This is a genomic window from Candidatus Kryptoniota bacterium, assembly GCA_036567965.1.
GTDB lineage: Bacteria > Bacteroidota > Ignavibacteria > Kryptoniales > JAKASW01 > JAKASW01.
This window is the reverse complement of the sequence record DATCTN010000015.1, coordinates 57,672-115,342: the sequence shown is the minus strand read 5'-3', so window position 1 is coordinate 115,342 and position 57,671 is coordinate 57,672. Positions and strand designations below refer to the sequence as shown.

Genomic DNA, 57,671 nt, shown 5'->3' with positions numbered 1-57,671 from the left:
CCCGATCTTGAATGACGGCCGCCCGATGTCCTCGCCCCGCGCGTTCACTTCCTGTACTGCTACACGGCCCTGTAGGAGGACCACCGATACGAAGATATTCGGAAGATCACTCTTTGTGATTGGAATCCTTATGTCGGGTGCACTCCCGACGAGCGTCGTTGTCCACTGCCTCAATATTCCGTCGCGTTCGACCGTCACCAGCGCTCGCGCGTTCTCGTAAGGAGATTTAACCATCACGTGCGCAACGTCGAATGGCTTGTAGCTTTTCCGATCTGAGACAAGATCGATACGGTCATCATCGGAGCGCTGCCAGGCAATGTAGCTGGAACCCGTCACATAGAAGTCGTTTCCTGATTCTATCGGGTTGCCCATCGAATCCGTCGAGCGAACGTTTATCAGGTAATATCCGGCATGCTTGGGAACGTATTCTCCTTCTCGCGGGGAACTGCCGGACGGTACTGTGAAATCCTGCAAGATTGAATCAATCTTGTCCGTCTGCCAGTAGTAACGGCCGTCGGTCTCTGCCCTTCGGACCGAGATCCACTGCCGCTTTACAATCGAGACATGAAGGTCTTCTCCCTGGATAAGCGATCCGTCTGGCCGCGACGCAATTAGATCGAAACGCAAAGTGTCGCCGAGCTTGTTGAAGAAATTGGACTCTCTTATGCCGATATAGAATTGTCCACCGTGAAGCAAAACACTCGCCCTTCCTGTCACACTTCGTCTGCTTTGAGAGGTGGCAGTCGCCTCGAGAAGAAGATTCTGCGTCCCCTTGAGCCGATCCTTTCCAATGGGAAAACTGATCGCAAGCATTCCGTGGTCATCGAGTGTCGTGTCGACTGATGCGAGCATCGTCTCGCTTCTTTCTACGTCCCACCATGATGGACCGAATGAGTAATCCGGATAACCGGGCGGATCGAATGATCCTGGAAACGCACGGAGTGCCCATGATACCTTGTCGTTCCTCATCGGCGCGCCGAAAAGATACCTCGCCGAAATAGTTCCGCGTGCGGTGTCGCCCATCGTATAAGACGGCTGATCGGGAGTGCCGTTTGCGAGGAAACGTACGCTCACTTCGGATTCAGCGGGTCGAAATGCTTCGACACGGAAACTACCCGACGCGACTTCGATCATCCCTTCAGGACTCTTCTTCTGATCTTCGTCTTCGTAATCGTATTCGGAACCTCCGTACTCGAGCCCCGACTTCCTGGTGAAGACATGTATCCTGTAGTCGCCGAGATGAGCGTTGGGACTCATCTCGAAGGAGAGATCGAATGATCCGAAAGGAGAGACGGTCATCGTGTCGGTTTGGACCTCTTCGTTCATCGGGTCCATTACTGCGACGAGGACTTTTCTTCCTACCGGCAATTTCCAGTCATCCGATATTCTTTGTCTGACGATTCCCTTAATCTGGACCTCCTCGCCGGCCCGGTACAAACCCCGGTCAGTGAATACAGTGCCCGAGAGGCTCTGGTATTGGGGGCGCCAGTCGTAATTGATGCCGAATCTCCATGGATCGATACCGGTTCCTTCTTCATTTCGTGTAAAAGCCCAGTCTTCCCCCTCGCGTGCGAAGATCCATATGCGAGGCTGTTGATACTCTTTCGGTTTCATTCCGAGTGTACCCCAACCCGGTGTTGTTGCAAGCCCTGAAGTATCGGTCGAGCCTTTCCACAGAACTCTGTTTTGATCGTCCCTTACCTGTACCTCGGCACCTGCTACCGGTTTCGTATCCTGCAAATGTGTGACCCAGACGAGATTATTTTCCGGCGAAAACTTGGCTGTAATCCCGAGACTCGTCACCTGCAGAAATGCGCTCGAAGGTCCGAAGTCGTTGATAGCCGGTACCGGCTCGCTGATTTCTGCACCGATAAACCCGAACTTCTTTCCGCCCAACGGTTCGTCGGCTTTGAACGTGATATGCGAGAGGGTGTTGTTCTTAATCTTCAAATCCACTTTCCGGTCCACATTTACCCACTGGTCGAAATGACCGGATATGAAGTAAGGTATAACGCTGTCTACAGGAATCGATGCCAGCCGCAGTCTGAAACTCTCCAAATTTCTTACGGCAATCGGATATCGCATCTTGCCATACGCCTCAATGGTTCCTTCGCCGCCTGCCATGTAGAGCCTCGAGGTGTATGAACCCGTCGAGAAAGAAACGGATATATCCTGTCCCAGGGAATTTCCAAATTCATCCTTCAACGCGCCGTCGATCTTAAGGGAATAGGTTGTGTCCGGCAAGAAATCGAGATAAAGCGACGTGCGCGTCCGCGTTCCGTAATACCCTTCGGAATATTCGGACGGAATCTCGATTCCCGGACTGAACGATAAATGCTGTACCAGCTCCTTCATGTCAACCGGGTTTGAGAACACGAGTGTCAGAGCTCCATCAGGTCTGATGCTCTCACTACTTAAACCCTCGAATTTGAAATCGCCCGGAGTCGAAAATGTAATAACCTTGTCAGCCGCGAGCCCGAGATTCCCCACGACACCGGGAAGTCCTGCCTTAAGTTGAACGAAGTACTTGGATCCACCTTCCAGCTTGTCCGTCGGAACGACGAGCAGAATATTTTTCGCGAGGTTGTCCCATCCGAACTTGTCGAGCTCGTCGCCAGTTGGATACCTAACCTGTGACGGAACCGTCATCAGGACGGTGCCGTTGGATTTCATTATCGATATGTATGGCGCGGCACGCGACGGATCCATCGGCTCGTTGAACTGTAAATAAATCTTTGTCTCCGGCCGTATATACGTTGCATTGTCCCTGGGGAGTGTTCTGATTAATTGTGGACGAGGCGTTTCGAATGTCCAGGTGTAATCCTGGCTGAGCGTGCTCCCGTCCAGCGCCTTTGTTCCGGCCGGCACACGCGCGGTGTACGCAGTTGCATAGGGGAGGGTGTCGTTCGGCCAGAATGTCAGCGTGGTCGTTCCAAGCCATCGATACCGTCCCTTTATTTGCGGCTCGATGACAAGCGGACCCGACCCTTCGCCCACCGGGACTTCCTGAAGTGGAACCATCGCCTTGTTGAAGATGACGACGATTGCGTGAGACTGGTCGCGGGTCTCTGTCGCCCCGCTCGGAGTCGCGGAAAGGACTCTCAACGGTTCATTCGTTTGTTGTGAAGTAACTGTCCCGGGGAGATATGACAGGACAGCGAACAAAAAAAGAGCAGACCTTTTCATTTCAGCCACCCATCAATTGATATGATATGCGAGGAAATTAAAAGGAAAGGATTCAAGGAACAACTGTTTTGGCCGAAATTGCAATCCTGCCGTTCTGAATTTGGGCAATATTACATTAGGCCGGACTTCACACATCTTCGTGCGGAATCCTCTCAACCTGATTTTCTTTGAATGTGGAGTTCCGATTCTTCCGTCACTATCCAGCGCCTACTCTTGTTTCTTTTTTAAGTCCGATCTAAATTTGCGTGCACACCAACATCGGAGCGTTGATGGAGACTCGGAAGTATCCTGTTGGCCAAAGCGTCATCCTCACCATAGAAGAACCAATTGCTATTGTGCAGCTTCATCGTCCCGAAGTGCTCAACGCGCTAAATCACGGGCTGATGATTGAGCTCGCAAATTGTCTCGAAGAACTCGACGCGGATACGAAAATCAATTGCATTGTGATAACGGGGAACGAGAAAGCGTTCGCAGCAGGTGCAGATATAAAAGAGATGGCCGAATCGGGAACCATTGAAATGCTCACCCGTGACAACTTCAGTGTCTGGGAAAGGATAAGACGAATCAAGAAGCCGATCATTGCCGCAGTGAGCGGCTTCGCTCTCGGTGGCGGCTGCGAGCTTGCGATGACGTGCGACATTATTATCGCCTCCGAGTCGGCGAAGTTCGGACAGCCGGAGATCAATATCGGTGTAATCCCGGGAGCGGGAGGAACCCAAAGGCTCGCGAGAACTGTTGGAAAATACAGGGCGATGGAAATAGTTCTGACCGGAGAGACTATCGGCGCGGAAGAAGCAGCGCTGCGCGGCCTGGTCAATAAAGTCGTACCCGACGAACTTCTTCTCGATGAAGCGAAGAAGCTCGCGCTTCTCATTGCCTCGAAGCCGGCGTCAGCTGTGAAACTTGCGAAGGAATCCGTGCTGAAAAGCTTCGAGCTGCCGCTCAAGGAAGGTCTCGAGTTTGAACGAAAAAATTTCTATATGCTCTTTTCGAGCGAGGATCAGAAGGAAGGTATGAAAGCGTTTTCGGAAAAACGGAAACCCCGCTGGAAAGGAAAATGATTTCTGGAATGAGTGGTCCCATGAAGCGAAAACTTGATTTCGTGATAAGATCGAGGAACGGCGAGATCGTGTTCGAAGATGATAACATCATCGTGATCAATAAACCGGCCCATCTTCTCGTGCTTCCCGACAGGTACAACCAATCGCTGATAAACCTGTATAACATGCTGAAGGAGGAATTCGGCGAGATCTTCGTGGTACACCGGATAGACAAGGAAACAAGCGGGACGATAATATTCGCGAAGAACGCCGAAACTCATGCGGCACTTAACACCCAGTTTGAAGGAAGGGAAGTTGAAAAGAGATACGTCGCGATCGCGGTTGGGAATCCCGATGAGGCCGAGGGGAAAATAGAGGCCCCCATTTCTGAAAGCCAGACACATCCGGGCGTTATGAAGATTAACAAGAAACACGGGAAACCTTCGGTTACAAATTACAAGGTCGTCGAAATGTTCAATGGGTACGCCCTTGTGGAAGCAAAACCCGAAAGCGGGAGAACTCATCAGATCAGGGTACACCTCGCGTCTATTGGACTTCCGGTAATGTGCGATAAGGTTTACGGGGACGGCAGGCCATTCTTCCTTTCCCAGGTCAAATCGCGCTATTTCTCCGAAGGCGACGAGAAACCGCTTCTCTCGAGGACAGCACTTCACGCGGAGTCGATTTCATTCATGGATCCCAAATCCGGCAAGCGGGTTACGTTTGAGTCCGAACTCCCGAAGGATATGCGTTCGGTACTCAACTATCTTCGGAAATTTAAACTCCCGGGCACACCGGCTTATGCCCATGGCTGAACTCCAGACTATCCTCGTTGAGTCGGGCGAAGGAGTCGGTCGACTGACGCTGAACAGGCCCGACTCGCTCAACGCATTTAACGAGGAGATGACCGAAGAAATATTTTCAGTCCTCAGAGATTTTTCAAAGGACGAAAATGTCAGGTGTGTCTCCATCACGGGGAACGGGCGCGCATTCTCCGCGGGACAGGATCTGAAAGAAGTTTCGCCCGGAAGGTCATTCGCAGATTCGCTGAGGCGGCGGTATAATCCGATCATCCGGCAGATTACCTCGATGCGTAAGCCGGTTGTCGCGCTTGTGAACGGAGTGGCCGCCGGCGCTGGAATGAGCCTCGCCCTGGCATGCGATTTCATAATCATGAGTTCGGACGCGAAATTCATACAGGCTTTCGTGAAAATCGGACTGGTGCCGGACTCCGGCTCGAGCTTCTTCCTCCCGGCAATCATCGGACAGAAGAAGGCGTTCGAACTGGCCGCTCTCGGAAATGACGTCGCAGCAGATGAAGCGCTCCAATTGGGACTTGTCAACAGGGTTTTCGCATCCGACGCGTTTGCCTCCGAGTCAGGAAAAATATTGCACCAGTTTGCCAGCGGCCCGACCGTGGCATACTCGATGATTAAGAAAATGATGAACCGTTCCTCCGGAAGATCGCTCGAGGAAAGCCTTGAATACGAGACGTACTTGCAGGAAATTGCCGGACGAACGGACGATTCGAGCGAAGCGATCCGGGCATTTGTTGAAAAACGGTCCCCGAAATTCAGGGGAAGATGACCGCCTGAGTTCCGGAGAAAGGCGCGGCCGCGGCCTACAAGCCGTGACGCAAAAGATAGAGAGGAAGAAATCATGACGGACACAAATCCTCTGTCATACAGGAATCCGTCGCGTCTCGCCAACAGTGAGCGCGAAAATCGGATGTTGGAGAAATTTAGAAAGGGTGAATCGATTGAGACAACCGACGAGATGAGCGATGATTATTATCTCAACCTCGTCAATCTAATGCTGCAGCAGGCGGACTCTGAACTCGCCGGCGCATTCGGCTACGTTCCCTGGATCATGCAGGCGCCGACAACCGAGGAGAAACTTGCCGTCGCTAATATCGTGAAAGATGAAGTCCGTCACGCGCGCGCGATGTACAGACTTCTTGAAGACATCGGCATCGATGTCGACTCGCACGTATCGAAGCATGACTATACCCTCCGCATCGAGACTAAGGGCGACGACCTGAAGGACAGGCGAGCTGCTGACGACAGGAGAGTAAATATTTTTTATTATCCGATAGACTCATGGGCCGATTTTGTGATGTTTCAGTTCTGCATGGACCGCGGCGCGGGTCACCAGCTTGAAGACGTGAAAAAGTCTACTTACGGCCCGTGGAAGAGGGAGATCGAACGCATCTTCAAGGAAGAAATGATGCATGTCAACCACGGCGATTACTGGGTGAAGAAGATGGCCCTCGACAAGCCGACCAGGGCGGAGATCCAGTCCGCACTCGAAAGATGGTACCCGCGTACGATGAACATATTCGGAAAGCCGAAAACAAATCGCAACCAGGTTTACAGGAAATACGGATTGAAGCAAAGAGACAACGACGATGTGAGAAAAGCGTTTTCAGAAGAAGTCAGATTGAAATGCGGCGAGTGGGGACTTCACCTTCCCAATTGGAAAGCCGAATGGGAACGGATTGAAGAGGACGGAGTGATCTCAGGCTGATGAAAGCCGTCGGAATAGTCGGCACCGGCACCATGGGCGCCGGAATCGCGATGGCCTTCTCACGAAGCGGTTGGGAAGTGCTTCTCTACGATGTCTCCAAGGAGATAGTCGCCAGGTCGCTCGAGGTCATCGGGACCGAATTTCAGAGAGACGTGGAAAAGGAAAGAACGAAACCCGAAGACGCCCAGGCTTCCATCGCCCGGATCCATCCCAGAACAGAGCTCTCGGATTTCTCGGAGGTGCATCTCGTCATCGAGGCGGTAACCGAAGACTTGCTCGTCAAGCAGGGACTGTTTTCAAAGCTTGATCAGATCTGTTCCGCCGACGTCCCTCTGACTTCCAACACGTCGAGCCTGTCCATCGGTGCAATCGCGAGCGGGAGCGTGCACAAGAACAGAATAGCCGGTCTTCATTTCTTCAATCCCGCACACAAAATGAAACTCGTAGAAGTTGTCAAAACCGATTTCCTCGCGGATGAAATCCTGGTAGAGCTTTCACAAATCGTACGCCAGATAGGCAAGACTCCTATAGTAGCGCGCGACACTCCCGGTTTCGTGGTTAACCGATGCGCGCGGCATTTCTATCTTGAACCGCTCCGGTTTCTTTCCGAAAGAATGGGAAGTGTGGAAGAGATCGATTACGCGTTCGAGGCGGCGAACTTCCCGATGGGCCCGTTCCGTCTCCTGGATCTTGTCGGCATCGATGTGAATTTCCACGTATCGAAATCCATTTACGAACAATTCTTCCACGAGCCGCGCTTTCGTCCCGTATTACTTCAGCAAAAAATGGTGGAATCGGGATTCCTCGGGCGAAAATCCGGCTCCGGGTTTTATACTTACGACGAGAAGTCTCCTAAAGTCGCTCTCAAGATTGACCGCCGAGAAGGATCGATAAGCGAATCTCTCCGCGAGATGGCTCACAAGATCAGCGGGAGAATCGAGACTAAAAACCATTTAAACGACAGCCAGCGGCTCATACTCGCGAGGACGGTATCCATGATCGTGAACGAAGCGTTCTTCATGCTTGAGGAGGGAGTCGCGGGTGAAGAGGACATAGACCTCGCAATGAAGCTCGGGACGAATTACCCGCTGGGACCGATTGAGTTTTCAGAACGCGTCGGGAAATACCTCATCGCGGAGTTTCTCCAGATCATGCGACGCTCCAACGGCGACGCTTACAGGCCGAGCAGCTTGTTGTCCAGTTGAAACGGAGTTTCTTATGCAAAGAGCACGCAATTCTCTTCTGTTTCTGATTTTTGTTTCAGTTAATGCCCTCGCACAGCCTCAGATCATAAACTTCCGCGAGCTGCAGCAATTTCTTCCGCAGGCTGATTACGAGGTTTACAAGAGAGCCAGACCTACCGGGGAAACATCGAGCATGATGGGCTTTTCATCCTCGTGGGCTCAGGTGAATTACATTTATACTACAGACTCAAGCGTCAGCAGTATCTCTGTGAAAATCACCGACATGCTGAACCTTCCGTCATACATGTCGATCTCTCCCACAATTTCAGGCGACATGGACAGGGAAACCGAAACCGGTTATGAGCGGACGACAATGCACAAGGACACGAAGGTCCTTGAGAGCTACGATACGGTGGCCCATCAGGGTAAACTTCAGTTTCTCGTTGCGCGGAGATTCCTGGTGGAGATCACCGGTATGTTCATTTCAAACACTAAACCGCTCTACGCACTCTTTGATATGATAGATCTTGATGGCTTAAGGAAAATTGTTTCTGAGAACAACATGCAGAACAAGTAGTGCGGCGCCCCCTTTTAAGTCCAAATCGATTTCATTTCTCACTCGCCATTCACCTGAAATTAATTTCATGAAAAACCTGTTTTCAAATTGATGGCACGATCTATCAGGCCTGCTTTCATCGTATCTTCAGTCAGGACTCCCGTCGGGAAGTATGGCGGAGTGCTGAGCGCTGTCAGGCCGGACGACCTCGCCGCTCTTGTCCTTCGTGGGATTATCGGGAAGTCGGGCATCGATCCGCGAAACATCGACGATGTCGTGCTTGGGTGTGCGAATCAGGCGGGAGAGGATAACCGGAACGTCGCGCGGATGGCTGTTCTCCTGGCAGAATTTCCATGCGAAGTGCCCGCTTACACCGTCAACCGGCTTTGTGGTTCGAGCCTCGAGGCGGTCAATTCGGCCGCACGGATGATCGGAACTGGCGACGCGGACTGCGTGGTCGCCGGAGGCGTCGAGAGCATGTCCCGCGCACCGTATGTAATCCCGAAGAATGTTTCGGGGAAGGCACTGTTCGGCAACCTTACCGCTTACGATACCGCCTTGGGCTGGCGATTTCCGAATCCTGCACTCGCGTCCAGGTTTCCCCTTGAGAGTATGGGAGAGACAGCCGAGAATCTTGCGGGTAAATATCGGATTAGCAGGGAGGCGCAGGATGAGTTTGCCCTCGAAAGTCATCGGCGCGCGGTGGCTGCGCAGGATGCCGGAAAATTTCACGATGAACTTGTCGAGGTCAGGATTTCAGGTGATAAGGAAATTACGGTTGCTGATGATGAAGGTCCGAGACGCGACACGAGCGCGGAAAAAATGTCCAAGCTAAAACCTGCGTTCAGGGAACATGGTACTGTTACGGCGGGCAACTCGTCCGGATTGAACGACGGCGCATCGGCCGTTCTGCTTTGCTCCGAGAAATTCTGCGTCGCGAACGGGCTTGAACCTGTTGCGGAATTCGTGTCGAGCGGAACCGCCGGGGTCGACCCGCGATATATGGGCATCGGTCCGGTACCCGCTACCCGTCGGGCACTTGAGAAGGCAGGTCTCAAGCTGGCTGACATCGGGCTCATAGAACTCAACGAAGCATTCGCTGCACAGTCTCTTGCCGTGATAGTGGAGATCGGATTCGACCGGTCTATCACCAACGTGAACGGCGGCGCCATCGCGCTGGGACATCCCCTTGGCGCAAGCGGCGCGAGAATTTTGACGACACTGATTCACGAAATGAAGAAGAGAAAAACCGGTTTCGGACTTGCAACCATGTGCATCGGTGTCGGTCAGGGGATTACCACCATAATAAAATTAACTTGAACCGGAGAAAATTATGAACTGGTTTTTTGTTTCTCTCTTCTTTCATCTGATCGGCGTCGGGATGATATTCACTCTGCTCTTTGCCGGACCTATAATCGAGGCAAATTTCAGATGGGAGAACGACGTACGCGCGAAGGTCCACGCTGCAAAGCTACTCCGAAACATCGGCCTGTTGTCGCCATTCGGAGCCCTGGTGCTTATCCTCAGCGGCATCGGTAATATGATCACTCTGAACATTACTATCTGGGACCTTTTTGGAAAGGCATGGTGGCTCGCGTTGAAGCTCCTGATTTTTATTGCTCTCCTCATCATGGGGATGGTGATCAGCCCGAAGACGGCAAAAGCCCGCGCAATGCTTCTTGACCAGCTGAACCAGCTCAACCCTCCTGAAGATGCAAACTCTCAGTTGTCCGTCTTAAACTCCAGGCAGACCGGGTTATTCATTATGAACTGGGTACTGGTCCTTGTGATAATTCTCCTGACCATCATTAAGCCGTAGCGATTGAAGAATCATAAAGGAGGATTGAAATGAAATCAAAAACTCTGGCCCTTATCCGGAAATACGAGAACGGACCCGGTGACCTTATCGCCGCTGTTGACGGACTGAATGAATCTCAACTCGACAGGCGTTTATCTCCCGGAAAGTGGAGCATAAGGCAGCAAATTAATCACCTGGCGGATTCGGAACTGAATATGGTACACCGCATGAAGAAAGTGCTATCGGAAGACACTCCACTCCTTATGGCGTTCGACCAGGATAAATGGGCAAAAAGGTCTTCTTATGAGAATTTGTCGGCCGAAAATTCCGTCGCCCTTTTTTACACGCTTCGCGCCGCGATGGTGCCGATCCTCAAGAGCCTGCAAGAAAAGGACTTCGAGAGGTTCGGGATTCACAGCGAGAATGGTAAGGTCAGCCTGAAAGACCTCCTGGAAGATGCGATTGAACATTCGGAACATCACACGAAACAGATCGAGAGCATTAAACGCAAACATAAAATCCGGTAATTAATGAAAGAATACGGACTCTATATAGACGGTAAGTTTGTCGACTCGGCCGGAGGAGAAACCGCGGAATCAATTAACCCCTTTGACGGTTCGGTAGTTGCAAAGTTTTCGACAGCGAAAGCGGATGATATCGATCTCGCTGTTAAAGCTGCGCGGCGAGCGTTCCACTCGGGAGTGTGGACAGAGATTCCGGCTGATGAACGCGCGAAATACCTGAAGAAGATATCCGACTTGATAAATGAAAAAGCGGCGGAGCTTGTCGAGCTCGAAGTCCTCGATTCGGGTTCCACCTTGAAGAAAGCAAGAGAGGATGTTTTTCTGAGCGCGAGAGCATTCAATATATTCTCGAAGCTTGCAGTCGGCGAAAATGAGCGCGAGATGATCGAGATTTCTAAACCGGGATATGCCAGGAATATTTTAAGATACGAACCCGTCGGAGTTGTCGGCGCGATCATCCCCTGGAATTTCCCTCTAAAGATGGCAGCGTGGAAAATCGGGCCGGCGCTTGCAGCTGGATGTACCATCGTCCTTAAACCATCTGAGCTCACTCCGGCTACCGCGATGGAACTCGCGAAGATAATTGACGCGTCGGGAATTCCGCCTGGAGTGGTGAATGTTCTGCCCGGCTACGGGAACGATGCGGGAGAGAGTCTCGTCAGGCATCCGGACGTCGATAAGATCGCGTTCACCGGCTCAACTGCCGTCGGAAAGAAAATCATGCAGATCGCTTCGGACGATCTCAAACGCGTCACGCTCGAATGCGGCGGAAAATCCGCAAACATAGTTCTGGATGACGCGGACATGAATGTCGCGATCGACGGCTCTCTCTACGGAATGTTCTACCATTCCGGCCAGTGTTGTGAGGCGGCAACTCGCCTTTTCCTCCATGAGAAAATACATGACGAATTTGTCGCGACGCTTTCGGAACGCGCGGCCAAAATGAAACTCGGGGATCCAATGAGCGCGGATACGGACATCGGACCGCTCATCTCGAAGAAGCAACAGCAGAAAGTCCTTGATTACATAAGCAGCGGTCGGAAAGAAAATTACCTGCTCGCTATCGGCGGCGGAATTCCTAAAGCACCTGAACTAAAGAACGGGTTCTTCGTCGAGCCGACAATCTTCGTCGGTGTCGATAACCGGTCAAGGATTTCACAGGAGGAGATCTTCGGGCCGGTACTCGTCGTGACCAAATTTAAAACCGATGATGAGGCGGTGTCTCTCTCGAACGATGTGGCATACGGCCTTGCTGCCGGAGTATGGAGCAGGAATTTGGAGCGGGCCCGAAAAATTGCCGACAGGCTCAAGGCCGGAACGGTCTGGATCAACGAGTGGCATCTCCTGAATGAGCGCGCGCCTTTCGGCGGCTACAAGCAAAGCGGGATCGGAAGAGAGTTCGGTCGGATCGGGATCGAAGAATACATGGAAGTCAAGCATATCCATATCGACGACGGCGTACCGCGGGAGAAACGCGCGTGGTACGATGTGGTCGTTCCCAAAAGCTGAAAAGACCGTATATAGATTGGTCTTCTGAGCTCATTCACGGGTCTGATTCACCTGCTTTGCCGACATCTTACCGATCAACTCGACATCTCTTTCCGTGTGATCGCGAAATGAATTGCTTGACTCGGGTTCAAGGAATTATCTTAACCGGCTTGAGACCGAAAGTTCAAGGGCCGAATTGCATTATCGACTTCACATCCGGTGAGAGCAATTTCAAGTCATTCTCTCAAAAGGAGACATAATGGAAAACAAGACAATATTGATTACGGGGGCAAACGGAGAAATAGGTCACGGTCTGATTTCTCATTTCGCAGAACACGACGGTATGCGGGTGGTAGCAATGGACCTTAATACTCTTGATGAAGAAACGCGCAAGAAATGCTTCAAGGCATATACGGGAGACATCCTTGACAACCGGTTCGTTGACTCGCTTTCGACCGGGCACGACTTCGACGCGGTGTATCATCTCGCCGCGCTTCTTTCTACGCGCGCGGAGCGGCAACCGACGATCGCACACAAAGTGAATGTCGACGGCACATTGAATCTCCTCGAGATGGCTATAACCCAATCTCGTCTCCAGGGAAAAGAAGTGAAGTTCATATATCCGAGCTCGATTGCTGTTTACGGTTTGCCGGATCTTCCGACAAAACATAGTGCCGGCCGAATCAGAGAAGACGAGTGGACGAATCCACGGACCATGTACGGAATAAATAAATTGTATTGCGAGAGTCTCGGGAGATACTACACGAGGTTCTACAGGCAGCTGGATGCCCATTCGGACTCGTCGGGTGTCAAGGTTGATTTCCGGTCGGTGAGATTTCCGGGTTTGATAAGCGCTGTTACGCTGCCGACGGGCGGGACGAGCGACTTCGCACCCGAGATGCTGCACCAGGCGGCGAAGGGCGAGCCGTACTCCTGTTTTGTGAGGGATGACACGAGAATTCCATTCATGGCTATGCCGGACGCGATTAACGCCCTGCTCAAACTCGAAGCCGCCCCAAAAGAAAAACTCGGAAGACAGGTGTACAACGTCGGCTCGTTCTGTCCGTCTGCAGGAGAACTGAATGACCGCGTGACACAGGCATTCCCTTCGTCAAAGGTAATCTTCAAGCCGGACCTCAAGCGGCAGGTTATCCTCGACACTTGGCCGGAAAATGTCGACGACTCGCAGGCAAGGAATGATTGGGGATGGAAGGCGGAATATGATTTCGAGAGAGCGTTTGAAGAATACCTGGTACCTGCGGTCGTTCGATTCTATAAGTCTAAATAATTCCGGGAAAAGACTTAAGCGGGAAGAACTCGGTCAAACCTTCACGACTACCTTGCCGACCGTCTTCCCTGATTGAAATGTGCTGATCGCCGCCTTCAGTTGATCGAAAGGAAAGACCAGGCCGACGAAAGGCTTTTCAAGTCCAAGTGCCTGGATTTCGCACAGCATGTCCTTGAGCTGTTCAACCCTGTTGTAGAGCCATATTAGATTGAATCCCAATATCGATTTGTTGGACTCGATCAGTTCCATCGAGTCGTACCTTGGTCTCGACATGAACCGTCTGAGCAGTCTGAAGTAATCCGGTCTGCTTGCAGGAGAAGCGTAGTCTGAAAGCCCGTACGACACCATTCTTCCTGAAGCCGCGAGGAATTTGAAACTCTCCTTCTGGAATCTTCCTCCAATCGAATCAAGCACAAGATCGAGTTCTCTTCCGTCAAGTTTCTGTTCAAGGTCGCGGCTGAAATTGCGGCTCCTTACGATGACATCATCATATGCCTCTTCCTTGAGGATGTTGATCTTGGCCGCGTTGCCGACCGTACCGATGGTGTACGCCGTGAATTTCTTTGCGATCCGGTTGGCATATATTCCTACACCGCCAGCTGCACTGTGAATCAGCACTGTCTGCCGCGGCTGCAGATTCCCGAGCGTGAAAAGAGCGTAATATGCGGTAAGAGCCTGCACTATAAATGAAGCTCCTTGCTCAAAGGTCCAGTCGTCAGGCATTCTCATTACGTACCTGCTGTCGATGTTGAGACGTGTGGTGTAAGCTCCAAACCTTATTGAACCCATTACTCTCTCGCCAACGTCGACGCTTGTGACCAGTTTTCCCCTGGCCGCGACCGCTCCGCTGAATTCTATCCCGGGAATGAAATCGGATTTCGGCGCAGCACGATACAAACCAAAGATCGTAAAGATATCCGCGAAGTTCAGTCCGATCGCCTTGACGTCGACCGCGACCTCGTTATCCGCCGGTTCCCGGAGTTCTTCATCGACCAGAACAAGATTATTCAGAGATCCGGCCTTCGTTATCCTGTAAGACTCTTTTCTCATGACTTCCCCTGACAGTTATGCAAGAAAGTATCGGATGGAGAACTGAAAGTCAAATTCACCGGGAAAGAATTTCCGCGCAATCCGATCCCCTTTTGAGACGATGAAACTTAATTCGGCCATTCACGTAGCACGGAAAGCGAGCACGAGTCTGAGTAACTGAATCGCTGTATCACGATAAAGAAAAACGGAGAGGAGAGAGTCATGAACCTATTGACAGTCGCCTTCCTTGCTCAAGCGATGTTCCTGTCGGGAGCAGGGGGAAGTGGCGGTCCGGGAAATCATAATGAGTGGAAATACCCGGATAATCGCGTGAGCACGGAGACGATCGAAAAATCACTTAAGATTGAATCCGGTACCTTGATACTGCTCGACACAGAAATGGGAAATATTAATATCGGAGAGTATGACGGCAAAGACGTTCAGATCGAGATGACGGTCGAGGGGACCCCGGAAGACATATCCAGGATTCATTTCACGCACGATTATTTTAGGAATCAGGTGACCCTGACCGCATGGTACGACGGAACAAGTGAAGCACAGGAAGCCAGATTGAAAAACGCGAGTTTCACAATAAGACTGCCTCGTGATTCTTCTTATTCGCTCCGGACTAAAACACAGCTGGGAAACATTAATGCCGTTGTATCGCGCAACACGAAGGGAGTAGACTTGTCGGCCGAGGCCGGAAGCGTGTGGCTGAGAGTGCCCTGCGATATCGCCGCGACCATCGACGCTTCCACATCCGGAATCGGTGGAGTTCAATTCCTCCCCGCTGAACGGTTGTGGGACCTGTGCTTCTCAAGTGAAATCTCTAAAGGTGATCACCTGAAGGGGACCATGCATGGCGGAGGGGAGAAGATAAATGCTTACGCCGGGAGCGGGAACGTCTATTTTGAAGTAGAACCCAGGAAGTAGTCTTCTGAAATAACGATGGGCTGCGACGACTTGCGCAGCCCTTCAGTTGGCCTTCAAGAACTCCAGACTGTCCTTGTAATTTCTCAGGAGCACCTCCCTAAGACCCTGATGCTGGGGGCTGCGGAGATGCGGGTCGACATCCGCGATCTTAAACGCGGCTTTCCTCGCCTGCAGGATAATCTCACGATCCCTTATCAAATCAGACAGCCTCAGAGGTGGAAGCCCGCTCTGCTTGGTCCCGAAAAATTCTCCCGGTCCGCGGATTGCAAGATCATACTCAGCTATTTTGAAACCGTCGGTCGTCGACGTGAATAACTTGAGCCGCTGAAATGCCGTCGCCTCTTCGCGCGTTTCCAGTTTCTTCTCTTCAAGAAGTTTATCCTGGGTCATCAGAATGCAAAACGACTGGTGAACCCCTCTACCGATCCGCCCTCGCAGCTGATGAAGCTGGCTTAGACCGAACCGGTCGGCGTGCTCGATCACCATTACCGTGGCATTGGGCACGTCGATCCCCACTTCAATTACGGTAGTGGCTACCAGGATATTTATCGCATTCCCCTTGAATGCCAGCATGATATCGTTCTTTTCGGTCTCAGTCATTTGACCGTGGATCAATCCCACTTTGAAGCCGCGGAAAATTTCGTCTCTCAGCTTTATGAAGCTTTGGGTGGCGGCCTTTAAGTCCGACTTTTCCGTTTCGGTGACAAGCGGGTAGACGATGAACACCTGTCTTCCGGCAAGCACCTGTTCGCGAATGAACCCATACACATTGCTCCTCGACGATTCTCCCCTGAGCGCTGTTTTGATTTTCTTTCTCCCTCCCGGCATCTCGTCTATGACTGACACATCCAGGTCGCCGTAGATCGTGAGCGAGAGAGTTCTCGGGATTGGGGTTGCTGTCATCACGAGAAGGTGCGGGTTCCTCCCCTTCTCCTGGAGGGTCATCCGTTGGACCACTCCGAACCGATGCTGCTCGTCCACAACTATTAATCCGAGTTTCGAGAATTTTACGTTTTCCTGGATCAAAGCATGGGTGCCAACTATGATAGGTGTCTTTCCGCTCTCGATACCTGAATAAATGTCTGCACGAACATCCTTCTTTTGTCCGCCGATAAGGAGTGCAGATGCTATCTTATGTGAATTGAGGTAGTTCCGGATTGTTTCGTAGTGTTGCGCGGCGAGTATCTCCGTCGGCGCCATGAATGCAGCTTGATAGCCGTTTTCTACCGCGATCAGGATCGCGAGAAGTGCGACGATTGTTTTTCCGCTGCCGACGTCTCCCTGAAGAAGCCTGTGCATTGGATGATCGAGTTTCAGGTCCGATAGAATTTCGCGCAGAACTTTCTTCTGAGATTCTGTCAATTTGAAAGGGAGAAGTTCGGATATCGTCTTACGGATGAGCTCGCTGTCAGTCCTCATCGGTATTCCCGCGGAGTGGACAATCAAATTTCTCCTTATCGCGAGTAGAAGCTGAAGGTAAAACAACTCTTCGAACTTGAATCTGCGCTGCGCCCTGTCGAGTTGTATCGCGTCGCTTGGGAAGTGGATCGATGCGATTGCATCTCTCAGCGACATGAGCGAATGAGTCGTTACTACCGGTTGAGGAAGTGGATCGTCGGGGAATATGAAATCGTCAAGTGCGTCAACGAGTTTCCGGATCGTCCTGCGCAGCCCCCTCGAGTCGAGACCGACCCTTCTCAATCCCTCGGTTGTCGGATAGACCGGGATAATTCCTCCCGTGTGTAGAAACTCCTCATCCGATTGGTCTTCGAGGTGGTCGTAGTCAGGATGCACCAGACATGGCTGCCCCTGGTAAGCCGTGACGTGGCCTGAGAACGCGATTAACTCTCCTTCCTCGAATGCGTGGATGAAGTACTGCACGCCGTTAAACCACACGCATCGGATCGATCCGGTCTCATCTGCAAGTTTGACAAAAAGAAACCTCCTGCCGCGGCCGACCGGTTGAATGGACCTGATCCTTCCGACAAACGTGACCTCGTCCGGAATCAGAAGCGCTGAGTGAGCATCCGCAATCTTCAGGATGCGGCTCCTGTCGAGATATCTTCTTGGAAAGTAATTGAGCAGATCGAACGCGTTTCTGATGCCGACTCCCTCGAGCGCCTCGGAGCGCTTCGGACCAACGCCCTTGACATACTGGACGTCCATGACCGAAAGAGACTGAGGTCTCTCAGCTGGTCTGGCGCTCATGGTTCTCCGAAAATTCATCATCCGCAAAAATAATCTTCCCACCTGCCACCGTCATCAGGACCTTGATGTCTTTGATCTCATCGGGTCTCGTTTCTAGCGGGCTACGGGAGAGCACGACAAAATCCGCAAGCTTTCCCTCCTCGAGTGTGCCGCGGTCGTTTTCACAAAAACACGCATACGCCGCGCCGAGAGTGTACGACCTCAACGCGTCCTCAACTCCAATTTTTTGTTCCGCTATCCATCCGTCCGGGTTTTTTCCGTCTGTCGTCGCTCTGGTCACAGCTGCATAAATTCCCTGGAGCGGGTTCAAAGGCGCCACGGGCCAGTCTGTGCCGAATGCAAGCGCGACACGGTGAGCAAGGAAACTCCTGAACGCATATGTCGTCCTTGCACGACCGGTCCCGATAACCCTTTCGGCCCACCGGCCATCGTCGATGCAGTGATACGGTTGAACGGAAGCAATCACATCAAGCTCCTTGAATCTTGAGAAATCCGCCTCGCGCACATGCTGGGCATGTTCAATTCTGAATCTTCTTTCCCACGGCGGATTTTCGTGACGGATCTTCTCGAACAGGTCGAGTACACCGCTCACAGCTTTGTCGCCGATAGCATGGATCGCGAGCTGGATATGATTCCGGTCCGCAATTATTGCGAGTTTCTCAAGCTCACCGCTCGACATCAAGTCGGTCGCAATTCCGGAATTCGTTTTGTCATCCTCGTACGGTTCGAAGAACCATGCCGTTCCGGAGCCAAGCGAGCCGTCGGCAAAGGCTTTGACAGCACCGAGGTTCAACCACTCGTCACATACCTGTCCGCGCGCCGCTTCAATTCCCTGATCGACCAGTGACATATAGTCGGACAGCGGGGGAACAAAATAGAAGCGGACAGTAAGTTCGCCTCTTCTCTTTAATACTCGTATGGCGTTGAGGTGGCGCTGCGGCGAGATGTCATGAACTGTCGTGACTCCTAGACTACTCGCATGCTTCATGGCACGCTTCAAATCGAAAATGCACTCGTCTTCAGAAGGTTCAGGAATCATCCCAGCGACCAATTCTCTGGCAGAGTCTTTCATGATGCCTGTGGGCTCGCCGTTGGAATCGCGGACTATGACACCCCCATTCGGGTCTGGGGTGTCTCTTGTAATTCCTGCTATCTGGAGCGCGCGGCTGTTTACGAGCGCCATGTGACTGTCGAGCCTGTCAAGGAAAACCGGCGTCGACGAAGTGAAAGGATCGATTAGTTCCTTCGACGGAATCGTCCGGCTTTTCCAGTTCTCGTGGTCCCAGTTACCTCCGACCAGCCATTTCCCTGCAGGATGGGACTTAACAAAATCTTTTATGCGGGCTGACATCTCCTTTTCACTTTTCGAATCCCGCAGGTCGATCTGTCGAAGCGACGCGCCGCCCATTCCGAAATGCGTGTGTGCGTCTATGAACCCTGGCATCGCGAAATGTCCGCGAAGATCGACTACGACTCCGGAATTGTTCTCAGATGGATTCGCGAGTGTCCCCACTTCCAAAATTCTGCCGCCACTAGCTGAAAGAAAATTAGCTGACGGAGCTGCCGCAGATCCGGTCCAAAATTTTCCGTTCTTGAAAAGAAAGTCGGGCTTTAACCGCATCAGCAAGTGATCCGCTTGTTACCGCGCGCGCCGGGCCGCTTCCGACTCATGAAGTTGAAGGGCGTTCGCAACTTTCTTTATGATGTCGCTCAGGTGATCGCCGTTATTGACGAAATCTATTTCATCGGATTCGATTGTGAGAAGTCTCCCGATATTGTACCCTGCGGTCCAGTCTTCATAGCTGACGTTCAGACGCTCCAGGTAGTCTTTGCTTATGCTCTGTTCGTAACTTCTCCCCCGAAGCCTGATTTGTTTGAGAAGAGTGTCTACACTCGCCCGAAGATAGATCATCAGATCGGGAGGTTTAAGATACCCGACCATGATGTTGAACAGTTCCCGGTAGTTCCGGTAGTCTCTGGCATCCATATTTCCCATCTCGTGAAGGTTACGCGCGAAAATCTCCACGTCCTCGTAAATCGATCTGTCCTGCACGACGGGCTCGGGCATCTCGATTATCTTCTTGTGGTTTGTAAAGCGGTTCGAAAGGAAATAGACCTGTAGGTGAAATGACCAGCGCTTCATGTCGGCGTAAAAGTCGCTCAAGTATGGGTTGTCGTCGACAGATTCAAAGAATGGGATCCAGTTGAAATGATTCGCGAGAAGTCGTGTCAGAGAAGATTTTCCGCTCCCGATATTACCCGCGATTGAGACGAACACCTTTCTGCCGGCCGATGTAGTGCCCAGGGAGCTTTTCGGTGAATTGCGAATCTCTGACGCGTTCATCTTCGGCTCCTGATTTTTATAAATTTATGTTCGACCCGCAGAATTTGCAACGAAGAGCGGTCCGCACCTCCGGATTCGGTTCGGAACTGGGACGGGAAGCACCGGACTTTAGGTGTGAGAAATTCTGCATCGTATGTCAGAGAGCGTGAGTCCATGTCCGAACTCACTTCATGTCGCGGTAAGGCATCTCCATGAATACTTTTATGATCTCAGTGCCATCTTTAAGCGCTCAGCCGGCGAAGGATCCTCTTTGCCTCAAGTAGTGCCCTTGCGCGATGGCTCAATCTGTTCTTCAAATCAGAATCCATCTCCGCATAAGTCTTGTCGTACCCGTCCGGCACGAAAAGGGGATCATACCCGAAACCGTTTCTTCCACGAGGTGAGTCCAATATTTTTCCGGGCACTTCTCCGATTGCGATCTCATCGATCCGTTCACCGATCATCGAAATCGCGCATCTGAATCTTGCAGTGCGCCTTTCGTAAGGGATGCCTTTCAACTCGCCGAGAAGTTTCTCGTTATTCTGTGCGTAAGTTGCATTCTCCCCGGAGAATCTTGCCGAGTAGACGCCTGGTCTTCCACCGAGGGCGTCCACCTCAAGGCCTGTATCGTCCGCGAGGGAAATGAAATTGTCAATTTTCGGTTTTGTCCGTAAGGACCTCTTCGGGGAGTTTTGAATAAAGTTGAAGACTGCACGAGCTTTCTTTCGGGCATTCTCTTCGAGTGTCTCCCCGTCCTCTTCGATCTCGCCGATTTCAGGAAATGAATCGAGTGACAAAATCTCAATACGTCCGCGCAATTCCCCCGGAGCACCCGACAGAATGTCTCTGATCTCTTCTACCTTATGACGATTATGTGTGGCGAGGACGAGCTTCATTTACAAAGGATGGGTGAAATGGGAAGAGGAGAAGGGAAACGGGAGAAAGGAGACAGGAGCGAGGAGAAAGAGGTGAGGCTTCATTCGCTGCGGGCGGGAAAGAATTTGAAGTAGAGATTTATTGCGCTGCCGATCGTCGTAAGAAGGTTGAGCGTGACGAAGATGGGATCGCCGGCCGCGTACACTGTCAGAGCGATGCTTCCGGCAAAATATAGAAGAAGGAAAGAGAGCTTCATGTCGGATCGCCTTGTCTTTATGACTTCAAGAGTCTGCGGGATCCAGCACGCGACTATAGCCATCAGACCTATCAATCCTACAATCTTCATTCGAGTGTTTTAACCTTCTTACGGGTTCGCTTCTCTATCGGTATTAAATGAGAAGCTTTGCCGCTTCTGATAATTTTTGAACCTCAATCACTTCTATCTCGAGTTTTGATTTCACTCCCTTGAAATTTGCGTGCGGCACGATCGCTCTTGTGAATCCGAGCTTGGCGGCTTCCTGTACGCGACGTTCGATCTGGCTGACGCTTCTCACTTCGCCCGCGAGTCCGACTTCGCCCACGACGAGAGTGCCGGAGTCGACAGGAATATCTTTGTAACTCGATATAACTGAAATCGCCGACGCGAGATCGACAGCCGGCTCGTCTATTCTCACGCCACCGGCGATGTTAAGGAATACATCGAACCCGCCGAGCTTGATTCCTATTCTCTTTTCAATCACCGCGAGTATGATGTTCAATCTGCGGTAATCCAGACCGGTCGACGTCCTCTGAGGAACGGTGTATCCAGTCGGTGTAACGAGCGCCTGCATTTCGAGAAGCAGCGGGCGCGTACCTTCGATTGCCGCAGTCACGGTCGACCCGCTCGCGCCGTAACTTCTCTCGGAGAGAAATATCTCGGATGGGTTCTCAACTTCCACCATGCCGGTTTCCCGCATTTCGAAAATTCCTATCTCGTTCGTGGAACCGAACCTGTTCTTGTATGCACGGAGAATGCGGAAAGAGTAATGCCTCTCGCCTTCAAGCTGAAGCACCGTATCGACGATGTGCTCAAGTACCTTCGGGCCGGCAGCGACACCGTCTTTCGTTACGTGACCGATTACAAATACGGCTGTCCCTGTGAGTTTCGCCATCTGCGCCAGTTTTGCCGAGCATTCGCGGACCTGGCTTACACTTCCGGGCGCGGACATGACATCAGGATGATAGACCGTCTGGATTGAGTCTACGATTAGAATCGGAGGATTGAAATCGGCCACCGCCTTCAGGATAGACTCAAGGTCGGTTTCTGCAAGCACGAATAGGTTATCAAGGCTCTTCATTCCGAGTCGCTCAGCACGGACTCGCACCTGTGCGCGCGATTCCTCGCCGGTGACGTAAAGAATCTTCCCGAGCTTCTCGTTTCGCGCGAGCTGGAGCATAAGGGTTGACTTCCCGACGCCAGGATCTCCCGCGATCAGGACGATCGAGCCGGGCATGAGTCCCCCGCCCAGCACTCGGTCGAATTCTTCTATGCCCGTTGAATGTCTCTCGCCTTCCGCGGCTTCGACATCACTCAACGGGACTATTTCAATTTTCGATTTGCGCTCATCCGACCTCGTCTGGCGGCTCTCGCTCATCAATTCCTCGACGAAGCTGTTCCACTCGCCGCACTCCGGACATTTGCCGACCCAGCGCGGTGAAATGTAACCGCAGTTCTGACACGCGAAACGGATTGTCTGTTTGGACATTGCAATTCAATTTAACAAAGGGTGACTGAGAGAAAAATTTGGTGGCGATTCATTTTTCCGCTGCTCGTCATGCTGAACCCTGTCCCGAAGTGCTTCTGTTCGGGATTGGTTCAGCATCTATTGCTCGACCCCGAAACGAGTTCGGGATGTCAGTAAGGATTAAAATGAGTAGCTGCCAAAAATCCATTGGCGAAAGTGAAGAGGGGGCCTGACCAGGCAAGCCCCCGGGGTCAGATTACAAATTCTGAAGGATGTACTCTGTAATGTGGGTGAATAAATTATCGCGCGTTATTTTCCCCCCTATGCCATGGTCCTTACCGGGATAGTACATCAATGAGAATTGCTTGTTCGCATTTTCAAGTTTGTCTACAAGTTGAATGGAATTCTGCCAGTGGACGTTATCGTCGGCAGTTCCCTGGATCACGAGGAATTTTCTTTTGAGTTGATCGGCGTACACTTGAGGCGCGCTTTCTTCATACCCTTTTGGATTCAAATCCGGTGTCTGCATGTAACGTTCCGTATAAATTGTATCGTAAAGCTTCCATGATGTCACTGGCGCGACAGCTACACCGAGCTTGAAGACGTCGCCGTATTTGAATACTGTCAGGCTCGTCATATACCCGCCGTAGCTCCACCCCCAGATGCCGATCCTGGAAGCATCGACATAAGCGTAAGTTTTCGCGAGATATTTCGCGGCCTCTGCCTGGTCCATCGATTCATAATAGCCGAGATTCTTGTAAGTGATCTGTCTGAAGTCTTTTCCCCTTGCGCCAGTTCCGCGGTTGTCGATGCTGAAGATAATGTAGCCCTGCTCCGCGAGGTACTGGTACCATAAGTAATTCGTGTAGCCGTATGAATCCATCACTGTCTGGCTGCCCGGTCCGCCGTACACGTAAAAGAGAACGGGATATTTTTTCGACGTGTCGAAGTTAGCCGGCTTTATCATCCACGCGTTCAGCTTTTCATTATCCGTCGTCTCTGCCTGGATGAAGCTGGATTCGCCTTTAGAGTAACCCCCAAGCTGATCTTTCTCATTTTCCGCCAGAGTTGAAACATATTTTCCATCGCTGAGGTAAAGTTTCCACGACGGAGGCATCGTAAACGTCGAGTAAGAATCTATGTAATAATCTCCCAGAGGCGAGAAGTCAATGTTGTGAACGCCTGCTTCCCTCGTCAATTCTTTTTTGTTTTTCCCGTCCAGATCGACGACGTACAGCTCTCTCTGCATCGGACTTGTTTCGGACGACGTGTAATAAACCTTACCGTGGACCTCGTCGACATATGCGAGTGCCGCGACATCATATTTGCCCTTTGTCAGTTCCACCTTCTGGCGACCCTGCATGTCGAATAGATACAAATGGTTATTGCCGCTTCTCTCGCTTTCCCAGATAAAACCCTTTCCGTCCTTCAGGAATGTGAGGTCGTTGTTTACTTCAAGATAATCTTTGTCATCTTCAATGAGGATCGAATTCGCGTCTCCTGTTTCGCGATCGGCCACCAGAATATCAAGATGATTTTGAAGCCTGTTAAGTTTTTCGACGGCAAGGCTCTTTGGATCGGAAGTCCACTCAATCCTTGGGATATAGAAATCGCTGTCGTTTCCGGTATTGACCCACGACGTTTTACCGCTCGCTACATCGGTCAAACCGATCTTAACGCTTGAATTTGGATAACCGGCGTATGGATAATGCTGCTCTTCAATTTTCAGATAAGTCGGCATGAAATCGGTGATCCGGTATATTGGTACTTTGCTCTGATCGAGTCTCCAATACGCGATGTACTTGCTGTCGGGTGACCACTCGTACCCGTTTATTATTTCAAATTCCTCTTCGTACACCCAGTCGAAATTCCCGTTGATAATGTTTTCGTTTCCGTCTGTAGTCAGTTGTTTGGTGGAGGCAGTCGCGATGTCGTAGACATAAAGGTTGTTATCTTTGACGTAACTAATCTTCGTCCCGTCGGGAGAAAATTCAATTATCTTCTGTTCCTCCGGATCGGATACTCCTGAGACAAGCTGAAGTCTCTTTGTTCCTGTATCATAAAGATAAAAATTTCCGCCGGTCTTCAGCCTTCTCGCGCGAAGTGCTCCAGTAAACAAAATGTATTTCTTGTCGGGCGAGTAAAAGTAAGCCGAGACGTGCGATGAAAAGTCGGAGACCTGACTGTTGAGCTCGGCGTACGAGAGAAGCGTCTTCTCTTCACCGGTCTTGATATCGTGGGTCCAGATTTGCTCGGCATTAGTCGCAGAATCGAATTTCGTAAACGTGTATGCGTCTTCACCTGGGAGCCAGTCGACGGAGAGGGTCTTTAATTTGAACTTGTCCGACATGAATATGTCGTTGAGAGTCAGGTTCTTGAGCTGGGCGAGTGATGTGCCCGTGAAAAGCAAGAGGACCGCGAAGACTGGCACGACTTTCTTCAAGCTGATCATAAAGGACCTTCCGGATTTAGTTCGTCGATTGTTAGACCAAGAATCAATCAGTGGATGAGGACAAGCTCGGCCTGCTCGCGGCCGGTAACGGACGCTTTCTGCATGTCGCCGACATACACGTTCAACTCGGAACGAACTCCCATCTTGCCCTGCATGTAAATTCCCGGCTCGAGAGAGAATAGGCAACCTGGCACTATGACCCTCGTGTCCTGTGTCTCGAAATTGTCTATGTTCCCGCCGTTGCCGTGAACTTCTTCGCCGATGGAGTGACCGGTGCGATGAGTGAAGTACTCACCGTACCCGCTCTGCTTGACCACGTTTCTGCAAACGTCATCCACTTCCCAGCCGGCGACCTGCCTTCCATCCGCAAGTCGATCGTTAAGGAATTTGAATCCCGCTCGCCGCGCGTCACGCACGACGTGAAAACATTTGACATACTCGTCCGGCGGATCGTCCCCGATGAACGCGCTCCATGTTATGTCATAGTATATCGAGCCGGGCTTGTCGAGCTTCGCCCAGAGGTCGATGAGAAATTTGTCCCCCGGTTTCATTTTCCTGGAATTCTTCGGCGTCGGGGCAAAGTGCGGATTCGCGGGATGATCGTTCACTCCGACGATCGGCGGCTCGTCCGCGACCAGGCCGTTTGCCGCAAACCTCTTCCAGATGAATTGCTGAATTTCATATTCGGTCTTGTATTTCTTTGTCGTGAGAGATTTGCGGATTTCGTTGAATGCTTCGTCGAGTATCTTGTCGATCAGTTTTCCCGCTTTGATGTGCGACCTTATTGCCTTTTCGCCGAGTACTGCTTCGAACTGCTGTATGAGGTCCGCGGAAGAAACCACTTCATGGCCCATTCCCTTTATCAGTTCTATGGTTCCGCCGTCAGCTATTGAAACATAGGGGATAGCGTTCTGTGGTGAATACTGCATCGCTATCCTTGAAGGCTTGCCTAGGATCTCTTTCAGGTTCGCGTGGAGTTCCCGCCAGCTAGAGTAGCTGAATTTCTTTCCCGGCAAATGGTCGAGCTTTTCGGGCTCTACCCTGTGGACGAGCCTGACCGGCTCTCCGATTGCGGGAATGTAATAGTACCATCTTCGTGTAGCGAGCCCCTTCTGGCTGATCCCGAGTATCTTCAGTCCGAGGTGGTCGCGGTTGTGAAAATCGAAAAAGAGCCAGCCGTTGAGTCCGGCGGCACCGATTGCTGTCTGAATCTTCTGGAGGTCCATGAATGCTCCGGGTTTTGCACAAGTTATAAAAATTAAGCGGTTGATTCAAAGAGAGTGTACCACAATAAAAAACCGACCCGCTGTGGGGTAGCCAGCAGGTCGGTACGGATAGTCCGAGGATTCTTGGGGTAGGGTGGGATCCTCGTCGAAATTCGATTTAATATAAAAGTGCCCCTTTCTTAATGCAAGTGATAAATATAACAATCGGGTTTGCATCGACGGAATTCCTGGAAGCTTCCATCCGGATGAATCATACTCACCAAATCCGTATATTTATTATCATAATGTATCGAGTCGGAATCAGCTGACCTTGTTCAAGAGAAATCACAAGAGAATCCTCGTGGTCCGGCCTGACAGGGTCGGTGACGTTGTCCTGTCCACTCCGGTTTACCGATCGCTGAGGACTTTGATCCCCGGAGCGTTCATTGGAGCGATGGTATCTTCATATACGAGCCCGCTTCTATATCGAAATCCGAATATAGACGTGATTATTCACGATGACGCGAGGCTCGGCAGGCCGCAGGATTTCTGGCGGCAGGTCGGTGTGATTCGTTCGTACGAATTCGATACCGCACTTCTCCTGATGCCCACAAAACGTCTTGCATACATGCTCTTTCTCGCCGGGATACCTTACCGTCTGGGGGTCGGGCACATTCTTTACGAAGTTATCACGTTTACTCACGGTGTCTCGAGAAATAATTACAATCCTCTTCGCCACGAATCCGAGTATATGCTTGATCTTGTCCGAAGAATAGCAGGGACGAATAATACCGATGGGAAAATTCAAGCGATCAAGCTGGAAATTTTTCTGGATGAATCGGAACGTAACGAGGCGGTAAAATATCTTGAGGAAAAGAGACTGGATTGCAGACGGCCAATTGTCGGGATTCATCCAGGAAGCGGACGCTCGGCGCCGAATTGGAATACGGAGAAGTATCTTGAGTTGATGAACAAACTTGCAGATAATGATGTCCAGGTTCTTGTGACCGGCTCGCCTGAAGAAAAATCACTCGAGAAAAATTTCAGCCGTCAAAGCGGCAAAAGAATTGCAACATCGTTTGGCGAATTATCGATTCGAAAGCTGGCGGCAGTAATCTCACGTCTAAGTGTCTTCGTTTCCTCGAGCACCGGTCCGATGCATATCGCGGCAGCTCTTGGTGTCGCAACAGTGTCGATGTTCTGTCCGCTCACGGCTTGCTCGCCGGAGTTGTGGGGACCGAAAGGAAACCGGTCGAGTGTAATACTTCCGCCTGACGGGTTCTGCCAGCTCAGATGTCCTGGCGATCCGCATATTTGCACGTTCGGAGAAAAGGAAGAAGGAATTACAGTTGAAAGGGTGTACGAGGCGACGAGGGACATCCTGGACAAGACGGAGGCGGTTTCTATAAACAAGGGGGCGGAATGATAATCAGGCAGGCGAACAGCGGCGACGCGGACGCGATTGCAGGACTTCTTTCGAAGTCCTTCCTTGAAGATACGTCAGTCATACGAGTCAGCATCGAAAGTAATCCTCGGTACACGCTTTCAGATATGTACGTCGCAGAAGAAAAGGCGGGAGGAGTCCTCGGCTGTTTGCGAATTACTCCGTTTGAGGTTTGCTCGCTCGGAGTGAGAATGCCTATGGCCGGGATTGCCGCGGTCGCGGTGCAGCCGGAAGCCCGCAGGGGAGGAATCGCCGAAACACTGATGCAAGACGCTCTGAAGCGAATGTATGAAATGGATTACCCGATCTCGATGCTTTTTCCTTTCAAGCACCATTTCTACAAGAAGTTCGGATACGCTTACGTAGGGAACACCTTTTCGTATGAATTCTCTCCCAACAATATTTCCCCATTCGCGGAACGATCTCACGTTCGCCCGTTTGTCAAGTCGGACAGATCGAAAGTGAAGAGAGTTCTTCAGCAATACATCGAGCGTCACGGGCGGTTCACACCAATGCGGAACGACAATTTCTGGGATCTCGTTGTGCTGCCGAAATTCAAGGACGCGTATGTATATGACGACGGAGAGATAAAAGGTTACGTTGTTTACGAGCTTTACAAAGATTCTTCATCTGAGCCGGTAATAAACATAAAAGAGTTTGTCGGACTCGAGTCTTCCGCTCACCGCGGGCTCTGGGGCTTCATCGGCGCGCTCGGAGATCAGATCACGCGACTCAAGTTCCTCGCACCTTATGACTACCCGGTCCATATTTTCCTGAAGGAACCTCGCGAACAGTCTTTCGACCGACTCTTTTTCGAATACAAATCGTTCGCGACTCTTGCATCGGGCTTTATGCTGAGGGTCATCAACATACCGGCTGCACTGAAGCTGTTGAACCATAACTTCGAACCGCAGGTGGATTTCGTGCTGAAAGTGAGCGACGGCAACCTTCAGCTTAACTCGAGGGTCTTCAAAGTTCACCTTCATTCCGGTGAGACTGTCGTGGAAGAAGGAAGAGAGCCTGCGCAGTTCGAAACAGACATAGAGATCTTCTCCCAGATTTATTCAGGCTTCTTAAATCCACTGGACGCCCTCAAATACGGATTCGCCAGGGGCGATACCGCAGTTGCAGCGAAGATAAGTGAACTTTTCAGGGGTCCTTCACCGTTTATATATCAGTTCGACATTTTTTAGCAAAGTCGAGGCAGAAATGAATTCAGCTTTAGTCTCGTTGCTCTGTGGCTTTACACTACTTTTTACTAACACAGGACCCAGAATGAATGCCGTTAAAGAAAGCGGCGGTGATCTCCGATGGACTAATTATACCGAGGGCATCAGGCAAGCCGCGGAGTCGCACAAGAAGATCCTCATAGACGTATACACCGACTGGTGCGGTTGGTGCAAGAAGATGGAAAGCGATACCTACAGCGATCAGGGCGTGAAGGATTACCTGTTGTCAAATTACGTTCTTGTGAAACTCAACGCCGAGAGCGACGCGAAAGAGACTGTTGACTCGCAGCAAGTTACTCAAGCTCAAATCGCAGGTGCATTTGGAGTAGATGGCTATCCAACGACGATCTTCCTGGATTCGAACGGGCACCCGATCACGATGGCCCCGGGATACATGAAGCCGGATACTTTCATAGGCGTGTTGAAATATATTGCCGAAGATGCATACAAAAAGATGGGTTACAAAGAATATCTAGATTCTCAGGGAGTCCACGCGAAATAATTTCCGGTATCGACCGGGAAATTGCGCGTGAACATGTCAGAGGGCAAAGGGCGAAAGATATTTCCTGATTCAGCGTTCAACCAAAGCGTTGGAGCTGCGTCTTACATTGAAGTGATGCGAACAGAATCTTAGATTGAATATTCGAAATGGAAAAAAGTAATAGACTTGTTCTGCTGGATATAATTCGCGCCTTCGGAGTGGTTCTGATGATCGAAGGACACACTGTTGACGCCGTTCTTAGTCCGATATATAAGGACAGCTCGAGCTTACTGTTCCAGCTGTGGACATTTTGCCGGGGGCTCACGGCGCCGTTCTTTTTCTTTTCTGCGGGTCTCGCCTTCATAGTCGCAACCGTCAAAAGTAACGGGGGAATGCTCGCCATTTCGAGGAGATCGAAATTCCGCCGCAGCAGGAGAATCGCGATACTTCTATTCCTGGGATACGCGCTTCACATGCCGCTACAAATTCTTTACAACCCCTCGAGCGTCACCGCCGACGAGTGGAAGGTATTCTCGCTCGTCGATGCCCTTCACGTCATTTCGCTTTCGCTTCTCGTAATCCTCATTATATCCCTGATCGCGAGAAGAGAGAAGAACTTGCTCCGGCTGCTGGTTGCTGCATCCGTACTGTCGCTTGTCGCCGCACCTTTGCTGGAACAGGTGAAGTGGGAAAATTTTCTGCAGCCGGTCTTGTATCCCTACCTTACGTACCGTTCAGGATCGTATTTCACATTCTTCCCGTTCTCGGCATATCTTTTTGCCGGCGCGGCATTTGGAGCGGCCTCAATATCTCTGCCCATGCATGAGCGCGGGAGGATGCTTTCAAGAAATTTCCTGAGGGCGTCGCTTGCCTCTATCACCCTATTCGTGGTCGCGTTTCCGATTCAGACTTTGTTTGTATCGCCTGAAAGCGAATTCTGGCGGGTTCTCCCCGCGATAAATTTCCTGAGGTTCGGACTCATCACACTTGCCGCAGCCGCGATCGGATACATCAGTTTAAGTTTCGGGCGATTTCCCAAAATCATGCCTGCGATAGGGCGGAGCTCGCTTACAGTCTACGTTGTCCATCTCATGATCGTCTATGGATCGCCGATAAATCTCGGACTGTACCAGCTTATTCCCGAAGGCACGAACCCATTTATCGCGATTCTCCTTGCCTGCGTGGTGATTTCGCTGATGGTCGGGATGGTCTACGGGATCGAGACATACAGGTCGCGCAAGAGAAGGCTTGCCGCGATTGCGGTCGGGGAAACCGCGGAATAACTACTTAGCTTCCGGAGCTACTTTCCGTTTTGTCCAGTCTTCAACTTCTATCTGTATAGCGACCTCATCGCAGACGGGGAACTTCAGGCAGTCTATGCAGATGCTCCATACCTTGTGAGGGAGCTGCTGCTTGTCTATCGTTTTGAATCCGAGTCTCTCAAAAAAGTGAGGCTTGTATGTCAAAGCGAATACATGTTTCAACCCGAGCTCGAGCGCGTCGTCCATGAGTGCTTCCACGACAAGCGACCCGAGACCGCGCCCCTGAGCGCTTTCGCTGACGGCAAGAGATCGTAGCTCGGCGAGATCGTTCCACGTAATGTCCAGCGAGCCGCACGCGAGAATCAGATCGGGCGAGTCTTTCTCTTCTCCGTCCTTTGCCGCGACGAAGTAGTTCCGCACCTGCTGGAGCACCTGGCTCTGAGACCTATACAGCATCTCGCCCTTTTCGGCGTATGAATTTATCAGAGTGACTATCTGCTGTACGTCGCCCACCTTCGCGCGACGGATCTTTATGTCATTCTCCAACCAGCGTATCCTCTCTCTTCGTGATCTTTATATCCTGAAGTTGCGGAGCTTTGATCCTTATTTCAAGATTAAAACCGCGATAGTACCCGATCGGGTTCCACCGTAGGTTCATCTCCCAGCAGTGGAGATCGCGATAGACCGTTACTGTCGGTACCTCCACCTGCTTTTGTATTATATCGTATCCGCCGGTGAACCCGATCTTCCAGTTTTCTGTGAGGTTGAATCCGAGATCGAACCTCAAGCTGGCGTGCTTCGACGGAAATCTCGGATCGGATTTGGAAATGCCGTAATCGAATCCCAGGTTCAGGTTCCAGGGAATGTTCAGGTCGGGTTCCTCTACCTGTTGGTAAAAGTTATTGTACTGTTTTTCAGCTTTGACGGAATCCTCAGAAGGAGCCTGAGTTGATTCCCTTTTTTTCTTCTGGCCTTGGAGGTTCGTCGATACACTAAGCTCAAAATCGGTCATATCCGGTGTGTGACCGCTCGACCATAGGAACTGGTTGACTCGTGTACCTATGCCAGGATCGAATTTGTAAAAATTGAAGGAGCTGCTTCCACCGATGTCGATCTTGTTCGCGATGTTAGTCCTATATGAGAGACCGAGTTCGGACAGTCTCAGAGAGTCGGCGGCGAAATTATAATTGAAATTCATGCCGAGATTCAGGAGCTGAATTTTATTCTCGGCCTGCGAGGTGTCGCTCGTGCGAGTCTTCATCTCGAAATTGTTCGTGATCCCGACCCCGAGTGAAGCTCCGGTCCCGGCAGGAGCACCGCCGAATAGGTACGACGAGCCCTGAAAATATGAATACTTGTTGACGCTCCCGTTGACGACGGAAGTGTATTGGCCATAGTAATTCCAGAACGGTTTCGAGAAATCGGGCTGATAGGTAAACGTCAGGCTTGGTTGAAGCGTATGTCTGAAAGCCGTTATCCCTAGGATGTTCGGCTGCATTATTCCGAAGAGTCTCGTGCTCGCGGAGACGCCGGTGTTGAAATAGCCGACGTTGTAAAAGCCACGCTGCTTCACGTATACGGTGCTGTCCCTTCCTTGATAGCTCATGAAGTCGCTTCCGACGACCATACGGGAAGGGTACATGTTGTCTGAAAAAGAAACGAACGGAGAAATGGTAATGACTCCTGCTTTTGGTGCAGCACTTATCGAAATCGAGTGATGCAGTCCGTACGATGCGGATCTGTCAAACGTAGAATCCGTGGTATTGAAAGTCTTGGCGGTCGTGTTGAGAAAACTCCCGGAATAAGAATATCCTATCAGCTCGTACCATGAAAGTTGGTCAGGTAACGCGTTCTCATGCTCCGCGGTTTTGAACGGGTAACTCTGTGAGTGCGAAAAGGACAAACTTGGAAGATTTGCCGAGATCGATCCGTTCTGGAGATTCTGATCCCTGTGAATGTTGATCGACATGCTGTTGCCCGAACCCTCCCAGGTTCTGAAAAGGGTAGCATCAGAAACGAGATTCTGCTGAAGTATTTCGTTGTAATCGTAGCTGGTGGTTTTGAAATAGTTTCCCGAACTCATGTTGAAGTTCGCCACTAAACGAGTCTCCGGATCGATAGTCTGGTCGTGCGTGAACTGTAGGTTCCATTCCTTGTCTTCAGTCCTTCCAAGGTAAGACGGATTAACGTACGGGTCGCTCGGCTCACCTGTGGTCCGGTCGCTGTACGCCCCGTAGATGTTCCCGATGAAATAGTACCTCATCGAATATCTCAGACCGCTTCTCAACACATATCCGCCTCTGGTGTACCAGTCCGCGGTCGTTGTTAGATCGGAATAATCGTTGATGGCCCAGAAGTAACCGATATGAGAGAGGTATCTTCCGCTGTTCGCGCTCTCACCAAACGATGGCGTGATGATCCCGCTCCTGCGGCCCGCCTTGCTGGGAAAAACTCCGAAGGGAAGTGCGAATATAGGGACGCCCTGTATATAAAAGATGATCGGCTCCGCCACGATCCGGTCGTTCACTACCAGCTTCATCCTGGAGCTCTGAAAATAAAAATCAGGATCTGTCTTATCGCAGGTGGTAAATCTTCCGTTGTCGACATAGAGGACATCTTTTGCGAATTTCTTGACATACTGGCCGTGGTAATAGTTCTTATCGATCTCCGTGTTCGCGACGTTCACGCGCCCTCTCTGTGTTTTGAAATCATACGTGACGTGGGATCCCTGATACACTTCTCCCGCGTCGTTGAATATCGGTTCCTCCACGGTCTTGTCGGATGTGTCCTTAATACCTTCCGCCGTAAGGATCGATGTGTCCCAGTTGATGTTGATCTCTCCCGCGTCGAGCTTGAAATCCTTGTATTTCATGTCCCCCTTTTTGTAGAGTATCATTTGCCTCGTCGAGATCGAATACACCACAGAATCCATCGCGCTGTATGTAACGAGCGAATCGATGTCGTTCTTGGAAGTCGTAGTGTCGGCGGGAGCCTTTGGTTTCACGGCAGTCGTATCCTGCGCATTGCCGGATGAGCAAGCGATGAGAATGAGCAATATGATAAAAGATTCTTTCACGATGGATCAAGAACCTGCGGAGATGGTCCTTCCAGTATGATACCCGATTCTATTTCGCGATCAGGGCTGCTGCCCCGAGTATTCCGGCGGAGTTCTCGAGTTTTGCCTGAATGAGTTTAAATCGCTCTCTGAGCGGCGGGAGCATTCTCCATTTTGCTGTTTCTTCGATCGAATCAAAAAGTGGTTTACCGGCATTCGCGACTCCACCTCCCACGATGACCGTGCCTATATCGAATAAGTTGCAAGCCGAGGCGACCGCCACACCCACGTACATACCCGTTTCCTTCCAGACCGAGAGGGCAAACCTGTCGCCATTTGCAGCTGCCTCGCTGATGATTTTCGGCTCCAGCTTTTCGATATCTCCTCCGATCATTTTATTGATGAGCGAGTCCGGATGCGACTTCAACTGCTCGCCGACTCGACGTGAAAGATGCCGCTGTCCGACATATGCTTCGACGCATCCGCGGTTGCCGCAGTTGCATTTGGGTCCGTCGAAATTGATCGTGGTGTGCCCGATTTCTCCCGCGCCTCCCAGCTCTCCTCTAAACGCCTTTCCGTCCACTATGAACCCGCCGCCGACTCCGGTCCCGAGAGTGATCATAATGAAATTCTTCAAACCTTTACCTGCACCAAACTTCAATTCGCCTACTGCAGCCGCGTTTGCGTCGTTCTCTACCTCCACATGCCCGCCGATCTTCTTCGCGGTCTCCTCGCCAAGCCTGAAGGTCGTCCAGTTCGAAAAGTTCGGCGGATATTTTACAGTCCCGCCGTCGAGGTCCACCATCCCCGGCGACCCGATCCCCACACCCTCCAGTTGATTTCCCGCCTGGTTCTCCTTCACCGCCGCGACTGCTTTTGCAATCTGCACCACCACCGCCTGAGGACTGACTTCCGCTTGAGAAGGTATCGATGTCTCGTACAGGATCTCTCCGTCTCTCGTTACCGCTCCCGCTTTGATGTATGTCCCGCCGAGATCAACTCCGATTATGTAAGTCATCAAAAAAGTCCTTTCTCAAACCAAGTCATTTCTTTCTCTTTTTCCAGATCGATTCCAGATATTTCTTCAGTACCGATTCTCTTCCGATATCTGTGGGTTCATAATAAAGCTTATCCTTGAGTACGTCCGGTAAATACTGTTGTTCCACGAAGTGATCCTGGAAACTGTGGGCATACCTATAATCCTTGTGATAACCGAGGTCCTGCATCAATTTTGTCGGCGCGTTTCTTAAATGAAGCGGGACCGGGAGATAAGGTTGTTCCCTCACGTCTCCGGCGGCCTTCTCGATTGACATGTAAGACGCATTGCTCTTCGGACAGCTTGAGAGATATGTGGTCGCCTGCGCAAGGATTATCCTGGCTTCGGGCATGCCTATATAATCCACCGCCGTGAAGCATGCTGTCGCGAGCGTTAGCGCGTACGGTTCTGCATTTCCTATGTCTTCTGACGCGAGCACGATCAGCCGGCGCGCGATGAACTTCGGATCTTCGCCTGCTTCAAGCATCCTCGCGAGGTAATAGACTGCCGCGTCGGGATCGCTCCCTCTCACGCTCTTGATGAAAGCTGAAATAGAATTGTAATGTTCCTCTCCGGTCCTGTCGTATTTATAATGTCTTATCTGGTAAGCTTCTCTAATAATGTCTTTTCCAAGTTGAGCTGGAGTCTTCTTTCCGGCAAGGTCGATCGCGACTTCGAGAGCGTTCAGCATAACCCGCGCATCTCCACCGCATAGACGAACGATCTCTTCTTCGGCGTCATGCGAGAGGATCGGGGTTTCGCCGAGACTCTCCTGAACTTTCTTTACTATTTCATCCTGCGCTATCGTCTGCCGGAGGATCGTTCTCAAATCTTTCTCGGCGAGAATTTCCAGAACATATACCTGTGAGCGGGAAAGGAGCGGGGAAATAACTTCGAACGACGGGTTTTCCGTCGTCGCGCCGATCAGGATTATGGAACCGTTCTCCACGCTTTCGAGGAGCGCATCCTGTTGAGCTTTATTGAACCTGTGGATTTCGTCTATGAAGAGAATTGTCCTTCTTCCGACCTCGAGAGATTTCTCAGCGGTCGCGATGATCTCGCGGAGCTCCTGCACGCCCGATGACACCGCGTTCACCTGGAAGAAATCTGCCAGCAGTTTTCCCGCAATAAGACGTGCGAGTGTCGTCTTTCCGGTACCCGGCGGTCCCCACAAAATCATTGAGCGCATTGTCCCGCTGTCGAGCATCTTGCGAAGCGTCCCATCCTTGCCGACCAGATGATCCTGTCCGACAAAATCGTCAAACGTCTTGGGTCGGATTCTTTCGGCAAGCGGGATTGCTGACTTCGGAGGAGAGAACAGACCTGAACCCTGGCGGCTTTGGCGGCCCGGGTTATTTTGGTTCCACTTTGATGATTTTTTCACCATTTCTATGCATAAAATACTTCTCTCTGGCGATTCGTTCAATTTCGCGATCGTCGGTCTGGAGTCTCTGTATCTCCAGGCGCATCTCGGAGTTGTCCCTCTCCAGCTGGCGTATCCGATTCTCTAGTGAAGACTTTTCACCCGACAGCCTCAACCGCTGGATCAAACCTCTTGAATCGAAAAGGAAGTATACAAAACCTATGGAAAGAACGAGTATGATAATTGCACTCCTCTTTCCGAACTTCTTTACGATCTTCTGAATGTCAGGAGTCTTCATCTTCCGACCGTGCTCAACTCGACAATCCTGGAAACCACCTGGACAAATGAAATCCCAGCCGCCGCCGCAGCTTTCGGAACAAGGCTTGTTTCGGTCATTCCGGGAATCGTGTTCACTTCAAGACAGTAAGGGATTCCATCTTCTCCTACCCTGAAGTCTACTCTCCCGAAAGTTTTGCAACCAAGCGCCTTGAAAGTTATCAATGAAAGATCCTGGAGTTTCAATGAAAGAGATTTCTCGATCGGGGCAGGCACAAGATAATCTGTCATCCCTTTTGTGTACTTGTGGTGGTAGTCATAGAAGCCTCCGTGCGGACGAATCTCGATCACCGGAAGCGGTTCGTCTCCAAGAATTGAAACGGTTAACTCGGCTCCCGGGATATATTTCTCGATCAGCACGATATCCGAGTATTTCTCCGCTTCATCGAGAGCAGGATCCAATCCGGTCTCGTCATTTACTATCGTAATTGCGACAGACGATCCCTGGTCGTTTGGTTTGACGACATTCGGAAAGCCCAAAGACGATATGCTTTCTTTAATCGAGGCAGACCTTGACCGAGATGTCTTTGTGTAATCGAACCATTCAGCAGTCGGTATATTATGGTGAAGGAAAAGTTTTTTTGACATGACTTTGTCCATTGCGACGGCGCTGGCCATTATCCCTGAACCAGTGTATGGAATCGATCTCAATTCCAAGAGCGACTGGACAATTCCGTCTTCACCATACCTCCCATGAAGGATGATGAATGCAAGGTCCGCGTTGTCGAAGGATTCAGATTCAATTGCAGAAAGATAATTTCTCGGCGATAGTTTGTTTAGGAACTCCTGAGCTGGCGGTGTCGTGCCGATGCCCTGAGACAGAAGTTCAGCTTCGGAGACTTGATTCCTGCCTAGTGCAGGATCAACTGCAACTACATGATGACCCGCTTCTCGAAGAGCTTTGATTATTCCTCTCCCGGACGCTATTGAAACAAGGCGCTCCGGAGAGCTTCCACCCAGCAGGACAACGACTTTCAAAGATTCTCCTAACTTATTGATCCTCAAAAACCTATAGTGAAGATATTTAAAGCCGCAGGAAAATACAAACCGTGCCCAGTGCCGAGCAAGAATGTGAAAACGATCATCTCATCCTAGATCGTGGATCACTATATTGTTTTTAGTCGAGGGGAAAATTCTGATTTACCCGGGGAAATAAGTCTCGGATCTCGGGACTTCCCGCGTACCCCGCTGAACAGTGCCTGCTCCCAGCCAGCAGGCACTTTTATTTTCGAGGCCTGATTTCCGAAGTCGGGAAGGAGGAGAGCTCGGAACCAAAGGAACCGTTTTATCTGACGCATAGTCCTCGTGCCGATGTTGACCGAATCCTGTCGTCGATACGATCGGGGAAACCTTCAGTCTCGATTTCTTGTACGATCATTCGTAGTATTATTCCGACCGTGAGAGTCCCGAACAGAGAATGCAGTTCAGTGAGATTCACGCCGGGTAATGAGCTACTCTGATGCTACTGAAATGTCCTATCGTTGAGTACTCTATCATCTTCCAAAAAAAATACAAATGTCATTCCCGAACGCTCCCATCGGGAATCCATAATTGAGAATGGAGATAGATTCTCGCTAAGAGCACGTCCCTACGATCCGACCGTCAACCCTGCGGGCGGGGGGAATGACAGCGGGAGAATTCGTCAATGTCACATCTCTTTGAAAATAGTCCACTATCCCATCCCCACTAAAAACTAAGGTTTCCGAAAACACGATGCTCCATTTGGACGACGGATCATTGCCAGCGTGTATCGAACCGACTGGACCATGTCGCGCCGGACCGTGTGGGCTCGGGTTTGATTAAAGCGGGTAGAGTCGAAGGGGAGAATGCAACATCGACGATAGAATCGCAATGAGGTGCGGCTGTCTCTCAGGGCCAGAGTGTTAGGTAGCGATTGGTTTGGATTGTCGTTTGAGTTGGAACAACTAGTAATGATCCACCAGCACCTAATAATTCTTTGGTTTTACAGCCTCACTGTCTCATGGTTTGATTGTTCCCGGTTCAAAACCTAAATTATTGACGAAAACTTACCTTAGAGTGACAAAAATGGTGCAAGAGATACTTGAAAATAGATTGAAAGTGTATGTGGAGACGTATGGATGCCAGATGAATCTTGCAGACACTGAGATCGTTCTCGGAATCATGAGCAAATCCGGGTATTCACCGACTCAGGTAATTGATGATGCGGATGTCGTCTTCCTCAATACATGCAGTGTCAGGGAGCATGCCGAGGAGAAAATTCATCAGAGATTGAGCGTTCTGCGGAAACAGAAGAATGAGAGACCGGGTCTTGTTGTAGGGGTACTCGGCTGCATGGCGGAGCGGCTTCGGTCGGGACTCCTAGAAAAGCAGAATGTGGATATCGTGGTCGGACCTGACGAGTACAGGAAACTCCCGCAGCTTTTGGAGGGCGCATTCTCCGGCGCGAAGGGAATCGGTGTACGCCTGTCGCGTACCGAAACCTACGATGACATCACCCCGTTCAGGGCAGAAGGAATTTCGGCGTGGATTTCTGTGATGCGCGGGTGCGACAAGTTTTGCACGTTCTGCATAGTACCCTTCACGCGAGGACGCGAAAGAAGCAGAGCACTCGTCGGTGTTGTCAACGAAGTGAGGCAGCTTGTCGGACAGGGTTTTCACGAAGTGACGCTTCTCGGACAGAATGTAAATTCGTATCACGACGGAGATAACGAATTCGCTGACCTTCTCGCCGCTGTGGCGAGCGTGAACCCCCATCTCCGAGTGAGATTCACAACTTCGCATCCCCAGGATCTGTCCGATAAGTTGATAGATACGATGGCGAGCCATGACAATCTCTGCAAATACCTGCATTTACCGGTGCAATCGGGTTCAAATCGGGTGCTTCACGCGATGAACAGAACTTATACCAAAGAGCATTATCTCAGTTTGGTCAAGCGAATTCGCGAGCGGATCCCGGGCATTTCGCTCTCCACCGACATTATCGCAGGCTTTCCTACAGAGACCGAAGATGAGCATAAAGAGACCGTAGAGCTAATGGAAGAGATTCGTTACGACGGCGCTTACATGTTCAAGTACTCTCCTCGCGAAGGGACACCTGCGTATGCTCTCGGTGACGATATCTCTGACGAAGTCAAGAGCAAGAGATTGAACGAGATAATCTCCGTCCAACAGCGGATCTCTCTGGAGTGCAATCGATCTCTGATAGGTAAATCGCTTCGCGTAATGGTTGACGGACCAAGCAGGAAGTCCGACGAGCAGTTCAGCGGCAGAAGCGGAACGAATAAGACGGTCATTTTTCCTGCGGGCGCCTTCACGCCCGGCGAAGAATTAAACGTAAGAATAAACAGAGCGACCTCGGCGACCTTGTTCGGAGAAATCGAAAGGCCGGCCGTTTAGAATGCTCCGACAAATGTTTCACTTCTTGTTCATCATTTTATGTACTCTGAGCTTGTTGCTGGATGATGCCGATGCCCAGCGTTTCAGCAGCGGCCCCCCTTCCTCACAGATGAGCCCACAAGGTGGAGATGAAAACGCGCTGAGAGCTTTCGAGGCTTACAAAGCCGGAAACATCGATCTTGCACGGAAATATCTTGGCGATTCGAAGCAGTCGGATCCATACGCGATGTTCGTGAATGCAGCTCTGGACCCTGATGCTGTCGAAGCTGCAGACATGTACAAGGAAATTGTCGCAGAAAATCACGGCAGACCTGTCGCGGGTGAGGCGCTCTTAAAGCTCTACAAGTATCATTACGCAACAGGGGATTACCAATCTGCCAGAACCGACTATGTCGAGTTAAAAAAATATCCGACCGCGGGTGAGGTGGCAGACCCGAGCGGTCTGGAAGACTCGCTGATCACACCAGCTAGGGCGTCGGCTCCAATCACACCGTCGGTTACAACTTCGGCTGCCGACAACGGACCTGAACGAGCTTCCACGAAATTTATCGTACAGGTGGGAGTTTTCACGACTCTCGAGAATGCACGTAATTTTATCGGGGATTTGCGCGACAATGGTATCGAAGGAACCGTTTTCACGAAGGACGCCGGTGGGAGATCGCTTTACGGTGTAAGCGCGGGCACATTTTCCTCGCGCGACGCTGCCGAAGATTACGCGCGCGAATTGAAAAGCAGGTCCGTCGACTGCATCGTGGTGGAAATGTGAAGATCACCGTTCTCGGATCGGGCTCCGCCGTCTCGAACCCCGGCCGCTTTAATAGCTGCTATATGGTCGAAGTGAAAGGGTCCTGCTTATTGATCGACTGCGGATCCGACGAGCTTCGAGCTTTGCAGGCACAAAGAGTCGATCTCTCTTCTGTAAATGAAATAGTCATATCGCATATGCATGCAGATCACTGCGCCGGCCTACCTGCCGTTCTGACCGCTATGCATGTTCTGGGAAGAAAGGAACCGATTGTCATTCGGATTCCTTATACGCAACTTGAGTTTGTCAATTTGTGGCTGGCGAATCTTTTCATTTACAAAGGACGAATGAGTTTCGACTTCAATCTGATACCTATTAGGACTGGAAAGGTGCCGGTGGGGAGCGAAAGTGAGTTAGAGTTTAATCAAACGCGTCACCTCGAGAAATATGCCCAATATGCCGGGTCGTTCGGAATATCTCCTCTGAGCTTTTCGATAATTGTGCGGGAAAAAAATAGAACTTTCTTCTTCAGCAGCGACATCAATTCAACCGATGAGGTGAAGTCGTTTGTCGAAATGAATTCTGTTTCTCTGATCGAAGCAACTCATCCGCCGATGGTTGAGATTGCTGAGATGGCAAAATCGGCCGCCGGCAATATATTCTTTACCCACATTCCGAGGGAACTTGAACCCGAAGGTGAGTGGACCGAAGAACTCCGGGTGCAGCACGGCGTCTTCAACCTTAACATGGTACACGATGGACAAATATTTGAAGTCTGAGAAGTATGCAAAATGACAATTGAAGAATTTCAGGAAAAATTTGGAATTATCGGGGCTTCGGAAGCTATCCGACAGGTGGTGGCTACCGTTATGCAAGTGGCGGCGACGGACGTGACTGTCCTTGTCAGCGGTGAAAGCGGCGTCGGTAAGGAAGTGGTTGCTCGAGCGATACATGGCGCCAGCCCGCGGTCACAGCGCTCCATGGTTGCAGTGAACTGCGCTGCGATTCCCGAAGGTATATTGGAATCCGAGTTGTTCGGTCACCAGCGCGGGGCGTTTACTGGTGCCGTGGAGGCACGGAAGGGATATTTCGAAATCGCGGATGGTGGCACACTGTTCCTCGACGAGATCGGCGACATGCCGCTGGTTACGCAGGTGAAACTCCTGCGGGTTATAGAGACCGGCGAATTCATGAGAGTGGGATCCTCTTTGCCGAAGAAAGTGGACGTTCGAGTAGTGACGGCGTCTAACAAGAGTCTCGAGGAGGAGGTTGCAAAAGGTTACTTCCGGCAGGATTTATATTTCCGGCTTCGCTCTGTGAATCTGTTTATTCCGCCTTTACGCGAACGTCGTGAGGATATCCCCTTGCTAGTCCGGAAATTCTCTCAGGAATTTTCCGAACGCAACAACATAAAGTTCGGAGGCTTCAGCCAGGATGCGATTGAATTATTAACGAGTTATGATTGGCCGGGCAATGTGAGGGAGTTGAAGAACCTGGTCGAAAGTGTGATCGTGCTTGAACGGGGCAGTGAAGTTAGTGCCGCGGTGCTCGAAAAACATATTCCCAAGTCGGGAGCCACATATTATGCAGAAAGTGGAGGAAAATTTCTCCCTGTCCGGGTTGGCAAAACCCCGGAAGAATCCGAGCGCGAGTTAATTCTCAGGGCGTTGTGGGAAATAAAGAACGATATTGTTGATCTCAAGGGCGCCGTGGAGGCGACTGCCCTCGAGAAAAAGCTTGCGCTTCCGGGCCCGCGCTTTCCCGCTGAGTACAACGGCAATGAAGGCGAACAAGCAGATCGGAATGGTCTGAATCTCGAAGAGATGGAAAAACGGATGATACAGGCCGCCATAGAAAAGTATCACGGAAACAAAAAGCTCGCGGCGGATGCGCTCGGCATCAGTCTGAGGTCTTTGTATCGCAAGCTCCGGGAATATAAATTAAAGGATGTTTGATGAGAAATTGTCTTATTCTCCTGGTTTTTCTCTCATTTGGCGGGTGTACTTACTCGTTCCGGGGCGCATCCCTTCCGCCCGGCGTGCGCACGGTAGCCGTACAGGTTTTCGACGATAAAAGCGGCTTCGGCGATCCGAACTTAAGATTGAACTTGACAAACTTGTTGACTCAGAAACTCGTCTCCGACAATACCCTGCAAGTCACAAACATGAACTCCGCAGACGCGGCAATAATCGGAATTGTGAACAGTGTTGCGTCGCAACCGACGTCAATCCAGGGCAACCAGCAGGTCGGCCGATGGCAAATCACAGTGACTGTGTCGGTCCGGTTTCAGAATCTCAGGACTCAGAAAACTATCTGGTCGAAAGATTTTTCTGATTGGGGAGAGTACGATCCAAGCCAGGGTCCGTCCAACAGAGATGCGGGCTTGAGCCAGGCGGAGGACAAGTTGACAGAAGATGTTTTGTTGGCAGTAGTAACTAATTGGTAATTGTAAAGAAAGGTATAAGGCATAAAGATGTCACCCCGCGTTGAAGACGCATTACTGATCTTTTATATAGTGGTACTAAGCTTCCCGTTCATATTTGGGTCGAACGGATTCCTGATGATCTATTACTATTTCAAGTACCGGAACCGTCAGATCTCCCGGAGCGCGGTCATGACAGAGTTTCCGGCTGTCACCATCCAGCTGCCGGTCTATAATGAGCTGTACGTTGTGAACCGCGCAATCGATGCGGTGTGCTCGCTCGATTATCCAAAAGACAAACTCGAGATCCAGATACTTGATGATTCTACCGATGAGACGTCGGCAATAATTTCGCAAAAGGTAATTGAGAAGACGAATCAGGGGTTCGATGTTCAGCATTTGCGAAGGGGAAATCGCCAGGGATACAAAGCTGGTGCGCTGAATTACGGCCTTCTCAAGGCAAAAGGCGAATTCATCGCAATCTTTGACGCCGATTTCATGCCGCGCCCCGATTTCCTGAGAAAAACATTCCCGAATTTCTCCGATCCTAAGGTCGGTCTCGTGCAGACCCGGTGGGAACATATTAACAGCGATTACTCCTTGCTCACTCGCGCCCAGGCGATTGCGCTCGATGGACATTTTGTAATTGAGCAGCAGGTTCGAAACAAGGCCGGTTTCTTCATCAACTTCAACGGGACGGCGGGGATCTGGCGGAGGAGCTGTATCGATGACGCGGGCGGATGGGAATCGGACACTCTCGCGGAAGATCTCGATTTGAGTTACAGGGCCCAGCTCAAAGGCTGGCGTTTTGTGTTTATGAAAGAATATACTTCGCCTGCAGAACTACCTGCGGACATAAGCGGTCTTCGATCGCAGCAGTTCAGATGGACAAAGGGTGCGATTGAAGCCGCCAAGAAGCTTCTCCCAAAAGTGTGGAGGTCTCCTCTTCCTCTCAGGATCAAATTGCATTCTACCGTCCATCTTTGTGCCAGCATGGTCTATCCTTTTGTACTTCTCATCGGCATTCTACAGGTGCCGATAGTATTCATCAAGCATTCGGGCCAGTACGACGCCACATTTATGATGATGAGCGGATTTATCTTCGCTTTCTTCGGATCGTTCATGTTTTATCTTTACAGCCAGAAGGATGTCTATGAAGACTGGCGCAGGCGGATTTATCTGTTCCCGGTTTTCATGGCGGGGAGTATGGGTCTATCCGTCAACAACACGAAAGCAGTTATTGAGGGATTGATAAACAAGAAATCAGAGTTTGTCCGCACTCCCAAATATGGAGCCACCCGAAAGGTGGGTCCGTGGGCCGACAAAAAATACTCACAGAAAAAAATTAATTGGGTTTCTATCGCCGAGTTCGTCCTCGCTCTTTATTGTCTCTCGGGCATTGTGATGTCGATAGCGTATCTTGAAATTGCCGCGGTTCCATTTCAGGTTCTGTATTTCACCGGTTTCGGAACAATGTCGTACATGTCTTTGAGAGAAGCCTGGGAGGCAAGGAAATCCGTCGCGCGCGCGGTTCCCAATGTCAAGCCTGTTGCTGAACAGGTGGCAAAGTAAAGAGCGTTCATGCTCGCAACTTCGTCGACCACCAGGTATTAGATTTATTGCGGCCACTTGCTGAGCCCGGCGCAATCGAATGGCGCGCAATTGCTTTGTCGTGAGCGCATCCTTCTTGAGTTTCGTTCGGTAAACGGAAAAAGGATTCATTGGAGCAGGTGGCAAACGTAACGTTCAAATATGGCGGGAAGGACATCGCGCTTCTTCAATATCTTGAAGATAGACTTAAGGCAAACCCTTCATCTTCACTTTTCGCTATGCTTGCCTATTTTTACGTCGAGATCGACAGGGTCGGCGAAGCGCTGTCGGTAGCGCAGCGCGGCGTGATCGCACACCCGGCGTATTCTACGGGACATGTGGTTCTTGCGATGGCAATGATGAAAGCCGGCCTCTTCACCGACGCGCACAGGGAACTCCTCAAGGCGGCGGACCTTCACCCTGGTTCGAAAATAGTGGAGTGGGTCTCGTCGGATTTCGAATCACGTGCACAGGCCGATCTAATTGGAAAGAAACTTGCCGTTCAGTTCCGGAGAACGTCAGCTGACCCCGACATCATGAAGAAAGTCGGGGAAACGCTGAAAAGAAATGCGCTCAGGAAAAACGAGAATGATTTCCTGATTCCCGGTCTCGATACTATTGTAGGCGACGATCTTTCGAAAGTGCAAAAGCGGTTTACCGACTCGTTAAGCAAGCTCGGCGTTCAATTGCCCCAACCGCGCCGGCCAAAATCGGAGCCCTTAAAAAACCGAACCGGATCGAGCATCGCGAAGTCCATCATCGATAAGGTGTCAAGAGAGTCGGACGCTCAGCCCGGCGCCGAAGAGGTCCCCAAAGCGGTAGTAGAGCCGGAGAAACCTGAGCCCGGTCCGGGAGAAGGTGATTTCGATCTCGACACGCTCGCAAGGGAGCTCGTTGCCGCCGGACCGATCCGGTCGGACAAAAGTCCCGTCGACGAAGCAGGACCAAGGGACGAAAGTTCAGGGATTGAACTTTCGCCGGAAATTGTCACCGACACTCTCGCATTGATTTTTGAACAACAGGGGCAGACAAAGACGGCAATTGAAGCTTACACCATACTAATCACTAAGAAACCCGAAAAAGCGGACTTCTACAAGGAGCGAATTGCCGCCCTGAAATCGAAAACCGATGCCGCCCACTGAGTCTTTCGGTTCGCCGGACCAGAAGAGTCGGTATGTCAGGCGGATGTTCAACGCGATCTCCAAGCGGTACGATTTCCTCAACCATTTCCTCAGCGTGGGCATCGACATTTACTGGCGTAGACAAGCTTTGCGACTTTCACAACTCAAGAACGGCGAATGGTTCCTCGACGTGGCGTGCGGTACGGGCGATATATCTATTCAAGCCGCGAACAAGAAGCCTGCGCGGATCGTGTCGGTGGATTTTGCTGAAGCCATGTTGAGAAATTTCGAAATGAAAAAGAAGAATCTCGGTCTCGACGGTAGTGTCGAATTGATTCAGGCGGATGCCGAGCTTCTTCCGTTCCCCGAATCCACTTTCGATGTAACGGCGGTTGCGTTCGGTGTCAGGAATTTCGGAAATCTCGAGAGAGGACTTTCTGAAATGCGCCGGGTCCTGAAGACAGGTGGAAGAATCGTAATCCTCGAATTCTCAACGCCTAAATCATTAGGCATCCGTGAGGCGTACCTTTTCTATTTCACACGGGTACTTCCCATCATCGGCAAATTGGTCTCGAAAGATCCGGGAGCGTACCGATACTTGCCGGGCTCTGTTTCTGGATTTCCTGATGGCGGCGATTTTGAAGAAATACTGAGGAAAGCCAATTTCAGAAACATTTCCTCCACATCGCTGACTTTCGGCATCGCGACAATTTATTACGGAGAAAAGTGAATTGACCGGTACCGCAAGTCTGAGAAGCGATGAGCTGATCGGTATTGTCGGCGGAAATTTTGAGCTGATCGCCGAGAGATGGCTGGCTTCAATCAATTCCATCCCGAAATATTTCGGAAGCAATCAGATCCCGTTCTACAGGAGCCAGGTTGTCGAATTACTTCATTGTATAACCGACCTGCTCGAGGTTAACGACCCCTCGCGGCTCATTAAATTCACAGAGCGAATTGTCAAACCGCCTTACAACGGTCTCCTCACATTGTCTTCAGTCCACGAGACATTTCTTCTCGGTGAAGACGCGATAATATCCGTTGTTCGCGAGAAGATGAAAAGTCAGGACGACATATTCGAGTATTCAAGGCGGGTCGACGCATGTTTCCACGAGATAATTTACAGATATGCCAATGCGTACCAGAACTATCAGAGTGAGGTGAGCGCGTCAAGACGCGAGGTAATCGAGCGCCAACGCGAAACTCTGCTTCGATTTACAAATGCGATCGGATCTGCCAGTACATACGACGGAGCTCTCAGCGCCGCGATCGGAATAATTTCGGAAGAATCCAGATCGAATGCGGTCGAGTATTTCGCATTCGATCAAATTACGAAAAAGCTGAATTTTCGGTCCGCGATTCCGGAGCGGGTCCCTTCTGCAACCGGGACTTTCCTGGACGCGTTGGCCAGCCAGTTCGGGAACGAGTCCAGCGCACGACGGGGATATGCGGTGATGCAAGAGGTATTCGGTAACCGGAGGGTCGTTCTCCTTCTCCCCGTGTGCGCGGGTGATTCCCTGATAGGTCTCCTCCTCCTTTCATACCACGCAGTTCCATTGAGAGAAAGTACTGTCGCCGAATTTCAGGACGAAGGATTGAGCATTCTCCTCGCTATGGCGGACCAGCTCGGCCACGGCCTGAAAAGATTTCTCCTGGAAGAAGAGGTGACTTCGAAGGGGCATTACATCTCTGTGCTTACGGACAATTCCGCAGACGCGATAGTCGGCCTCGATATACAGGGGATGATCGTTTCGTGGAATAAGGGCGCGGCACAACTATTCGGATTTCAATCGGGGGAAGTAGTAGAGCAGCCTTTCTCGATTCTCCTCCCGCAGGAGAAGAGGCTCCTAGGTGACGATGAGTTGATTCTACAGCGCATAAGGAAAGAGGGAATTGTCAGAAATTTCGAGCTCGAGTGCGAAACGAAAACTTGCCAGCGGGTAACCATCAGCCTGACGGGGAGCGTCTTGAAGGATGAGCAGCTTACTATCATAGGCACCGCCCTGATCATGCGCGATGTCACCCAGTTGAAGCAGTACGAGCTGGAGCTTCGTCAAACAGAGAAGCTTTCTTTCATCGGTCAGATTTCCGCGGGGATCGCCCATGAAATCGGCACCCCGTTAAACATAATCCTGGGGAACGCCGAATTTCTGATGATGGACATGAAATCCGGCGAACGGGACTACGACGAGCTGAGGATGATTGTCGGCGAAACAAACAGGATCGCAAAACTGATACAACAACTTCTGGATTTCGCCCGTCCGAAAAGAATGCGGGCAAAACCAGTCAGCATTAATGAAGAAATTCAAAATGTGCTCCAGCTTCTGAAGAACCAGCTCGACAAGTCGTCTATCGAGCTTCGCCTCGTGCTCGACGACACGCTTCCTTTTGTATTTGGGGACGCAGCTCAACTTCAGGAAGTTTTTGTAAATTTGATCGTGAATTCGATCCACTCTATGGAAAGGGGCGGCATCCTGACGATTTCGACCCGCGGGAACGTCCGACGGGAAGATAATACCATTGAGGTTTCGATTGCGGATACCGGGTGCGGCATTCCTGCCGAAAACCTTCAAAAGATATTCAACCCTTTCTTCACCACCAAAGAAGTTGGCAAGGGGACCGGGTTGGGTCTGGCGATAGCACAGAGAATCGTCCAGGACCACAAGGGAACAATCTCGGTTGAAAGTGAGGTTGATAAAGGGACGATATTCAAATTGACTTTTCCAGTATACACTAATCCGGCATAAACATGAGAGCAGATATTTCAATCCTTGCGGTCGACGATGATGTAAACATGCTTTCGATGCTCGAGAAGTTCCTCAGGCGAGCAGGATACACCGTCGAGACGACTTCAGACAGCTTGAAAGCGATGTCTCTTGTCGAGGATAAGAACTACGATATAGTAATTACCGATATTCAAATGCCCAAGGCCTCGGGCATGGATTTGCTGAAACGCGTCAGGGATCTTCAGAAGGATACGATGGTCGTGATGATAACCGCATTCGGCTCCGTCGACTCCGCAGTGAACGCGATGAAAGCGGGCGCATACGACTATGTCAGTAAACCGTTCAACATCGACGAGATCCTCGCGCTCCTTGAACGCGCTACACAGCAGCGCCGCCTCCAGCGGGAAGTGGAATTCCTTCGGCAGGAGGTGGAACGCAAGTATTCATTCTCCAACATCATCGGTAAGAGTAAGGCGATGCAGGATATTTTCGCACTGATACAGAGAATCTCGCATGCACGGAGTAATATACTCATAACTGGAAGGAGCGGGACGGGAAAAGAATTGATCGCGAAAGCGATTCATTATAACAGCGATCGCAAAGCGATGCCGCTTGTGACTGTCAATTGCAGCGCGATTCCGGAATCACTTCTGGAGAGTGAGCTCTTCGGTCACGAGAAAGGCGCCTTCACCGGCGCGATAAGCTCCCGACGCGGATTGTTTGAAACTGCTAACGGCGGCACGTTGTTCCTGGATGAAATCGGCGACATGCCGCTTGGCTCACAGTCGAAACTGCTGAGAGTTGTTGAGACAGGCGAGGTCAGACCTGTCGGAAGCGATGACGTAAAAAAGGTCGATGTGCGTGTTATCGCGGCGACTCACCGGGATCTGAAAGAATTGATAAAGCATGACCAGTTCAGAGAAGATCTTTTCTATAGACTGAACGTGATCTCCATCCATGTGCCTGACCTGCACGAGCGAACCGAGGACATTCCGATCCTGACCGAACACTTTCTCAAGAAGTACGGCGAACAGTTCGGGAAACAAAACGTTCAAATTACGAGAGAGGCATCTGCGTGTCTGCTCCGCTACACATGGCCGGGAAATGTCCGCGAACTTGAAAATGTGATCGAGAGAAGCATAGCGCTCTCAGGAGGAGATGTGATCGACTGCAAAGATTTGCCCGACCACCTCTTCCAGATGAAATCGAGCGACCTCATAGACGACCTTGCCGCAGACAACATGCCTCTTTCCGAAGTCGAGAAGCGTTACATCGTCAAAATACTTCAGCGTACCAACTGGCATCAATCCAAGGCGGCGCAAATTCTGGGGATAGACAGAAAAACTCTTTACAGAAAGATCAAAGAATACAATCTGATTCAAGGTTAGAGCAACCGCCTTCTGCAACCATGCCATCCTGACGGGTGCGGAGTTTGTCACCGGCAAGGGCCCCAAGGGGTTTAGGATTCTCTGGACACCAGACACCCGATCAGAAACCGGTGGCCTTTGTTTACCCGCTTGCTTCTGACACCCTTCTCCTTGCCACTCGTCACATCACGGGGAAAGGTTACCCGGTCCACTTGCCAGAAGCTTGTCAGGGTTGTAGATTATCATGAGCACAGATAGAGGGCTATTTTCTCCGTGTGTTGGTGAAATCAACTATTTTGCAACAAGGGAGGCGTTATGAGAGGATTACTCTATGGTCTGTTCGTAGTGATTGTTGGATTCGGCGCGTCCGCGCACTCGGAAACTCGGCTTCATGGTCTCAAAAAGGGGAATTCTGGCGGCGGCAAGTCAGTCTCGAATTTGTCGCGTCAACCAATTTCCGCGCTCCGGGCTGGACAGAACTTGGCAGCGTTTACATCGAGGCTAAGCGTGTCAACAAATTCTACCGGTCACAGTTTGAAAACAGCTTCTGTCGGTTCAAACCTTTTCCAGAAATTCCCCTTGAAGATTCAGGCGGTAAGCGGAAACGCACCGACGAAGATTAAATGGAACCGCGAACTTGGAACACCGAGGTATATGGAATTCGTCGTCGATACAAAGGCACCCGCAAGTATTCCGGATAAAGCGACGGCGATCAACATTGCACGTCAGTTTCTTCGTCGGAACGCGGAGCTCTTGAAGATACAGAATCCCGATGACGAGTTTACATTTACAAGCAGCAGCCAGGATAAGGAAGGTTTTACGCACGTCAGATTCCAGCAAAGATACAACGGAACAGAAGTATGGGCGAAAGACGCTTATGTCCATTTGAACACCTCAGGCCAGGTATTTTCTTTTAACGGCGTTTATGTCCCGTCGCCGACTTCACTTTCAGGCGCGCAATATCATTTATCTGAGTCCGACGGTATTCAAACCACGACCGCAGATCTCAAAGGCAAAGGGATGTCTACTGACGTTCAGTCACAATTTAAAAAGATGATGAGGTACGGCGGCCCTTCGGCGCGGAAGGTCATTTGGGTCGACGCCTTTCACGTCCCGCATCTCGCGTTGTTCGTCGAGGTGAGAACCGGAATCGATCACGACTGGTATTATTTTATCGACGGAGTCGACGGAAAAATCCTGCGATCATACGACAATGTGGACCATGACGGACCGGTACAGGGAAGCGGTGTTGATCTGAACGGCGTGACGAGGAGCTTCAGTGTGTACCAGGTCGGATCAACGTACTATCTGCTTGATGCGTCGCAGGCCATGTACGATGCGGCACATTCGCAGATACCCGATAACGCCATCGGCGCGATCATGGCTCTCGATCTCCGGAGTACCGATCTGTCGTCGCAGTCTCAATTTTACTATGTGACATCAACAAATAACACGTGGACTGATGCGTCTACCGTGTCCGCGCAGTTCAACGCGGCGATCACGTACAATTATTACCGGACGACATTCGGAAGAAACTCGATCGACGACAGCGGGATGACCATCTACTCCGTGGTACACGTAACGTCGAACGGAGCCTCGATGGCAAACGCTTTCTGGAACGGTGGGCTGATGGCATACGGTGACGGCGGTCAGGTGTTCAATCCGCTCGCGGGCGGACTTGATGTTGCCGCACACGAAATGACGCACGGTGTCACCCAGCACTCCGCAAATCTGGAATATGTCGATCAGTCGGGCGCATTGAACGAGTCGATTTCCGACGCGTTTGCCGTCATGGTCGATACATCCAATTGGCAAATCGGTGAGCAGGTAATGAAGGACCTTGTCGATTACCCGACCGGTGCTTTGCGCGACCTTTCGAATCCTCATAACGGTGGAAGCGCCGGCAGTGCGAGCTGGCAGCCTGCAGCGATGAGCGAGTTCGTATCCACAACAGAGGACAATGGCGGCGTGCATACGAACAGCGGTATACCGAATCATGCCCTGTACCTTGTCGCGAGCTCAATTGGCAGGTCGGCGGCCTCGCATATCTGGTATAAAGCGCTGACAAATTATCTGACACGTTCTTCGCAGTTCGTCGATGCGCGGATCGCGACCGTGAACGCAGCGGGAGAGCTTTACGGTCAGTCGAGCAGCCAGGTCACCGCGGTAAAAAACGCTTGGAGTTCAGTCGGAGTAACGGACAGCGTTGCCACACCGACTCCTCCACCGACACAAGTCATGGGCCCCAATTGGCTCCTTGTGACGAATACTTCACCATCGGACCCCAACACTCTTTACATGGCGAAAACAGTCATCCAATCGAATTCCGACTACTCCGCTCTTAGTACCACTACGGTGTCAAATCGTCCTGCAGTTTCCGATGACGGAAGCCTGGTGATCTTTGTCGATGGGGATCACAAGCTTCGTGCTCTCTATACAAATCCCGGGAATCCCCAGGAGGCATTCTTAGATACCAGCAGCGTCTGGGAAAGCGTGGCAATCGGTCCTGGATTGAGCAGCATCGCATTGACGTCGATATATATCGACACGACGATCTATTATTATAATTTCAACACCCAGCAAGCACAGGACTTCAAGATAGCTACCCAGTCCTACGACGGACCGCCAGCGAAGACGGCCCTATACGCGGATGAAATGTCGTTTGATCCGACCGGGAATCTGTTGCTCTTCGATTGCTACAACCAAGTTCCAGGAGCTCAAGGGGACACACTACGGTACTGGAATATCGATTTGCTCGATGTTACTTCGGGAAAAATGGTGAACGTATTTCCTCAGCAAAGCGGGATTGATCTTGCTAACCCCGCTTTTGCCAAAACATCGACAAATAGATTTACTTTTGATTACTTGGATGAGAAAGCCAGCAATGATTATGTAATGGCAGCGGATTTCAACACAGGCAATTCGGGGATAGTTTCCGGCCCGCAGAATGTTCTCGGGTTTCCGACATATTCATCGGACGACGATACTATCGCGTATCATACATTGGTCGATTACCAGTCGGCTTTGCATGACGGAATAGACAAGATGCCGCTCCTGTCCGACCAGCTCACGGGCTCCGGAACCGCACAATCACACTCCATTGATGCGGCTTTTCCTGTCTGGTTTGCCATCGGAACCAGGGTTACTGGTGTGCAAACGAGAGGTGGAGGTATACCTGCTGAATTCAGTTTGTCGCAGAATTACCCGAATCCGTTCAATCCTTCAACTACCATAACCTACGCCGTCCCGGAAAAGGAAATTGTCAGCGTGAAAGTATTTGACATTCTTGGGCAGGTGGTTGAGACTTTAGTCAACGAAGAGCAATCACCTGGAACTTACACGGTAAAGTTCGAAGGAGGTGCCCTATCAAGCGGTCTCTATTTATGTGTAGCCCGGGCGGGGAACTACTCCGCGATTCGCAAGATGCTTTTGCTGAAATAGACCGATGCTTCCGTTGGATTTGTTCAGGCGCCGGAAAACTACCCGGCGCCTTTTTTTTCGTGTTGACATTCTCAAATCAATTGCCGAGATTTCGAGTGCAGAAGTAGTTGCCGGAGAGCGTTTCCATTTTTCCCCGGCAGAATTTGACTCGGACCATCGTTGTGAATGCCCCTATGCGAAGTTGATTGGTACTGATCCGGAATTCAAGATGTTCAGACGTGATGAGAAGGAGAGTAAGCGATGGAGAAGAAGGAACTATCCGCAGTCAGGAGTGAAATCTTTTTGAGGATTCGCAGCGCACTCGATGATAGATACGGGGAATTTGTTCCAGCATCGTTGATTGAGGATGAATGCAGCAAGGAGGACATAACCACGCTGTTCTCGAGAATTGAATCCTTCAGGTCCGACGAAGACTTGATAGACCTGTTCGATGCCTTGAAGAAAATTTACGATGGGAATTTCGGCCGGTGCTTGTTTTGCAGGAACGAGATCGCATTTCGAAGACTAATTGAGAACCCGCTGGTGAAGTTTTGCGGCGACTGTGAAAGATTGTTGAACCCGAGGCATCCATCGGTCGAAACCTTTCGCGGGGAAAACCTGCCTTAGTTTCTGGCGGCGGGAGTCCGGTTCGGAAACACCGCGTGTGGTAGCGGGCTCTAGGCGGGAACAGGTGCGGCCACAAAGGCCGTGTTGAGGGCGGTGGCTATGTCTTCCAAGGGCAGGACTGCGTCGGCAAGTTCTGCATCCACGACAGCTTTCGGCATCCCGTAGATCACGCACGTCTCCTCGTTCTGAGCAATAAGTTTACCTCCGGCGCTTTTGATTAACTTCGCACCTTCCAAGCCGTCCTTGCCCATCCCGGTCATTATCAAAGCAAGAATCCTTCCGCCGTAGTTCTCGTAGGCAGAGGTAAACATTACGTCCACCGAAGGACGGTGAAGTGAATCTTGCGGTTCCTTCGGAGTAGTTATGATATTCCGGCTGCCGTCTCTTGCAAACTTCATGTGCAAACCGCCGGGAGCAATGAACACTTTCCCTTTGTCCAACTCCATTCCGTCCTGCGCTTCGAAGACCTTTACCTGGCTGATTGCATCTAGCCGTTCAGCAAGAGACTTGGTGAAATGTGGCGGCATGTGCTGCACGATCGCGACGGGGACAGGAAAATCCTGCCTAAGAAAGGGAATTACCTTCTGGAGTGAAAACGGACCGCCGGTTGAAATCCCTACGGTGACAATCTGCGCGCCGGGGAGTCGAGTGTTCGAGGTTCTGTAAGACCTCGAGCCCTTCAAAGGCTCAGAGGACAAATACCTGCAACGACTTCTCGCGATCAGTTTCACCTTTGAGATCAGCTCGTCTTTGATTTTTGTTATGTCAAGGGAGACATATGACAGCTGTTTCGGTATAAAATCTACTGCCCCCGCAGACAACGCGTCGACCGTCGCCTTTGCTCCCTCTATTGTAAGAGAACTCACCATGAGAATGGGCAAAGGATTTTCTTTCATGATCATTTTCAATGCTGTGATGCCATCCATTCTCGGCATCTCGACATCCAGCGTCATCAAGTCCGGCTTGAAAGTCTTTACCTTCTCGATAGCTTCGACCCCGTCTCTCGCTGTTGCGATAACCGATATTTCGGGATCGCCTCCGAGCATCATCGATAAAGCCTTTCGCATAAAGGCGGAATCGTCGACTACAAGCACACGAATCGGCATCTCAGCCCCTCAAAGATCCCGCGGCGGTTATCCTTGACCCATTTGCTCTTTGCGCGAGCCGCAGTAGTTCTCCCGTATCGATTATCATTATCACTCTCCCGTCACCGAGGATAGTCGAGCCTGCAATGCCGTGAATGTTCTTCAAATATGACCCAAGGGGTTTAATAACAATTTCCTTCTGTCCGACCAGATGATCGACCACTATCCCGAACTTCTGGTTCGCAACTCCGACCACAACAGTGTAAAAACTCTTACTCGCCTCGTCTCGGCCAGGTACGTCGAGAATTTCCGAAATGTCCACCAACGGAAGGACAAATTCTCTTAATCTTATAACATCGCGGCTCTGGACTGTCGCAACGTCCTTCTTAAGCGTGTGGACGACCTCCAGGACAGAACTGAGGGGGACTGCAAAAGTTTCACTTCCGACGCTCACCAGTAATCCCTGAATGATAGCGAGGGTCAACGGAAGCTTAAGAGTTATCTTTGTCCCTTCACCGACCGCGGATTCCACAGATATCATCCCGTTGAGCTTGGTGATGTTAGTCTTGACGACGTCCAAACCGACGCCGCGGCCGGAAACATTACTTACTTTTTGTGCTGTGGTGAATCCGGGTATAAACATGAGGCCGTAGGTGTCCTCAGTTTTCATTTCCCGCGCTTCTTCGGAGCTTATTAATCCTTTCTCGAGCGCCTTCGCCTTAAGACGCTCCGGATCAATACCTGCTCCGTCGTCACGTATTTCAATCATCACATGATTGCCCTCATGACCGGCCGAAAGAGTTATGGTGCCTCGGGCAGGTTTCCCAAGCTTCGTCCTCGTTTCAACGCTCTCGATTCCGTGGTCTGCCGCATTCCGTATCAGGTGAACAAGCGGGTCGGTTATCTCCTCGATAATGGACTTGTCTAGCTCCGTCTCCTCGCCGCTTGTAACGAGATCGATTTCCTTGGAGTATTCTTTTGCTATGTCTCGCACGAGTCTTGGAAACCTGTTGAAAGTTCTTCCGATTGGAACCATCCTTGTTCGCATCACTGCAGCCTGAAGCTCCGTCGTAATAAAGTCGATCTGGGAGCCGGTGTCACTAAGCTCCGCTTCAAGATCGTCGCGCTCCTCGTTCTTTATCGAACTGACAATCTGAGATAGCCTGTTCCTGCCGAGTACGAGTTCGCCTACGAGATTCATCAGCTGATCCAGCCTGTTCACTTCGACGCGGATTGTCGTGTCGATGGTGGCACGTTCAACTTTCTGATCCTGCCGTGACGGTTGCTGCGATGGAGAATATCCATTCTGTTGTCCGTGCTCAGCCTGATTGGCGGGAATAGACTCTTCGTCGTTCGCCGGAAGTATCAGCTCGGCCGACTTCTCTTCCGGGGCCGGGACTGACTTCTTCTCCTCTCCGGCTTTCTTGCCTGAGGCTTCGGGAATCTTGCCGCTGGAAAGAATCTCAAGTTTTCTTATTGTCGAGTAAAGATCTATCTGCTGGATGTCGCGTTCAACCACCTGTTTCAGGAGTGTTTTCATCAGATCGAACGCCTCGAGCATCCCGTCCATCATCTCCGGTCTGAACTTCAATTCGTCCCTGCGGAGCTTGTTCAACACATCTTCAAACCGGTGTGCCACTATACTCATCTGGTCGAAACTGAGAAAACCGGACGTTCCTTTGACTGTGTGGACGGCCCTGAAGATGGAATTTACAAGTTCCTTGTCTTCGGGCCTTTTCTCAAGTTGAAGGATTTCGTTGTCCAGCTTTTCGAATATTTCGTTTGTCTCGACAATGAAACTGTCGACGATCTCCTTCATGTCTTCGGCGAACATCGGGTGCTCGCTCATAAATGTCTCATGCTCCGTTTCCGAATAATTTGTCGATTTCGTCCTGGGAGGCGGGATTTGGAGTGCCGCGCTGACTCAAGTCGCCCGGATTGAGTTTCAGCGCACTCGCGTGTTGAATGATCTCGTCAACCGATCGCTGTCGCGACGCCGATCGGTCATACGCAGCATCCGGATCGAAAGAATGTTTCTCGACTTTTACCATCTCGCTCACCAAGTCGGCGCCCTTGATCTTGAACCGTTCAATTAAGTCCGACAGTCTTCCGTGCACCGATTCTAAGTTGTTGACGATTCGGCGCATTGTTCGGGAATCGTCAACGACCAGGAAGTTCACGTCTATCTCCTCAGTTTATGTATTTGGCTACCTCATACTGGATGCGTCTCTGGTCGAAAGGCTTGACGAGATATGAGTTCGCCCCCAGTTTGAGTCCCAATGCAATGTCCTGCTCGTTGCTCAGTGAAGATAGAATGATTACCGGAACCTCCGAATATTCTCGATCTTCCCTGAGAGCCCTCAGGAACTCGAACCCGTCCATGTTCGGCATGTTCAGATCGGTGATGACGAGGTCGACCTTGTTTTGTGAAAGTTTCTCCAGCGCTTCCATGCCGTCCCGCGCCGCCACGACAGAAATCCCCTGTGAGCGAAGTGCGTACACAAGGAATTTTCTGATGGATTCAGAGTCATCGACTACCATTACAGCTTTAGCCAAAGTCGCCTCACTCCTTCCGGTAAGCAATTGTTTTTTCAAAGTGAACGGGTTTGAACGCTTGAGACAACCCGTAGAGTGTCTCCGAATA

The 57,671-nt window shown here is 50.9% G+C and carries 49 protein-coding genes (2 of these 49 cut by a window edge); 28 read left to right on the top strand and 21 right to left on the bottom strand.

Annotated features, from left to right (window positions below; translation table 11 throughout):
• Positions 1-3,186, bottom strand: partial view of an Ig-like domain-containing protein gene (locus tag VIS48_05795; GenBank protein HEY9165657.1) — the 5' portion only. Its footprint begins 2,487 nt before the window's first position; the window shows 3,186 of its 5,673 coding nt (coding positions 1-3,186); the start codon lies at positions 3,184-3,186; its stop codon lies beyond the left edge, outside the window.
• A 269-nt stretch (positions 3,187-3,455) separates the two neighbouring features.
• Between VIS48_05795 and VIS48_05790 the strand changes: the two genes are divergently transcribed.
• The 11 genes from VIS48_05790 to VIS48_05740 all read left to right on the top strand — a co-directional run bounded on the left by VIS48_05790 (position 3,456) and on the right by VIS48_05740 (position 13,590).
• Positions 3,456-4,247 (top strand): enoyl-CoA hydratase-related protein, encoded by a 792-nt coding sequence (locus VIS48_05790; protein ID HEY9165656.1) that lies wholly within the window; start codon positions 3,456-3,458, stop codon positions 4,245-4,247.
• 20 nt (positions 4,248-4,267) lie between these two features.
• Positions 4,268-5,041 carry an RluA family pseudouridine synthase gene (locus VIS48_05785; GenBank protein HEY9165655.1) on the top strand — a complete coding sequence of 258 codons (774 nt, stop codon included), beginning with the start codon at positions 4,268-4,270 and terminating at the stop codon, positions 5,039-5,041.
• The gene (locus VIS48_05780) at positions 5,034-5,813 is read left to right on the top strand and encodes an enoyl-CoA hydratase-related protein (GenBank protein HEY9165654.1); all 780 of its coding nucleotides are present in this window, start codon (positions 5,034-5,036) and stop codon (positions 5,811-5,813) included. Before VIS48_05785 ends, VIS48_05780 begins: the two co-directional genes overlap by 8 nt.
• A gap of 72 nt (positions 5,814-5,885) precedes the next feature.
• The gene (locus VIS48_05775) at positions 5,886-6,752 is read left to right on the top strand and encodes a Phenylacetic acid catabolic protein (GenBank protein HEY9165653.1); all 867 of its coding nucleotides are present in this window, start codon (positions 5,886-5,888) and stop codon (positions 6,750-6,752) included.
• Positions 6,752-7,957, top strand: coding sequence for a 3-hydroxyacyl-CoA dehydrogenase NAD-binding domain-containing protein (locus VIS48_05770; protein ID HEY9165652.1), 1,206 nt, complete (start codon positions 6,752-6,754; stop codon positions 7,955-7,957). Before VIS48_05775 ends, VIS48_05770 begins: the two co-directional genes overlap by 1 nt.
• A 13-nt stretch (positions 7,958-7,970) precedes the next feature.
• Positions 7,971-8,513, top strand: coding sequence for a hypothetical protein (locus tag VIS48_05765; protein HEY9165651.1), 543 nt, complete (start codon positions 7,971-7,973; stop codon positions 8,511-8,513).
• 102 nt (positions 8,514-8,615) lie between these two features.
• The gene (locus tag VIS48_05760) at positions 8,616-9,812 is read left to right on the top strand and encodes a thiolase family protein (protein HEY9165650.1); all 1,197 of its coding nucleotides are present in this window, start codon (positions 8,616-8,618) and stop codon (positions 9,810-9,812) included.
• Between the two features lie 13 nt (positions 9,813-9,825).
• Positions 9,826-10,311, top strand: coding sequence for a hypothetical protein (locus VIS48_05755; GenBank protein HEY9165649.1), 486 nt, complete (start codon positions 9,826-9,828; stop codon positions 10,309-10,311).
• A gap of 29 nt (positions 10,312-10,340) precedes the next feature.
• On the top strand, positions 10,341-10,817 hold the full coding sequence (locus VIS48_05750; GenBank protein HEY9165648.1) for a DinB family protein: 477 nt from the start codon (positions 10,341-10,343) through the stop codon (positions 10,815-10,817).
• A 3-nt stretch (positions 10,818-10,820) separates the two neighbouring features.
• A complete protein-coding gene (locus VIS48_05745; GenBank protein ID HEY9165647.1) occupies positions 10,821-12,323 on the top strand; it encodes an aldehyde dehydrogenase family protein in 1,503 nt (500 codons plus the stop codon).
• Positions 12,324-12,561: 238 nt separating this feature from the next.
• Positions 12,562-13,590 (top strand): NAD-dependent epimerase/dehydratase family protein, encoded by a 1,029-nt coding sequence (locus tag VIS48_05740; protein ID HEY9165646.1) that lies wholly within the window; start codon positions 12,562-12,564, stop codon positions 13,588-13,590.
• 33 nt (positions 13,591-13,623) lie between these two features.
• Here VIS48_05740 and VIS48_05735 read toward each other — a convergent pair whose 3' ends face one another.
• A complete protein-coding gene (locus VIS48_05735; GenBank protein HEY9165645.1) occupies positions 13,624-14,640 on the bottom strand; it encodes a zinc-binding dehydrogenase in 1,017 nt (338 codons plus the stop codon).
• A 201-nt stretch (positions 14,641-14,841) separates the two neighbouring features.
• Here VIS48_05735 and VIS48_05730 point away from each other — a divergent pair, with 201 nt between their 5' ends.
• Entirely contained in the window at positions 14,842-15,552 is a 711-nt protein-coding gene (locus tag VIS48_05730) for a hypothetical protein (protein HEY9165644.1), read from the top strand.
• Between the two features lie 42 nt (positions 15,553-15,594).
• Here VIS48_05730 and recG read toward each other — a convergent pair whose 3' ends face one another.
• The 8 genes from recG to VIS48_05690 form a co-directional block, all read right to left on the bottom strand.
• A complete protein-coding gene (gene recG, locus VIS48_05725; protein HEY9165643.1) occupies positions 15,595-17,760 on the bottom strand; it encodes an ATP-dependent DNA helicase RecG in 2,166 nt (721 codons plus the stop codon).
• Positions 17,741-19,381 (bottom strand): amidohydrolase, encoded by a 1,641-nt coding sequence (locus tag VIS48_05720; GenBank protein HEY9165642.1) that lies wholly within the window; start codon positions 19,379-19,381, stop codon positions 17,741-17,743. The genes recG and VIS48_05720 overlap by 20 nt, the downstream gene beginning before the upstream one ends.
• Positions 19,382-19,399: 18 nt before the next feature.
• Positions 19,400-20,038 carry a deoxynucleoside kinase gene (locus VIS48_05715; protein HEY9165641.1) on the bottom strand — a complete coding sequence of 213 codons (639 nt, stop codon included), beginning with the start codon at positions 20,036-20,038 and terminating at the stop codon, positions 19,400-19,402.
• A 287-nt stretch (positions 20,039-20,325) separates the two neighbouring features.
• A complete protein-coding gene (gene rdgB, locus VIS48_05710) occupies positions 20,326-20,979 on the bottom strand; it encodes an RdgB/HAM1 family non-canonical purine NTP pyrophosphatase (protein HEY9165640.1) in 654 nt (217 codons plus the stop codon).
• An 80-nt stretch (positions 20,980-21,059) separates the two neighbouring features.
• The gene (locus VIS48_05705; protein HEY9165639.1) at positions 21,060-21,305 is read right to left on the bottom strand and encodes a hypothetical protein; all 246 of its coding nucleotides are present in this window, start codon (positions 21,303-21,305) and stop codon (positions 21,060-21,062) included.
• Positions 21,306-21,348: 43 nt separating this feature from the next.
• Entirely contained in the window at positions 21,349-22,704 is a 1,356-nt protein-coding gene (gene radA / locus VIS48_05700) for a DNA repair protein RadA (GenBank protein HEY9165638.1), read from the bottom strand.
• A gap of 235 nt (positions 22,705-22,939) precedes the next feature.
• The gene (locus VIS48_05695) at positions 22,940-25,135 is read right to left on the bottom strand and encodes a S9 family peptidase (protein ID HEY9165637.1); all 2,196 of its coding nucleotides are present in this window, start codon (positions 25,133-25,135) and stop codon (positions 22,940-22,942) included.
• A 47-nt stretch (positions 25,136-25,182) separates the two neighbouring features.
• Entirely contained in the window at positions 25,183-26,361 is a 1,179-nt protein-coding gene (locus VIS48_05690) for a M24 family metallopeptidase (protein ID HEY9165636.1), read from the bottom strand.
• 310 nt (positions 26,362-26,671) lie between these two features.
• Here VIS48_05690 and VIS48_05685 point away from each other — a divergent pair, with 310 nt between their 5' ends.
• The 4 genes from VIS48_05685 to VIS48_05670 all read left to right on the top strand — a co-directional run bounded on the left by VIS48_05685 (position 26,672) and on the right by VIS48_05670 (position 30,777).
• Positions 26,672-27,766, top strand: a complete 1,095-nt coding sequence (locus tag VIS48_05685; protein ID HEY9165635.1) for a glycosyltransferase family 9 protein — start codon at positions 26,672-26,674, stop codon at positions 27,764-27,766.
• Positions 27,763-28,977, top strand: a complete 1,215-nt coding sequence (locus VIS48_05680; GenBank protein ID HEY9165634.1) for a GNAT family N-acetyltransferase — start codon at positions 27,763-27,765, stop codon at positions 28,975-28,977. Before VIS48_05685 ends, VIS48_05680 begins: the two co-directional genes overlap by 4 nt.
• A gap of 82 nt (positions 28,978-29,059) precedes the next feature.
• Entirely contained in the window at positions 29,060-29,515 is a 456-nt protein-coding gene (locus tag VIS48_05675) for a thioredoxin fold domain-containing protein (protein ID HEY9165633.1), read from the top strand.
• Positions 29,516-29,661: 146 nt separating this feature from the next.
• Entirely contained in the window at positions 29,662-30,777 is a 1,116-nt protein-coding gene (locus tag VIS48_05670; GenBank protein HEY9165632.1) for a heparan-alpha-glucosaminide N-acetyltransferase domain-containing protein, read from the top strand.
• On the opposite strand, the gene VIS48_05665 is transcribed toward VIS48_05670, so the two are convergent.
• The 6 genes from VIS48_05665 to VIS48_05640 are packed head-to-tail and all read right to left on the bottom strand — an operon-like array spanning position 30,778 to position 37,524.
• A complete protein-coding gene (locus tag VIS48_05665) occupies positions 30,778-31,302 on the bottom strand; it encodes an N-acetyltransferase (protein ID HEY9165631.1) in 525 nt (174 codons plus the stop codon).
• Entirely contained in the window at positions 31,292-33,832 is a 2,541-nt protein-coding gene (locus tag VIS48_05660; protein HEY9165630.1) for a putative LPS assembly protein LptD, read from the bottom strand. The genes VIS48_05665 and VIS48_05660 overlap by 11 nt, the downstream gene beginning before the upstream one ends.
• A gap of 49 nt (positions 33,833-33,881) precedes the next feature.
• The gene (locus tag VIS48_05655) at positions 33,882-34,829 is read right to left on the bottom strand and encodes an ROK family protein (GenBank protein HEY9165629.1); all 948 of its coding nucleotides are present in this window, start codon (positions 34,827-34,829) and stop codon (positions 33,882-33,884) included.
• A gap of 25 nt (positions 34,830-34,854) precedes the next feature.
• Entirely contained in the window at positions 34,855-36,231 is a 1,377-nt protein-coding gene (locus VIS48_05650) for a replication-associated recombination protein A (GenBank protein HEY9165628.1), read from the bottom strand.
• Positions 36,200-36,508, bottom strand: a complete 309-nt coding sequence (locus VIS48_05645; GenBank protein HEY9165627.1) for a septum formation initiator family protein — start codon at positions 36,506-36,508, stop codon at positions 36,200-36,202. Before VIS48_05645 ends, VIS48_05650 begins: the two co-directional genes overlap by 32 nt.
• Positions 36,505-37,524: a D-alanine--D-alanine ligase gene (locus VIS48_05640; protein HEY9165626.1), complete on the bottom strand. Its 1,020-nt coding sequence runs from the start codon at positions 37,522-37,524 to the stop codon at positions 36,505-36,507. The genes VIS48_05645 and VIS48_05640 overlap by 4 nt, the downstream gene beginning before the upstream one ends.
• Positions 37,525-38,592: 1,068 nt before the next feature.
• Here VIS48_05640 and miaB point away from each other — a divergent pair.
• The 12 genes from miaB to VIS48_05580 all read left to right on the top strand — a co-directional run bounded on the left by miaB (position 38,593) and on the right by VIS48_05580 (position 53,942).
• Positions 38,593-39,924 (top strand): tRNA (N6-isopentenyl adenosine(37)-C2)-methylthiotransferase MiaB, encoded by a 1,332-nt coding sequence (gene miaB, locus VIS48_05635; protein ID HEY9165625.1) that lies wholly within the window; start codon positions 38,593-38,595, stop codon positions 39,922-39,924.
• 13 nt (positions 39,925-39,937) lie between these two features.
• Positions 39,938-40,690, top strand: a complete 753-nt coding sequence (locus VIS48_05630; GenBank protein ID HEY9165624.1) for an SPOR domain-containing protein — start codon at positions 39,938-39,940, stop codon at positions 40,688-40,690.
• Entirely contained in the window at positions 40,687-41,448 is a 762-nt protein-coding gene (locus VIS48_05625; GenBank protein ID HEY9165623.1) for an MBL fold metallo-hydrolase, read from the top strand. The genes VIS48_05630 and VIS48_05625 overlap by 4 nt, the downstream gene beginning before the upstream one ends.
• A gap of 12 nt (positions 41,449-41,460) precedes the next feature.
• Positions 41,461-42,624 (top strand): sigma-54 dependent transcriptional regulator, encoded by a 1,164-nt coding sequence (locus VIS48_05620; GenBank protein HEY9165622.1) that lies wholly within the window; start codon positions 41,461-41,463, stop codon positions 42,622-42,624.
• Positions 42,624-43,115: an LPS assembly lipoprotein LptE gene (lptE, locus tag VIS48_05615; protein ID HEY9165621.1), complete on the top strand. Its 492-nt coding sequence runs from the start codon at positions 42,624-42,626 to the stop codon at positions 43,113-43,115. Before VIS48_05620 ends, lptE begins: the two co-directional genes overlap by 1 nt.
• A gap of 27 nt (positions 43,116-43,142) precedes the next feature.
• Positions 43,143-44,663: a cellulose synthase family protein gene (locus VIS48_05610; GenBank protein ID HEY9165620.1), complete on the top strand. Its 1,521-nt coding sequence runs from the start codon at positions 43,143-43,145 to the stop codon at positions 44,661-44,663.
• A gap of 158 nt (positions 44,664-44,821) precedes the next feature.
• The gene (locus tag VIS48_05605; GenBank protein ID HEY9165619.1) at positions 44,822-45,823 is read left to right on the top strand and encodes a hypothetical protein; all 1,002 of its coding nucleotides are present in this window, start codon (positions 44,822-44,824) and stop codon (positions 45,821-45,823) included.
• Positions 45,810-46,532 (top strand): bifunctional demethylmenaquinone methyltransferase/2-methoxy-6-polyprenyl-1,4-benzoquinol methylase UbiE, encoded by a 723-nt coding sequence (gene ubiE, locus VIS48_05600; protein ID HEY9165618.1) that lies wholly within the window; start codon positions 45,810-45,812, stop codon positions 46,530-46,532. The genes VIS48_05605 and ubiE overlap by 14 nt, the downstream gene beginning before the upstream one ends.
• A gap of 1 nt (position 46,533) precedes the next feature.
• Complete coding sequence (locus tag VIS48_05595; GenBank protein HEY9165617.1) at positions 46,534-48,549, top strand: ATP-binding protein; 2,016 nt, start codon at positions 46,534-46,536, stop codon at positions 48,547-48,549.
• A gap of 2 nt (positions 48,550-48,551) precedes the next feature.
• Positions 48,552-49,916 (top strand): sigma-54 dependent transcriptional regulator, encoded by a 1,365-nt coding sequence (locus VIS48_05590; GenBank protein HEY9165616.1) that lies wholly within the window; start codon positions 48,552-48,554, stop codon positions 49,914-49,916.
• A 294-nt stretch (positions 49,917-50,210) separates the two neighbouring features.
• Positions 50,211-53,336, top strand: coding sequence for a M4 family metallopeptidase (locus tag VIS48_05585; GenBank protein ID HEY9165615.1), 3,126 nt, complete (start codon positions 50,211-50,213; stop codon positions 53,334-53,336).
• Positions 53,337-53,576: 240 nt separating this feature from the next.
• On the top strand, positions 53,577-53,942 hold the full coding sequence (locus VIS48_05580) for a hypothetical protein (protein ID HEY9165614.1): 366 nt from the start codon (positions 53,577-53,579) through the stop codon (positions 53,940-53,942).
• 50 nt (positions 53,943-53,992) lie between these two features.
• On the opposite strand, the gene VIS48_05575 is transcribed toward VIS48_05580, so the two are convergent.
• The 5 genes in view from VIS48_05575 to VIS48_05555 are tightly spaced (at most 10 nt apart) and all read right to left on the bottom strand, a layout consistent with a single transcriptional unit that may run on beyond the window.
• Positions 53,993-55,048: a chemotaxis response regulator protein-glutamate methylesterase gene (locus tag VIS48_05575; protein ID HEY9165613.1), complete on the bottom strand. Its 1,056-nt coding sequence runs from the start codon at positions 55,046-55,048 to the stop codon at positions 53,993-53,995.
• Position 55,049: 1 nt separating this feature from the next.
• Positions 55,050-56,876, bottom strand: coding sequence for a chemotaxis protein CheA (locus VIS48_05570; protein HEY9165612.1), 1,827 nt, complete (start codon positions 56,874-56,876; stop codon positions 55,050-55,052).
• A gap of 7 nt (positions 56,877-56,883) precedes the next feature.
• Positions 56,884-57,207 (bottom strand): hypothetical protein, encoded by a 324-nt coding sequence (locus tag VIS48_05565; protein HEY9165611.1) that lies wholly within the window; start codon positions 57,205-57,207, stop codon positions 56,884-56,886.
• Between the two features lie 10 nt (positions 57,208-57,217).
• The gene (locus VIS48_05560) at positions 57,218-57,583 is read right to left on the bottom strand and encodes a response regulator (GenBank protein ID HEY9165610.1); all 366 of its coding nucleotides are present in this window, start codon (positions 57,581-57,583) and stop codon (positions 57,218-57,220) included.
• A 7-nt stretch (positions 57,584-57,590) separates the two neighbouring features.
• On the bottom strand, positions 57,591-57,671 hold the final stretch of the coding sequence (locus VIS48_05555) for a protein-glutamate O-methyltransferase CheR (protein ID HEY9165609.1). The gene runs 789 nt beyond the window's last position; only the last 81 of its 870 coding nucleotides appear in the window; its start codon lies beyond the right edge, outside the window; the stop codon is at positions 57,591-57,593.

Bases quoted from the DNA above. Each gene is read 5' to 3' on its own strand.
- VIS48_05790 (HEY9165656.1), top strand. From the start codon at position 3,456: ATGGAGACTCGGAAGTATCCTGTTGGCCAAAGCGTCATCCTCACCATA.
- VIS48_05785 (HEY9165655.1), top strand. From the start codon at position 4,268: ATGAAGCGAAAACTTGATTTCGTGATAAGATCGAGGAACGGCGAGATC.
- VIS48_05780 (HEY9165654.1), top strand. From the start codon at position 5,034: ATGGCTGAACTCCAGACTATCCTCGTTGAGTCGGGCGAAGGAGTCGGT.
- VIS48_05775 (HEY9165653.1), top strand. From the start codon at position 5,886: ATGACGGACACAAATCCTCTGTCATACAGGAATCCGTCGCGTCTCGCC.
- VIS48_05770 (HEY9165652.1), top strand. From the start codon at position 6,752: ATGAAAGCCGTCGGAATAGTCGGCACCGGCACCATGGGCGCCGGAATC.
- VIS48_05765 (HEY9165651.1), top strand. From the start codon at position 7,971: ATGCAAAGAGCACGCAATTCTCTTCTGTTTCTGATTTTTGTTTCAGTT.
- VIS48_05755 (HEY9165649.1), top strand. From the start codon at position 9,826: ATGAACTGGTTTTTTGTTTCTCTCTTCTTTCATCTGATCGGCGTCGGG.
- VIS48_05750 (HEY9165648.1), top strand. From the start codon at position 10,341: ATGAAATCAAAAACTCTGGCCCTTATCCGGAAATACGAGAACGGACCC.
- VIS48_05745 (HEY9165647.1), top strand. From the start codon at position 10,821: ATGAAAGAATACGGACTCTATATAGACGGTAAGTTTGTCGACTCGGCC.
- VIS48_05740 (HEY9165646.1), top strand. From the start codon at position 12,562: ATGGAAAACAAGACAATATTGATTACGGGGGCAAACGGAGAAATAGGT.
- VIS48_05735 (HEY9165645.1), bottom strand. From the start codon at position 14,640: ATGAGAAAAGAGTCTTACAGGATAACGAAGGCCGGATCTCTGAATAAT.
- VIS48_05730 (HEY9165644.1), top strand. From the start codon at position 14,842: ATGAACCTATTGACAGTCGCCTTCCTTGCTCAAGCGATGTTCCTGTCG.
- recG (HEY9165643.1), bottom strand. From the start codon at position 17,760: ATGAGCGCCAGACCAGCTGAGAGACCTCAGTCTCTTTCGGTCATGGAC.
- VIS48_05720 (HEY9165642.1), bottom strand. From the start codon at position 19,381: ATGCGGTTAAAGCCCGACTTTCTTTTCAAGAACGGAAAATTTTGGACC.
- rdgB (HEY9165640.1), bottom strand. From the start codon at position 20,979: ATGAAGCTCGTCCTCGCCACACATAATCGTCATAAGGTAGAAGAGATC.
- VIS48_05705 (HEY9165639.1), bottom strand. From the start codon at position 21,305: ATGAAGATTGTAGGATTGATAGGTCTGATGGCTATAGTCGCGTGCTGG.
- radA (HEY9165638.1), bottom strand. From the start codon at position 22,704: ATGTCCAAACAGACAATCCGTTTCGCGTGTCAGAACTGCGGTTACATT.
- VIS48_05695 (HEY9165637.1), bottom strand. From the start codon at position 25,135: ATGATCAGCTTGAAGAAAGTCGTGCCAGTCTTCGCGGTCCTCTTGCTT.
- VIS48_05690 (HEY9165636.1), bottom strand. From the start codon at position 26,361: ATGGACCTCCAGAAGATTCAGACAGCAATCGGTGCCGCCGGACTCAAC.
- VIS48_05680 (HEY9165634.1), top strand. From the start codon at position 27,763: ATGATAATCAGGCAGGCGAACAGCGGCGACGCGGACGCGATTGCAGGA.
- VIS48_05675 (HEY9165633.1), top strand. From the start codon at position 29,060: ATGAATGCCGTTAAAGAAAGCGGCGGTGATCTCCGATGGACTAATTAT.
- VIS48_05670 (HEY9165632.1), top strand. From the start codon at position 29,662: ATGGAAAAAAGTAATAGACTTGTTCTGCTGGATATAATTCGCGCCTTC.
- VIS48_05655 (HEY9165629.1), bottom strand. From the start codon at position 34,829: ATGACTTACATAATCGGAGTTGATCTCGGCGGGACATACATCAAAGCG.
- VIS48_05645 (HEY9165627.1), bottom strand. From the start codon at position 36,508: ATGAAGACTCCTGACATTCAGAAGATCGTAAAGAAGTTCGGAAAGAGG.
- miaB (HEY9165625.1), top strand. From the start codon at position 38,593: ATGGTGCAAGAGATACTTGAAAATAGATTGAAAGTGTATGTGGAGACG.
- VIS48_05630 (HEY9165624.1), top strand. From the start codon at position 39,938: ATGTTTCACTTCTTGTTCATCATTTTATGTACTCTGAGCTTGTTGCTG.
- VIS48_05620 (HEY9165622.1), top strand. From the start codon at position 41,461: ATGACAATTGAAGAATTTCAGGAAAAATTTGGAATTATCGGGGCTTCG.
- lptE (HEY9165621.1), top strand. From the start codon at position 42,624: ATGAGAAATTGTCTTATTCTCCTGGTTTTTCTCTCATTTGGCGGGTGT.
- VIS48_05610 (HEY9165620.1), top strand. From the start codon at position 43,143: ATGTCACCCCGCGTTGAAGACGCATTACTGATCTTTTATATAGTGGTA.
- ubiE (HEY9165618.1), top strand. From the start codon at position 45,810: ATGCCGCCCACTGAGTCTTTCGGTTCGCCGGACCAGAAGAGTCGGTAT.
- VIS48_05590 (HEY9165616.1), top strand. From the start codon at position 48,552: ATGAGAGCAGATATTTCAATCCTTGCGGTCGACGATGATGTAAACATG.
- VIS48_05585 (HEY9165615.1), top strand. From the start codon at position 50,211: ATGAGAGGATTACTCTATGGTCTGTTCGTAGTGATTGTTGGATTCGGC.
- VIS48_05580 (HEY9165614.1), top strand. From the start codon at position 53,577: ATGGAGAAGAAGGAACTATCCGCAGTCAGGAGTGAAATCTTTTTGAGG.
- VIS48_05575 (HEY9165613.1), bottom strand. From the start codon at position 55,048: ATGCCGATTCGTGTGCTTGTAGTCGACGATTCCGCCTTTATGCGAAAG.
- VIS48_05570 (HEY9165612.1), bottom strand. From the start codon at position 56,876: ATGAGCGAGCACCCGATGTTCGCCGAAGACATGAAGGAGATCGTCGAC.